This window comes from Candidatus Saccharibacteria bacterium, from assembly GCA_012965045.1.
Taxonomy (GTDB): Bacteria; Patescibacteriota; Saccharimonadia; order Saccharimonadales; family DTSZ01; genus DTSZ01.
Window position 1 is genome coordinate 716,990 of sequence record DTSZ01000001.1, and the last position, 57,671, is coordinate 774,660.

A 57,671-nucleotide genomic window follows, 5' to 3' on the forward strand; every position below is an offset into this window, starting at 1 on the left:
TATAGCGGGTGCCGATCTTGATAATAATACTGACAATAATCTCCATTTTATAGAAGCAAATCCTAGTCTTACTCCTCTTATATATAAATCACTGTCTATTAATGGGCTGCTAAAAAATTCTAAAATTTGTCAAAAAGCAGTATCGTTTAAATCTAATAAGAAGGTTGATCTTCATATTTTGAGAGATATATGGGGGAGCTCAAGCTTAAACCCAGCAGACAAGTTAAAAACTTATACAAAGGTAGACTTTGAAGTTGAAGATATCGTTAAGGTTAAAACTATAACGATAGATGACTACTGTAAAACTAATAGCTTAACAAGGGTCAACCTAGTAAAGCTTGATGTGGAAGGCCATGAAGTTGAAGCATACAAAGGCATGAAAAACACTATAAAAAACAACCCGCAACTAACAGTATTTTTAGAGTTTACGATAAATGCATACAGCGATTCGGAGGCTTTCTTTAAAGATATAGCGCGAGATTTTGATAAGGTTTACGCGATAAAACATATTTCTGGAGAACTTATAGAGCTCAGGAAATATGAAGATCTTAAAAGTAGCGCTGGGAATGAGGATTGGGCTATGCTGGTGGCTGTAAATGGTTAACAGCAATAACTTAAAAATTACTCACGTTTCTTCGAATGATTCTCCTAAAATAAAGAAAGAGATAACTGAAAATAAGGAACTTATATATTTTTTTACATGGCGTCAGTTTAAGATACGGTATAAGCAGACTCACCTCGGAGTGGTTTGGGCGGTAATACAACCTTTGATCTACATGATAATTCTTAGCGTAATAATAATTCGCGGATTCAGTGTTGATTTCGGTCATCCAGGCACTAGCCCCGCTCTGTCCGTATTCGCGAGCTTGATCATTTGGTCATATTTTGAAAAAAATATCAGCTCTGCAACTACTAGTTTGGTCTCAAATGCAAGCTTACTAAGAAAAATTTACATACCCCGCTTCATACCCGTTCTCTCCATGGTGTTAGTTGGATTAATAGACTTCTTGTTTCCTTTTAGCTTTTTTTTAATTTTGAATCTATTACTTGATAATAACTTTAATCCATTGGGTCTTCTTATTATGTTTCCGCTCTTGTTCCTGATGGCTACATTGCTTTTTGGAGCTGGTCTTTTTATGGGTACCTTAAACTTAAAATATAGAGATGCTCAGTTGGTAATGCCATTTATAATAAGAGTTTTGTTCTTCACTACCCCTATTTTTTATCCTATAAGCTTTTTACCAGAAAAACTCCAACTTCTCGCACAACTAAACCCCCTTACGCCTTTAATCACGGCTTTCAGAGATGGTTTCTATAGTCCAGCCTCTATTGATATACGCTTTTTGGCTCTTAGTGGCGTAACTAGCATTCTAGTAGTGGTATTTTCAATTCTATTTTATAAGAAAAAAATTAACAGTTATGTGGATGCATTATGAGGAAAGAAGTAGCAGTCAGTATAAGCAATATATCAAAGTCCTTTGTTAATAAAGGGTCATCGAACGACGAAGATATCTTCTGGGCGCTCGACGACATCTCCTTTGATGTGTATAAAGGTGAAACTCTAGGCATTATAGGGCCTAATGGTGCAGGTAAATCCACCCTCTTGAAAATCCTCTCTAAAGTAATTTCCCCTACTACTGGAACGGCATCATTAAGAGGTCGAGTTTCTAGTCTTTTAGAGGTAGGAACTGGTTTTCATCCCGAGCTAACAGGGTTCGAAAATATATATTTTAATGGTTCGTTATTAGGAATGTCTCGTAAAGAGATAGAAGCAAATATCGATGATATTATAAGTTTTGCAGATATAGGGGACTACATCCATGAACCAATTAAGCATTATTCGTCAGGAATGCGAGTTAGGCTTGGTTTCTCGATTGCCTCCCAATTAGACCCAGAAATCTTAATAATTGACGAGGCATTATCTGTTGGGGACAGAGATTTTCAAAAAAAATCAATTAAAAAAATGAATGATACTGCTAACTCGGGTAAAACAGTGATATTTGTCTCTCACTCCATTAACTCCATTAAATCTATATGCGATAGGGCAGCGTACTTAAATAAGGGTAGACTAATAAAAATCGGTGAAACCAATACTGTTATAGATGAATATGTTGGACAAATTAGTAAAAACTTTACAACCAGATGGACCAAGCCTAAAGGCAAAGATATTTATATCGATTCACTTCCAATTATCCCAACGGAGATTTCGTTGACTGCAAAGAAAAAGGAGGTAGTTAAAGCCAGTATTTCACATTCCGATCAAATTTATGTCAAAATGAAGGTAGATGTACGAGAGAACAGCAAAAACCTTTCTGTAGGCTTCAGCCTATTCGATGATTTCAACAATCGGCTTTTTAGGAGCTCTCCAATGGACACTTTCGAAACGCTAGATATAGGAAAACATGAACTCACTGCGAGTGTTCCTTTAAATATACTTAAGCCCGGTACTTACTACATAGCATTTGATTTAGACAAGAGAGGCACCGGATGGGTTGGCGACCCACGTCATCACGACATAAAAATAAAATTTAGACTAGTGGAGGACGAGCAAAGTCCAAACCTATGGAAACTCGAACGCGAAGGACTCTTAAAACCTTCAGGGATCATATGGGAAATCAATTAAGACACTCCTAGACATGACGAAGTCAATTAGAGTAGACGCTACACCCTTTGTACGCCCATATACAGATGGCGTGGGTAGATATTCCATTGAATTACTTAAATCTTTATCGCAGCTAAAAGACTTTAATTATATCTTTGTGGGCTTCCTCGATGATGATTTTAGTCAAATTAAAACTTTTTTTCCGAACAGCAAAATCGTACGGCTACCGTTCCTCCGAAGAATTTGGACGCTAATATACAAAACCTTCCCAAAATTTATAAGCGCTTATGAGACAAAACAACCTTTTCTATACACTAATTTTGCTCAATTCCCTTACTTCAGTGAAAATGGATACGTTGTAATTCATGATCTTGCCTATATAGATAGACCCCGAGAAGTTTCTGAAAAGAATCGTCTCTATTTATCGAAAGTTGTGCCCTTAAGTACTTATAAGGCAAAAAAGGTCATCTGTGTCTCTGAATATACAAAGAGTAGAGTAATTGAAGTACTTAGTGTAGATAAGAACAAAGTTGAAGTTGTTGAAAATGCAGTAAACAGAGATTTTTTTCAGAATAAAACGAAGATTTTAAAATGGAAATCCGAGACATTACCACAAGACTATATTTTAGTGCTTGGGACAATTGAGCCACGAAAAAACTTGCTCAATATATTAATTGCATTCGATAAGTTGCCACACAAACTAACCAGCAAACACCCTTTGCTAATTGTGGGTAAGTTAGGGTGGAATAATTCAGAAATTATTAATAAAATCGATGAACTCAGAAGCAATAACAAGCCAGTATTGTGCACCGGTTATATGCCCGACCATCTTCTTCCTTCTATTTACAGTAATGCAAAATTACTTCTTTTTCCGAGTCTTTACGAGGGTTTTGGCTTGCCGGTAATTGAAGCGCAACTTTCAAAAACGCCAGTTATTACGAGTAATATTGAGCCAATGAAAAGCCTAGCTACCAAAAAAGCTTCAATTCTAGTTGACCCTTTCAAGACTGAAGAAATCACAAAAGCAATCGAACTAATCCTTAATAACAAGGAATTGAGGGAAGAACTAATCAGTAGCGGCTGGGAAAATGCTAAAAAATATTCTTGGAAAGAATCTGCAAGAAAACTCAGCAACCTGCTAAGCCCTTAATGAATTGAGATGATAGCTTTGAGTCATAGTCTCAATTCGCTCTAATGCTCTTGGCTTCTTGCTCAGTGCCAGAAGTATTGCTACGCAACTCGTCTGCTGAGACTCCTTTCACGGCAGCAAGTGCATTTCTGCAAATTGTTAATTACATAACATAGCGGTGTGGCTTTAGCCGCCCTTCGCTTCTACTCGACTGGCTGAATAGAATCCTGCAGCGCCAAACGTGCTGGGCCCATCTTATGAAAAGTATCTGGATCAACCCCATGACTCTTTGCTAGAGCTTCACGATATTGCGTGAGGCTCTTCCCAAATCCTTCTAATAGCGATGCGTGATCTTCTGGAGAAAGCACATCAAAATCTAAGCCCTTATTATTTACAAAATCAGCAAATGACCCTGGGTTTAAGTCTTCTATTTGTAATTCTTCCATGCTTATCTCCTCTTATGACCACCCATTTAAATTTGTAAATTAATTATATTATAAAAAATAACTAACTGTGAAATGTAAAACGAAAACTGTAAACTATAACTATGTCAAAAATAGCCATCGACGCCAGAACTCTGCCTTCTACCAGTGGGCGGTATTTGCGGGGGTTGTTGAAATATTTGCAAGAGATCGACGATGTTAATGAATATTTTATTCTGCTGCGTGATGTCAATGATTGGAAGCCGTCAAAAAAGAATTTTAAAATCGTACATACACCAATTGCCGACTTTAGTTTTGCCGAGCAATTTAAACTTAAAAAAATTTTAAAGACTTTAAAGCCCGATTTAGTGCACTTTGGGATGCCACAATACCCACTGTTTTATTTTGGCAAGCGCGTTAACACTATTCACGACTTGACCATGATCAACTTTAAGCATCGTCACTGGCACCCGGTAGTTGACTACGTAAAACGGTGCGTTTTTAGGCTCGTGATGTTTATGGCCACTCGCGCCAATGCTGTAGTAACTCCTACCCGCTTTGTTAAAACTCAAATTGTTCGCAGCTACCGCGTTGACCCATCAAACATTACTGTCACCTATGAATCCGCCGAAAAACTAAGCGTTACCCCCAAAGAATACCGCCCCATGAAAGGCAAAAAATTCATCTTTTACGTGGGTAACGTAACGCCGTATAAAAACATAAAACGGCTAATTCAGGCGTTTGACATTGTTAAATCTAAACACCCCGACCTGCATTTGCTGGTTGTTGGTAAAGAAAAACGGTTCCACGAGGAGCTAAAAGAGCTTGTGCGCTATGACGGCATCAAAGATGTACACTTTACCGGCTTTATCCCCGACCAGCAGCTGGCTTGGCTTTACAACAATGCTCAGGCCTATGCGTTCCCTAGTTTAAGTGAAGGTTTTGGTTTGCCTGGCCTGGAGTCTATGCATTACAACTGCCCATTGATTTCGTCTAACGCAACCTGCCTGCCAGAGGTTTACGGCGACGCTGCTCACTACTTTGACCCGAACAAGGTTGAAGACATCGCCCGTGCAATTAAAGAAGTGCTTGGTGATAAAAATCTAAAAAAGAACTTAATAGCTAACGGCAAGAAGCAAATTCAACTCTACAGTTGGAAGAAAATGGCCCAGGAAACGCTGGAAACGTACAAGCAGGTACTTGTTCGTTAGTAATTTGTATTTGGTAAGTGGTGGCTGGTAGATAGACGACAGAAGATGGAAGAAAGATGATGGACGGCAGAAGTTAGACCATGGAAGATAGAAGATAGAAGTTGGGAGATTATTTAAAAATACCAAATACGATATGCGATATGCGACATACGATTTATTTATATAACTACACATTTGATATAATATAGACAATGAAAAATTTCCTCACACAAAATTTTACTGGTAAAAAAGGCTTGCTTGTAATTGGTGTGGCCTTTTTAGTTATAATTCTAGGCTTGGTTGTGTTGATGCACGTTAATCAGGCTCGGACCGAGAGTAGACTTGTGAGCGAAGTTGACGCCATCATTAAAGATGCTGGCTTAGAACCCGTTGAAAATTATTCTACTGATGGAAACTCAAGTTGCATGGATGTTTGTTTTAGTGTGAAGAAAACACTAGAGGCAGAAGATGACAGTAGTTTTGATGCAATTATCAATCGGCTAGAACTTTCTGGCAGAGAAATTGATAGTGAAAATTCACAAAATACTAATTTCTATGGTGTTTCAGCCGATGGGTGTAATGGCAGTATAGGGGTCAAAGAAAGATACAACACATACTTAATAAGCTGTAGTCTTGATCGGGCATATTGGGGTCTGTAAAAATGATTTTTAAAAAAATATCGTCCACTGCAATGCAGTTGAGTTTAATATTGCTTTTGTTAATTCCAACGACCGTCACTACTGCTGAAGGGGGTGGTTGCCGGGATTTATATGTGATCTTTGCTCGTGGTTCTGGCCAAAAACATTCATTAGAAAAAGACTACGACCCGAGGGAAAACCAAAAAGAATATGAAGATTACAAACAGACAATCAACAGTGTATTGCCGGATGGTAATCCGTATCAAATTATTGACCTTGCCTATCCAGCTGTTGAAGCGGGGATATCTTGGAATAGTGTGAACGCGGAATTTGGCGCAGTATGGTGGGGCGCATACAGAGAAAGCCAAACCGAGGGCGTAAATAACCTAACTAGCTTACTAAATGGCTTCTCCGTAAGCTGTCCTGATAGTCGATTTATTGTGGCTGGATATTCCCAAGGAGCTCATGTAGTTGGCGATACTATTTCAAAGGTACCTCCTGCCGTAAGAGACAGAATTGTAGCCGTAAATTTTTTCGGGGATCCAAAATATAATTCCCACGACCCCAATGTTATATACAGGGGCACCTCTATAGCGAAGCAGGGGTCGCTCGAAGCAAGAGTGCCATATGTGCCGCAAGATATTTCGTATCGAACCACTTCCTACTGTCTTCAATTTGACCCAGTTTGTGAGAATGATTTCATGTCCGCCATCGCAGAGAAAGCTGGTATTGATAATGCGCAAGCAACCCACGGCAACTATAGCCACGGCTACACTACTCAAGCGGCCAAAGACGCAATCGCTAACTACCTTCTTTTGAAGGATGCTCCTTTGCCCGAATACGCACAGAACATAGATTCGTCCCGCAATAGCCATATTGTTAATTTGCGCGCTCACAGCAAAGACATAATTCTAGCAATTGACTTACGGCAACACCCAAACCGGCTAAATGCCTTCAAAGACAATTCGCAGCAATGGATAGTAAATCTAACAAACAACTCTAATACTCAAGTTGGCATAGTGACATTTGGTTACAGAGATGACCCAGAAAAGACTCAGCGTATTTTAGAGCCCACGGAAAATCAACAAGATATACTGGATGCGCTTAAATCATTGCAGCCAGAAAATTATTCGGGAAATTTTAGTGGCGGTGGCGCCTACGCTGTACGTGATGCATTAGAAAGCACAGACTGGCGCAGCTTTACAGACCAGAGAATAGTATTAATAACCGGTGGTGTGAGCATTCAATACGAAACTTTCGGCACGAACGTTTCATCGTACGCTCAGGATTATATTGTTACTGAATTACTAAAACAAAATACCGCACACCTTGATGTAATTTACCTGGGTGGACCTAGCCAAGTTTTTAAATACTACCAAAACCTAACTAGGCGGCTTGGTGGAGTTGCTATAACTAATAAACAGGCTAGTGATGTTAGTGGTTACGACAAGTTAGTTGATTTATATAGGTCTGAGCCTGTGGTATATGCTGGTGAAACCTATTACGGCAATCCACTTATGAGCATTACTTTTAATGCCGAGCAAACTGATCTACGGCGCTACAAAGACGAGGACGATCTGCATTGGTTTTGGGATCTAAATAACGACAATATCATTGATGAATTTACTGAAGTACCGAGGTTGACATATTCCTACGAGCAACCATACCAAGGATCAATCAACGTACAGGTTGCGCGCCCTGTTACCGTTGGGTATGGAAAAATATGGATCCCTATTGGAAATGCTTCACCGTGGGTTGAAGTTGGCGAACATGAGCAGAAGCCGATACCTCCACCTGCGCCATTTAATGTTGCGGTTGAGGCGGTTGATGCAACTTCTGTGGAAATAAGCTGGAGCTTTGATGCTGCTCCGGCTCCGGTTATTGCTACAACTGGAACAGGTAACGATACTCCCGCCTATGGCTTTGAGGCTTTTGTAATCCGTGATCAAGATGGCTACCCAGTGTATCTAGCCAGCCCTGAGTCGAACAGCGCGCTGTTAACGGGCCTTGAGCCGGGAATTGAATACAGCTTTACTGTCGAGTCTGCCAATGGCTCCGCACGAGCTGTTTCGTCAGCGCAGACGATAATCATCGATGACATCGATGAACAACAGGAGCCAGAAACAGACATGCCAGAAGCAAACAACAACAACGACACTGACAATGCCATCAACACTCAAGAACCACCACGTTCGAGCACTCCGCAGCAACAAGCAGTACTAGCTACTAGTAATACTGCAGTCCAACCGATAGCCACCACTGATGACACTGCAAGCAGCATTACTCCAATGCCACACACTACTTCAGACAACTCACCAGCAGCAACCAGCACTAGTGGCGAAGTTCTGGCAGAGACAGATGTTCATGTTGCTAATTCAGTCGTGGTTGCAATTCTAGTAATCGCAACCAGCGCTGGTCTTTACAGACTAGTTATTCGAAAACCATAGCCCAAACCCAAGCCCATACTCCACCCACTTCCACCCTACATATACTGATACTAAAAAATTCTCTCCTCGCATGAAAAAATTATTTTAAATCTATTTTTAACTTATTTAATAACTATTTTTTAATTATTTTAAAATAATTTTTTATAGAGGTTGTTGTTTGATTCTAACTAGTCGGTTAATAAAGTTTTCTGAAATTACGAGGTTATTTAGAGATATCGAGCAACAAAATTCATAAGGCTTGTAATGGTTTTTAGGGTTTATGGCATTATAAAGTTGATATGACCGAGCACGCCAACCACCTCTTGCGCAAGTTACCAAACACAAGGTACAAGTTACAAAATACAAAAACCCCCAACCTCTTCTTCCACCTATCCAGCTTCTACCTAACCAAGTTTAGTCTTTTCGAATAACAATGTGGCGGTCGCGGCCTTCACCAACAGATTCGGTGTGGACACCTTCGATTTCGCCCAGGGTCTTGTGTACGATACGGCGGTCTGCAGCCGACATTGTGTTTAAGTCCATGTCGGTTCCAGTCTTAAGAACAGCCTCTGCCCACTGCTTAGCTTGTTCGGCTAAACGATCGTTACGCTGTTTTTTGTATTCAGCGACATCGACGGTAGCACGGACTTCTTGGCCGAAGTCTTTGTTCATAATAGCGGTATTAACAAGGTGCTGAATGGAGCGTAGATTAGTTCCCCTCTCGCCTATTAAATATCCGTTCATGTCAGAGCTTGGCACACTTAAATTAAGCACGTGACCTTCGCTGGTGACAGTTACCTCTACATTAAGATCGAAAAATGTTAAAAAATCCTCAAGATACTTTTTGGCAAACGCTTCAGCTTCGTTCATTCTTGACTCCTTTTGAACCGCCCACCAACTTTAACTTTTGAAAGCAATGATACTTCTTCGTTTAGAGCGACTCGCTGCTGGATAGTGGCTACAAAACTACTTGTTAACCAGTAAAGTGCCAATGCCGATGGCAGATTAAGTGCAAACACGACGGTTAAAATTGGTAAGAACAATGATGCGCTGCGAGCAACAGCCGCTGTTTGCTCGGCTTGGTCGGTAGCTTTGCCGTCTTTAGCGTCTTGTAGGATTTGGCGTAGGGTTTTGGCGTCGTCGCTTTTTGGTTGCAGCCCTTTAGATTGAGCAAATTGACTAAGACCAGCTAGGACAGCCAAAACAATGTTTGGGTCACGTAAGTGGATGCCAAAAAATGTCGGGTCAAACAGTTCTGGATTGTTAATAAGTCTTTCAACAAAACCAAGTTCGGCTACAAAGCCGTAGGCATTATTTGCGATTTGTTCGGCGAGTGCTGCTCCTTCTACATCAAGTAGCCCTCGCAACATAACAAATAGTGTAATTAAAATAGGTAGCTGAATAATAAGGGTGCCGAGCGATGCCAGTGGATTAATTTCGCGCTCTTTATAAAGCTCCATAAGCATAGCGGCTTCTTTTTGTTTGTCGCCTTTTGACTTCTTTTTAATTTTAGCAATCTCAGGCTGCAGCTCTTTCATAGCTTTTTGCTGATGAAGTTGCTTTTTAAGCAACGGCCATAGCAATACACGAATCAGCAATGTGAAGATAACAATTGACCATCCAAAGTTATTTCCTGGAAGCAATGCGTATATTACAAACAGCGCGTTAAATAATGGCAACAACAGGATTGTTCTAAACATAATCGTCTACCTAACTTCTCTAGTTCTACTCGTAGTAGATTAGCATAGACTGCTTACATTGTCAGGGGTATAGCTTGGCCCGTTGCAGTAGTTTTTTAACTTCGGTTTCGACTTGATCGAACGGGCAAACAGCAATGTCTTTATCAAACACAGAAATAACCACATCGTAGGGCTGGCTAATCAGTTGTGGTAGCTCAGATTCGATCACGGCAAACAGTCGTCGACGGATACGGTTTCGAACAACCGCCTTTTTACTCACTTTTTTACTAACCAGTACAGAAAAACGTGAATGTGGTGTGCGGCTTTTTAACACACTGGCCGCCATTCTGCGTCCACGTATCTTTTGGCCGTGTTTTAACGCCGGCCGAACAGAACCGAGGCCGCTGAAACGATTTCGTCGATTCAGCATGGCTTAACGACAAAATCGTTAGAAGATGGGAGATGGAAGATAGTAGATGGGATTAGTTTCATATAAATAAAAGTATAGAGCAAAAAGACTACACAACGAGATGCTTGTTATAAAAACACTCTTGCGTTGTACCTTTTACTTTCACCCTTACTTAGTGAGTAAGTCGCTTGCGGCCTTTGTCTCGTCGTTTCTTAAGAACAGCTTTGCCGCCCTTTGTTTTCATACGTGCAAAAAAACCGTGGACTCGCTTACGGTGACGGACTTTTGGTTGGTAGGTTCTTTTTGGCATAACTTATACCTTACTTAATGTGGTGCACTTGATGCAACCTTAATATCGTATAAAAAATATTGTACTATGTTTTCCACATTTACCCAAGTAGTTTCCACAATTCTAACTGGGGTGGCTTTAAATTGTGTAAAACTCGACCCCAAGATTATACAAAATGTCTACGGGAATTGTATTGTCAATTTGACATTGTGGATAAGTCTAATAAAAACCTATACTCTCTTATACAAATCTGTCTGAGTGGTGGTCAGCGAAAATAACTTAAACACGGAGGTAGTTTGCGTTGAGTAATGTGCGTTTATGGCAATCTGTTCTGGGAGAGGTAGAGTTGTCTATTTCGCGCGCAAGTTATAGGACGTGGTTTCAAAACACTCACCTGCTTGAAAGCGGTGAAGATAAAATTATTGTCGGCGTACCAAATGTTTTTACTAAAAAACAAATGGAAGATAAATACTCGCCAATGCTAAGTGAGATATTTAAAAAGAATAATGTTGAATCGAAAGAGATTGTTTTCAAAATTAGCGACAAGCCAACGGTGTCAGCTGAGGAAATTGAACTAACTCCTGAACAAATTCAAAGCCACAGCACTCCAAAACAACAGCGATCAACCACAAAAACACGCAGCAGCACTGTTGTTACTGCACCTATTAATGGGCGTTATACCTTTGACAGCTTTATTATTGGCTCGAGCAACGAACTGGCGCATGCCGCCTGTAATGCCGTAGCCAGTAACCCTGGTGTTAAATACAATCCCTTGTTTTTGTATGGTGGGCCGGGTCTTGGTAAAACCCACTTAATTCAAGCTGTTGGCAACCACATAAAAGCCAATGAACCAGATAAAACCGTTATTTATGTAACCTGTGAGCAGTTTGTAAAAGACTTTTTAGATTATATTCGTTACAAGAAAAAAGGTTTTAGTGAAAAGTACCGTAATGCTGATGTGTTGATTATTGATGACATTCAGTTTATTGCCGGTAAAGAACGCACAGAAGAAGAATTTTTCCATACCTTTAATGCCCTGCATCAACAGAACAAACAAATAATTCTTACTAGCGACCAGCCACCAAAATCGATACCAATTTTAGAAGAGCGTCTACGAAGCCGTTTCGAAATGGGAATGAGTGTAGACATTCAACCGCCAGATTTTGAAACCCGCTGTGCAATATTGTCGGCTAAAGCTGGTGAGTCTGGTTTTGAGCTTGATGTCGAAACATTAGAGTTTATGGCCACGCATGCCCAAAACAATATTCGTGAGCTTGAAGGCTCGCTTAACCAAGTTATTGCATTTTGTGAGCTTAAAAATAGCCAGCCGACCCTTGATGTCGTGAAGAGTCTAATGAGCACTCAACGGCGCCAACCTAAACGTCTCACCACCAAACAGGTTGTAGAACGTACTGCTAAACATTTTCATATAGGTATCGATGAGCTAACAGGGCCAAAACGCGATAAGGACATTGTTGTACCCCGGCAAATTGCTATGTATTTACTGCGAAGTGAACTGCACATGAGTTTCCCTAAGGTTGCAGCGGCATTAGGACGAAAAGACCACACCACAGCCATACATTCGGTAGAAAAAATCGAACGAAATATTAGTTTAGACGAGAATATTAAAGACGCTGTTAACGATATTCGAGGTCGTTTGTATGCTTAAGGCTTGTGGAAACAACATAGTAAAGCTGTGTGTATTGGTTGTGAACAGCCTTGTTGATAAACTCCGATCTTTCCCCACTCGACGTATTTTGGTTGATTCATCCACGGTTTATACAAATGTTACACACCAACTTACACACCACTTATCTACACACATTTTATATAAAAGTAATCTGTTTACTTTTGTTATACACACCTTCCACACCACCTATAACTTCTACATACTACCTTTAATAAATAATAATGTTGTTAATAAAAGAGCAGACAGTTTAGTAAATATTTTTAATACTGGGTGGAACACAGGGAGAATCGTTTCATGAAGGTAGAAGTTACCCAAGCAAATTTAAATAAAGCACTATCGATAGTCGGCCGTGTTGCTGGTGGTAGGACTTCTCTTCCAATCTTATCGAATGTACTGTTGTCGGTTGAAGATAATCAGCTTAAATTAGCTGCCACAAACTTAGAAGTAGCAATTACGCAGCATATTGGCGCAAAAGTAAGTGAACCTGGCTCTATTACGGTTCCAGCTCGGTTAATGTCAGATTTTATCAACAGCCTACCAGACAGCAATATTCAACTAAGCGTAGAAGAAAACAAACTTAGCATTAAGGCCAAGGGTTACTCATCAACAATTAACGGTGTTTCGTCAGAAGAGTTCCCTTCTATTCCAATAGTTTCTGCAAAAAACCCACTTGTTATAACTGGTAAAAACCTCAAAGGCGTTATTGCTCAGACCATTGTTGCTGCATCAAGCGACGAGGCCCGACCAGTTCTAACTGGTGTATTTACCTATGTTCATGAAGGCTCACTACTGGCTGTTGCCACGGACAGTTACCGATTAGCTGAGAAAGTGATTCAAGTAAAAACCAATCTTAACGAACTGTCGGTAATCGTGCCGGCCAAAACCTTTGCAGAAATTCAACGAATTGTGTCCGACGAGGACTCAGTACAACTGCATTTTGACGATGTGCAAATGTTGGTAGAAGTTGGTGATGTGCAGATTGTTTCTAAATTAATTGACGGTAAATTCCCGGCGTATAAACAACTTATTCCAGAAAAAAGCGATGTGAGTTTTAAGATCGAACGTAAGGAACTATTAAATGCAACCAAGGTAGCAGCGCTGTTTGCCCGCGAAAGCGCCGGTAGTATTACGTTAGAAGTTTCTGAGGATGACAATTCAGTTAGTATTGCCTCGGTTGCTAGTCAAGTTGGCAATAATAACTCCACCCTATCAACCACCGTTAAAGGCTCTGGTAGTGTAACTTTAAATTCACGGTATTTGATCGACGCCCTTAACGCCATTAACGACCAAGAACTTACATTTCGATTTAGTGGAAGCACAAACCCCTGCATTTTAGAGCCAACCGGTGAAGAAAAACAAAACTATCTTCATGTCGTGATGCCTTTGCGTAGCTAGTTGAAGGTATGTAAGGTTCGTAAAGTGATAAGGTTGGGTTATGGCAAAAATTAATAGCTTTGAAGAAATTGAAGCAAGGACTTTATGAACTTTTTAAACTTTAGAAACCTGTAATCTTAATGATTAAATCAATAAGATTACAAAACTTTCGATGTTTTAATGACAAATCCTTTGACCTTGATCCAGGCGTAAATTTAATTGTTGGTAAAAATGGAATTGGTAAAACCACTGTTATTGAAGCAATTTACTGCGTATTAAACGGGGGTTCGTGGCGCGGTAAAGACGATAACCTTATTCAACACACAAAAGACTGGGCTCGAGTAGATCTTTTGCTTCGAGATAAATCAAAACTATCACTTACTCTCGACAATCGAACTGGACGACTTGTAAAAAAACAACTCATAAATAACGAACCAAAAAAAACCATGTCCTTAAAAACAGTCTTATTCGAACCAGAATTTATTCTTACATTCACTTCTCAACCAGATAAACGGCGTAACTGGCTTGATGATCTGATTGAGCGTACACATCCTAACTTTAAACAGATTAGAAACAATTACAAACGGGCGTTATCACAGCGTAACCGACTACTGAAACAACCGACATTTAGCAGTGATTCGATCTTTGTCTGGAATTTAAAATTAAGTGAATACGGAGCTCAGATTGCCCAGTATCGAGCGAGTATTATCGAGGATATCCAGGGCACTCTTAGCAGCGCTTATAACTCCGTTAGTGGCGGCACAGACACAGTAACAGCTTTATATCAAAACCAGTTTCCTGTTGAATCGTATTCTACTGCTCACCTACAAAAACTCGAAGATGCTATCGAAAAAGACAAAATTGTTGGCTTTACGACTAGCGGGCCTCATCGAGAAGACATTGTGTTCAAACTTAACAACGAACTAGTACTACAAACTGCTTCCCGGGGCGAAGTTCGCTCACTTGCCATGGCGCTTAAAAAAATTGAACTACAGTTATTAAAAGACGAGACAGTTATTGAATTATTTGACGATGCGTTTAGCGAGCTCGACTCTGTCAGGTCATCGCGCTTATTACAAAATGAACAGAATCAAACTATTGTTACAAGTGCTGAAACTAGAAAAATTGGCCACTCTATAAAATTGGTAGCCACGTGACATTATATTCGTAAATAGAAGCACCCCGTTGCTCGAAATAGGCCTCCACGGCGTTGATAGCCTCGGTTCTTTGTGAAGAGGAAATCGCAACTTCGAATCGATCACCGTTTTTATAATATGCTACATAATATAGAGGTAGTTGGTATTGCGTAGTCGACTCTTCAAACAGAGGCGCCTGTGAAGTTGACGTTAGTATAGTTTGCGATACTTCAGGCGTAAATGTTATGAATGAACCTTGTACATATAATGTATGAGTGTTTAGTGTTGATTCAATAAGTTCAAGATTTAAGATTTTTTCTTCGGGAATCCCCTCAAGATGATAAGTCAGCGAATCATCATCGGCTGGCATATGTCGCAATGTGCGTTTTTCAGAGTTTAATATATGCAAATCACCATCAGACAAGACATAGTTTCCTGGAAAAACATCACTTATTACTTCTGTGGTTCCATTTTCATCAAAAATAAATAGTTTTTCTGGATTGAGCTCTTCGAATCCAACATCTTGCGATAAGACTATGAAGTCGCTCCTATACCTTTCTACCTTCTGCTGTACGCTACCTTCGCTGTTTAAGTCGAGCTGCTTAAAGCCACTTTCATCGTACGAATATAATTTCCTTGAAACAGCAGAATCCAAGGTAAAAAAGCGGGCATCAGACTCAAAGAAAACTGGTTGATACGGCGTATCGATTGTAAATAATTGTTGTTCAGACTTTGCATTAACCGACCGACTAAATACTGCATATTCTTCACCATGAAGCTCGGAGACAACAGTTTTAGTATAAATGAATGCCTGTAAGTCATCTGACCAAACAGGCTTACCCATAGAGTCATTAATACTTAGATTTGATACAGGCGACATATTAGCACCTGATCCATCAACTATGTACCACAGTGGTTGACCCGTATCATCTTCACCAACAATAAAATTCGTATTGTAATAATTCGGCGAAGATAATTTAACAGCAATTTGATTATCACCCCAAACCATATCAACGGGCTTTGACCAGAATAAATTATTTGAAATTTTTGTTATATCACCATTAGCATTGAGGCTGTAAAATGCCCCAGCAGCATAAAACTTAATTTCACCATCTTTGGTGGATTTAAAGTCCGCCTCAGCGAATATTTGGCTATGAAGATATAGAGGTGTGGTCGAATTCCGAACACTAACTATTAAAAAAACTATCGCCACTATTAGCAATAGTGCGACAGAGCCCCAAATGATACCTCGTTTATTTTTAGAGAATAATTTATTCACCACTTCTCCTTTGTGCTTCTTCTAATACTGCTTGTAGATATGTCTCACCAGGGTCTGCTTTGCCGACGGGACTTGGGCAGTGAAGAGGATCTGTTTGGTAATGGCCCACCACGCCGATCAAGGCTTCAGGTTCGTTTACTAGTGGAATATCAAAGCGTCTACTCAGATCAACCACTGTATTTACAACCGAATCGAATTGTTCGGGGCTATTTAACAACTTCTCTTCATGTTTGCTGACGTCATTAGGAAATCCGTTTATACTCTCGATTTCTATGCCAATTGTTCTAGAGTTAACGCCACATGCGTGTGCAGTAAGTGTGTTTAAAGGCTCAACAAGCTTGTACATACCCCCTTCTTCGTCTGCATATAGCTGAACAGAACAACAGTTACCTGGCCGCCCCTCTATGCCCTGAACAAAGTCCGCAACGCTATTATGATTTCCGGCTGTCCAGTGTAAAACTATTGCTGTAGGATCTATTTCTGACCCCGAGAAAGATATAAAATCAATATAATTGGCTGTGCTTGATGAACAAGATCCAGAAGCGCCAGACAAGTCAACGTATTCAGTAGGCCCTAGCGGTGCATCCTGGTCGGCCCATGCATAATGCAGTATATCTCCGCTGTCTGGTGTTTTTATTGCAGCTTCAAGTTCTAAAAATGCCTCTGGCGATAAACCAGAAACTCGACCGGTATATTCTGGCGGAGTGCCATCTATAAAACCACGCCAATAATCAGGAGGGTTACTTCCACCTTGGTCATTTGTTCCCGTCCATGGGGCTGGCCCGGATTCAATAACTGCAGTAACAACGCTTTTATTAGTCCGAGGATTACTCACAAGAACTCTAGGGTGATTCTGGTAAAACGCAATATCTTCCTCTGGCCTGTCTACGCTCTGACTTTGGCCGCTCCAGGCCCAGTCGACGTATCTCCAGCGCATATTTATATACCATTGTTCTTCTTCGGGGACATTTGTGGGCAGAGCTCCAGCTCCACCACCACCGCTCCCACCGGTGCCGGCAAAACCATTTTGAGCTTCGAGCGGCACATTGGTGAGCTCATAGTGTCTCGATATGCTTCCACCATCGCCTTCAGGTCCACCTACTGGAAGATGTTGCTCCAGGCCAGTTCCACCACTGGTCGCCGGAAGTATGTGACCATCCAGCTCATCGCCAAGCCCGCCACCCGAAGAGCATGCTGCTGGACCGCTTTGCGTATCAATATATGGGGCGCCAACATCAAGTGCTCTTTTTTGTGCCTCTGACAAAGCAGCAGCTTTCGGTGAGTAGCCGTTGCTAAATAAGAAATTGAAGTTCAAGACAAAAACTAATAGTAAGATACTAATATTTTTAAAAACAATTTTCATGGTGTGTGCTCCGGCCCATCTGGGATGTTTAGGTCCACATGAAAGTGATCTCTGTGATTTGCGATGCAGTATGAATTGATCGGTGTGCCTTTCTCTTCTGCGTAATTTAAAATCGCTCTCGTTGTTCCATCCTGCCCGTCAATATGGCTTGAGGTAATAGGCACACCACTTGGCTTCGCTGTGGTCCCTCTGTCGCACCACCAAATATTATCAATTAAGCCGGTGTCTACAAATAGCTTGCCTAAATCTATTGTAGCTTGAGCGCTGAAGGAGGAGCTGTCATATGAAGCAGCCCATGGTGAGCCTTGAGCCAGTACATCAACAGCATGGCCCGTGTTGTGGGTGTTGTGCCCGGCTGCGTTCAAGTCACCTATATATAACTGAGAATTCGGGTAAGCCTCGTGGTAGGCCAGCCCGACGCTGTAAAGAACACAAATCAGCTCATATTGTCCGTATCTGCGGCTTTCATTTGAGTAGATAAAGTATTCATCATTTGGAGGTTCAGGCATTTTATAGTAGGTGAACCCACTCACTACACGAGTTTCTAATGAATCTTGGCTCGGACAGGTTAACCCCTCTAAGCCAACACCAGACCCAGCACTAGCTCCTGGGTTACTGCCGCTTGGAAGACCAATATCTTCACATGCGTTGTCGTCGGCGCTGGAAAGACAGGACATTTCTTGAAGAGCTCCCATATCGCGCAAGTAAATACGAAGATTTTGGTGAAAGCGTTCACCAGGTAATTTATAACAATGGTCTTCTGGTGGGAATTTTTCTTTGTCTTGTCGGGGGTTATGCCACGGGTCCGAATAATCTCTGTAAAAAACACCAACACAAACGCCATCAGACTTAGTGTTAGTCAGTTCTCGTGACATTTCGTGCAGTATTCGGATAATCTCACAAATGTCTGAGGTGCGTGAGTTAATCTGACACATATTTATTTCTCTGCCATTAACTATTTTGCTATCCGCACCGATCTCTGCGGATGTCCACCCAGCATCTCGTGCTACTTGGCGTTTTTCTGCCTCTAAACTAGTGCGTTCATCGTTTTGCTTTTCTAATACATAGTTAGTCGTACCCTGGCAAAAATCAGCCTTTCTTTCATCTTCTGGGTGGCGCGCACCAACCGCAGAACTTGGTCTTACTGAGCCATCTTCTTCAATAATCATGCCGTAGCATTGTTCTGCAAATTCACTAGAATACTCGCGGTATTTATTATGGTCATCAAAAGTGTCTACTAAACTAGGGAAACAGCTTGGATTGTCTCTGAAGATATAATTGTCGTAAATGCAGGGGTCGTTATTAACTTCTTCAGATTGAGAATGTTCGATCTCTTCATCTGTCCATGCTACCCGGTACAAGCCATTATATTGTTGAGCGACGCTGGTTATGCCAGTTGTACCAGCATAGGCGGCACCAGAAAACGGCTTAATGATTTGGTCGGGCATAATTGCGGCAATGGCCCGGCCGCCATATTGAACAGGGTTTTCGCTGTAGTTGTTTCGAATAAGCAGCTGAGCGACTAATGATCGAGGTTCTTTTATGTCAAAAATTCGAGCAAAAAATGGTTTTTGGGCGTACTCATTTCGCTGCTCCTCAAGCGCGCGTCCGTTAATTTTGGCCTCATCAGCTTCGCTAATTTTAAGCGCGCCCTTTGAGTAGGCATCTTCGTTGTTTGATAAAAGTTTTCCTACATCAGCCACATCCCAATACCCTGGTCCAGCAATATCAAATGGAATCGGTTGGCCAATGTAGCCCCTGACTGCCATATCGATAATATTAGACAACAGCGGACCGGCTGCTGTTTCGATCAATGCCGAAATTACTCCACCATCAACGATATCAATAAAAAATCCAGCTGGACCATTTACAAAATCGCAGGTTGTTTGAAGCCCAGGTATATTGCTAATAAAGTTAGATATCGGGTCTGATGTAGCGTCGAGTCGCGGCACGGTGTCTTCGGCTTGCTGTATACCACCCTCTTCACCTAATTTGTCTTTTAGTTTTGCAGATGCTGTCCAGTTGACTTCTTTTTCTGGAATAGTAATGGTCTTTCCGTCCTCATCTTTTACGGTGTAGGACTCTTCTTTTAGGTTAAATTGCTCAGCGTCTATCGCCGCCTCTTGGAGGTCGATTCCGGGGTCACTGGCTTTAAACTGCGAGCCAAGCGACTCGCCCTTTGCTGCCATTCGCATTGATTGCAGCCACACTAAGTTAAAATGCGCTGAGTCAATTTGCGAACTTATGCCTTGGGCTAAGCAAAGTCCTCCTATTATTCCAACGCCCCCAGCCGCTAAAGCCGTCCGCCCAGAGCTTACTTTTTCTGACCCTATGCCATCCCCGCTATTAGCATTTTGACTGCCGGCTTCTATTTCTGGATTCAATTCACGAATGGTGCCATCACTGTCAGTGTATGTTGAAGTCAAACCAACCCTCGCATCAACACCGTCTGTGATAGCACTTTGTCGGCTTTCTCTGACTTTTTGGCGGAATTCTTCAAAGGAAAATTTATCGTCTAGACTAGAGCGAACATCTCCCAGCCAACGGTAATTAACTCCAGCACGTATGCGCAAACGCCGCTTACCCAGCACGCCTGCATTTTTTATATCTTGATTGACTACCCGAGTAGCGACGTCTATCGCTTTTCTACCATCTCTGGTTTGGAGGTCGGTCAACTCAAGTCTGCCAGTCTCAGTATTTAATGTAAGTCTGTCGCCAAATTCTTCACGGAATTCATTCACTGTTCGTGTATCGCTTGGATCTATACTGATAGCACCAAGACGATTATTTGCTCCTCTGCTGTAATCTAGTTCAATACCACGCGCCCCCATAATATCTGTAATTGCGTCGGCTTGTTTATTCCCTAAAATACTCAGTCGTCGATTTTCTGGATTATTTGGATTGCGCAAAAATCGATACATACGGGTAGCAGCTGAAACATCTTGATCTTCAACAAAGGGTGCGTGAAATTGGTCAAGTAGTTCTGCGAAGTGAACGAATTGTAGGGGTCCTTGAAGTATTGAGCCTAGTCCAAAAAGCCCACCAGCGATTAAAATTCCAACTAATCCGTGGCGACGTCTGTATAAAAAACCACGGGTTTCAGTTTTTGCATTTTTTAGCAGCTTGTTTTCTCGAACCAAACCGCCGCTGGTTTGAACAGACTGATCTTTAGGTTTTTTGTCGTTATTATTTAGGTGTTCGTATTGCGAAGCCGTATACGGTCCACTCGAGCCGTTGCCAGAAGCTCCATTGGTGTTTTTCTTCTCCATAGGACTTTGAGTCCCAGGCTGTTGGTTGAATGGACTAGGACGAATTCCACTGAAGTTTTCATCATTTTTTGTTTGTTCATTTGGCGAGCTCTGATTGGCAAAATCCTCTATTTCTTGCAGCTTATTTTCACCTCCAGAATTTGCGTAGTTCTCAATATGCCCTATGCCTTTGTCGAGGGGGTTTTGTGCTGATGGCTGATTAAATATATCCTCAAGTCCATTTGCCGAAAGATCTTTGCGTTTCTTCGGATCTTTGAGGTTACCGCCAGCCACTAGAAGACTCCTGGGTTAGCGCCTCCACCAGGCGTATCGGTTGGTTTGTTTGCTTGTTCTTGCTGGATGCCAGACGGAGCGAGCGGGGTTTGGGGAACTTCTGGAGCCTTTGGTTGTGTAGCTTGCTGCTGTCGGCGCAGTTCGGCACCTTCGGCAAGTTCTTGAGCTTGCTTCATCTGCTTAATCTGTTCAGGATTGGTGCTAATAAGTTCAGTCTCTGTTGGGCTGGCGTCAATTTTAATGTGAATGTGGTTTTGGCCGGCAAAAAACAAGCCTTGTCCAACCGGGAAGTTGGTTAGGCGCTTAGTTTCCTCAGAGGTGAGCTTAAAGGTGTTGCTGACAATTTCTACGGCTGATGGAGCTTGTTTAAGAAGGATTTGCATCGACGAGTTGCTAACCACTGCCCGACCCATTTTGTTACTCAAAAAGTCTTCGACATCTTGGCTGATAGTAGTGAGGCCAAGGTAATATTTACGGGCTCGTTTTGCCAAGCTAAATAAGAAGTTGGCGCTGTCTTTATATTTCATTAACTGCCAAGCTTCATCAACAATTAACATGCGCTTTCGCTGGTCAGAGCGGACTTTGTTCCATATATAACTCAACACAATATACATGGCGACTGGCCGCAGCTCGTCTTCGAGGTCACGGATATTGAACACCACAAATTTATTGTTGATATCGACATTGGATTGCTGGCTAAAAATACCAGCAAAGGTGCCTGTTGTGTATTTACGTAGTAATTGGGCTAGTTGAGGACCAGTACCGCCGGTATTGAGCAGTGTGTTGTAGAGGTCAATTATGGTTGGCGGTGTCGAATTATGAGTAAGCGGGTCGTTGGTGATTCCAGCCTTGTGGTAGGTCTCAATCAAGGCTTGGTCTAGATCGGCTTCTGCTGCGGCACCAATGTTGCCACCCATCATCAGCCGCAGTAGGCCATGCAATGTCACCAGGTTTGAACGCAGGGCATTGTCGGCTTCTTCAGAGTCGACAACTTGCGGCAAATCAAACGGATTAATGTGAGTTTTCGAATTAAGGCTGAGTCGAACGTAGCTGCCGCCAACTGCTTCGGCTAATTTGTGATATTCGTTTTCGGGGTCAATAATTATTATTTCGGTACCAAGCATTAGGTTGCGTAGGGCCTCGAGCTTAACAGTAAACGACTTACCTGCACCGGACTTTGCAAATACCACCATGTTAGCGTTTTCTAGGCTAAAGCGATCAAAAATAACCAGGCCGTTATTGTGCATATTGATACCGTATAAAATGCCATTTTCTTGAGACAGGTCGGCTGATGTAAATGGGAAACTGGTAGAAATTGCTCCAGTATTCATGTTCCGACGGACCGATAATTGGTCTAGGCCTTGTGGGATCGTAGAGTTAAAGGCTTGCTCTTGCTGAACGGTAGCAGGTTTTGAGTACACTAGCTGCTGGCCAAGCACGCTTTCTACCTTATGCTGAACGTAGTTAAGCTCATCTAGGCTGTCGGCGTAGATCGTAAAGTACAGACTAAATCTAAAAAATCGCTCTTCACCTACTTGAAGTTTGTCTCGCAGTTCCTCGGCGTCGGTAATAGACGCTTGCAGGCCTGGGTCACGAACTTTGCCTTTTTCGGCATTAATCATAAGACTGGCTTCGAGTTGACCAACTTTTTTGCGAAGGTTTTCTAATACCACTTGACTGTCGACTGGGTTAATATACATCGACAAATCCATTACTTCGTCCATGTTGATAATGGGCGAAAGCCAGCCGGTGTAGATCTGCCGAGGATAGCCGTAGACATAAAAACTTCTTGCGTAACGGGTGCCTATTCGAAAGTAAGTTGATTCGTATTCAAGACTACTTGGAGCAATAAAGTCTCGAAGCGCCGACACGCCTTGCTGGAAACTAGCCTGCACCTCTTGTTGCTCGCGTAGCTGTTGCTGTTGAGCCAGCGTCATTGGGTCTTGTTGGTTTTTTTTGCCGAATAATGCCATTAGAACAGATTCTCCTTTAAGTCAGGTCGTGGTGCATCGCCTTCGCCGCGGGTAATGTATGGCTGTTCAACGCCGCTCGAACTACTGAGTGGTTGGGTTGTAGCTGTGTCGGGGTTGTAGACATCGTAGTAGAGCTCAATAAGCTCCTGAGTGTTGAGTGGTATTGCCTGTACGCCCATTTGATTCATTGACTCAAGCACAGCTTGGACGCGGTTTTTTAGCTCGGTTTTAGCTTTAATTAAATCCTCTTCGTTAATGGTGATAGTTGGAGTTTTACGGTTAAAGACAGCTGTAAACTTGCCAGCTTTGTTAGTTATATTTTGATGAGCAGTTGGCTCAAACGGAACAATCACAAAAAATTGCTTATCCATAATATTAGCTGTTTGCGAAAGGTATTCGATGTAGGCTAAGTAGTCTTCCATAAGTAGGCCAAGCAAAATATTGTCTTGGTTTTCGCGCAGCGTATTGAGTTTGTTTAGGTAATTTCTCAAATCAACTTTGCGTGAGCGCATAGTAATTTGAACTTGAAAATACAATGAATTTAAAAAACCTTGGTAGGCCGATTCCACGCCGCCTCGTTCTTGCGGACTCATAAGGTCAAAGTTAATGCTTTGAGCTAATACAACCGCTCGGTAGCTTCCATCTTTCATAATGACAATACCATCGCGAATTTCAGCAATTTGCAGACTGTTTTGGGTGCTGTTTGGATTGGTTGGCTTAGGTTGTTCGTGGGTTGTTTGTGGCTGCTGATTTTGAGGAGCTGGTTGCTGCTGGATTTGAGGCTGCTGAAATGCCTGCTGCGGCTGAGGGATTGGTTGTTGCTGGCCTAGGTTTTGCGCAGGGACTGGTTGTGGTTGAGTAACAGGATTATTTTCCGGTGTAAAAACCGGCTGCGCTGGTTGTGCTGCCTGTTGATTTTCTTGAGGATTCATTTGCGTAAAAAACCGCCCACCTGTTTAGAAACTGTTCTCTTCCCTTACCTCTGTATTGTAAGGCAAAAGCTATGCTTATTCCAGTGGTTAGTGCTGTATATTTAGCTCGTTGGAGTCAGTGCTGTGCTCGATTTCCATTTCTTGAGCTCGAGCGGCAATGGAACTGACAGATAGTTCTTGATTTTGCTCCAGCTCTTTTATTCGCTGCTGTAGTGCTTTGTCGTCTTGGGTCGGCTGGACTGGTTCGACCTGCTCACTAGTTGTTTGATATGGGTTTACATAGTTCTGACTGCCTAAAGTCGAAGAGCCTTGATCAGCAACCGCACTGGCCTGATTGCGTAAGCGTTCGATTAATTCGTCTCGAGCGGTTTGTTCGCTTTGAGTTGTTTGTTGGTTAAACGCCTGGGCTACTGGGTTGGTGGCGTCGTCATAGATGTCGTCATTTGTAACGTCTTCCGGCGCCTGATCATAGACTGTTGTGACTTCACTCGGTTTTATTAGACGATCGTCGTCGGCTAAACCTGCACCCAGTGGCTCTTGCAGGTCGGCTCGTTTAGTTGCCCAACCACGAGTGTCGACAATTTGGGCTAATTGTTTTAGTTGGCTACGAACTTGGTCTTGGCTGCGGCCATCGCCCAAGTGAGTTTCGATCTTTTTTGGAACTTTAATGGTTACTTGCTCGACTATGCCGTCGCGCGACCACAGTCGTTTACGCGGCCTAAACCAAAAATTTAAATAGGCAATCACCTTGTTTTCTACTGGTTGATCTTTTGGTCGGTATACCCCAATCAAACCACAAACAAAAATTACTGGAAACAACGGTATGGCTGCAAAAAAGCTGACAGTGGCTACTAACTGAAACGCCACGAATATAGCAATTATAGTTACGATCAAAAAAACAAATTGCTTAAACGTAAACGGCCCAAGTAGCTTGTCCTCTGCCTCAACATCCTGTGGAACTTTGTAGTAGCCCATGTTTTTAGTTTAGCAAAACTATTTCTTATTTCCTTTTTCAGCTTCTTCTACTAATCGTCTGACTCTTTCAGGTGTTAACTTCTCTGCCGTTAGTGTGCTTGAATTTCCATTAGGAACAAATATTTTACTTGGTTCTGCTTTCGTCTCTTCGCTTGGCGGCGGTGCCGGATGCGGTGAAGGTGGAGGGGTTGGAGGTGGGGTCTGCGGAACAGCGGGAGGGCTGGGACCTGTTTTTAGAGTCGATGCAAGCCCGTAAGCCCTTTCTCGTGCGGAATTAATAGGATGGTCTGCCTGATCATTAGGGCCGGAGTTGAGCACACTATGTGCAAGCTCTCGCACATCAGCGTTTGGTGAATTTAGACCGTAACCGAGTTGCGTTGTAGCCCTGGCAACTTTTTCATCATCTCCAGAAAGCAAGTCGTTGAGTATCAATTGTTTCGTCTCTGGAAGATTAGCAGTAGATTGGTGCATTGCAGCAAACTGTTCTCCTCTAAGGCTGTGAATCTGTTTAGCCAATTCATTGTTGTTGACTTTATATGTTCCGTCTTGTTGTTTTTCCATTGCGGCAACATGGTACTGGCCAGTTTGCATTGCTTGGCTTTTGAGACGGTTAACATGCGCTTCTCGCTGATCTTTTTTAAGTCCCTTTAGAGATCCAGCAGATTGAAGCACTTTTTCATCGAGCCAACCATTTTGAGCTGCGGCAAATTGTGCCGCCTGAATCGATCGGGTAGATGTAGCGTGATCACCAACACCTCTAGCTGTATCAATTAATTCGTCTTTACTTAAATTACTGAGAGTTTTGGTTTCTTCGGCAATGCCAGCCGCGTCGATGTTGCGTCGTTGGTACTTACTGTTACCTATTTGTGCAGCTCTGCGCGCAAAACGGTTATTGCCAGTTTTGTTCACACCAAGTGCTGTTTCGTTTCGATATCTTTCGCGTTTCTTCTTCGCAAAACCACCACCGATGCCGGCTCCACGCTTACTTAAGCCACTTGCGAAGTTGCCAGCCATACCCATAGCTTGACCGGCGAACTTAAAGGTAAATGGAATCATAAAATACGGCGCAATCACAGCTATCAAGCCAATTAATTGGAATATTGCAGAGGCCGTGCTTTCGGATTGACCGAAATTGGCAATGAGGTGAGTAAATTCGTTACCGATTGCAGCAAATGTTTCGATAGGATTAATAGTAGAACCGAGCGTGCGTGCGCCTGCCCCTAAGATGCCGCCCATAAAATCACCAACGGTTATTAGCCCGACTATTAAGGGGTACATAAACCCAAGCTTTAAGAATGTACTAAACCACTGCTGGGCGTAGCGCTGCGTGTTTGGAAGAATCCAGGCCACCATAGCAATTGGTGAAATAAGAACTAAGAACACCAACAGAACTTGTCTGAGCCCAAGCGTAAACAATACCCCTAAAAGACCGAGCAGCGCAGCGCTCAAAATAGGCAAAGCAAAGAATAATATGACACCAGCTACAGCACCAACCGCAATAACTACGGTTCCTGCGTTAGCCCAAAAGCCAGAGACTGACAAATCAAGGCTGAATGACCGGCCACCATCCATTGGTGACAAAATAAGACCACGCACACCAGCACCAAGTACGTTCATAAGATCTGAAAATATAACACATAAGAAATAACTGAGCTGAACCAATATTATAGCTACAACAAGCCGAGGCAGCATTTTTTTAACTGTGTAGGCGTCGAGGTTTATCGATAAAGACTGTGCAAAAATAACTACAAATAGCGCAATGACAAACAATATGTTGGCGATGTTTCTAAACCGTGACCAGCTGTCTCGTATTAACGTAGCGCTGCCATCGTCTTGATTAAGAGTGACTACACTGGATTCAGATTCATCTCCTGTAGAGGCGTTAAAGCGTACCGTTTCGGCATTCAGTGCGTTAAATTGCAGCATCGGTGCAATGAAGTTATTGAATAAACCTGAAAGACCTTCGTTTAAAAAGTTAAAAATTGGACACAATACCCAGGCCAAGACACCACCTTCCGATTCGCAGACGAGGAGATCAGCGTTTTCTGCGTCCAATTCTTCTTGATCATCTTCAATTGCATTCACACAATTGGCTACACGCTGGATCTTTACTTCTCTAGTATTGTTGTTGTCTAGGGCGGCAAGTAAACAATTTTCAAGCTGCTCCGATAGTGAGCTAACCTCGATTCCGGAATCTTCTATACAAAATTCAATATCAGAATTAGATATGTAACAGTCTACAAAAGCAAGCGCGGCGGTTGCGTCTTCTGCTGGAGTCTCGTCATCCGTAGGACCGGATTCCAGAAATTCTATTAGTACATTGCTTGAGGTAACATTTTCAAGAACCACTTCACCTATCTCTGGCGTTGCCGCTCCTATAGCTATATCTGGTTCCGCCACATTCATATAAAATGAGTAGCCAAGCCCGGCATTAGTAAATGCGTAAATACCATCAGTAGAGGTAGTTTCTGATAAAGTCGCGTCCAGGCAGAACAGCCTCTCATCTGGCAGATCACCGCCATGCAGCCGTATTGCTACTATCTGATCATTATGCCCAAATAGGGGCTCGAAATCAGTATTTATATATGACCCACATTCACCATCTAGTGGAGCAATAATATATTCTGCATTCGCAGATTCTAATATGTCGGTTATAGCACTTACTTCTTTGCTAAACAGGGGTGCGGAAAATAATAAAAGAAAACTCACGATAAAGACAGTAATTTTTATTTTTCCACTCATTTACTCTTGATAATATCAAATCAAAACGTAAGCGTATAGAGCACGAGTTGAGGTCAACTCAACTAATTTACAATATTCATTTTCCATATCACAACCTAAAGGGTTCCAAGAATTAGAATAAATTGCCGAACATCCACAATGTATATAATCCATGCTGTTAGTTACGAACTAAAAACTGCAAACTGCGAAATACGATCTAGCCCTAAAAATTAAACTCGTTAATTTCGTCAGTAAATTGTACGCCACGCGACTGCATATAGTTGTAGGCGTAATTAGCTTGTTTAACAAATTCTTCCATATGACGTATGCCTTGACCAGACTGACCATAGCCTCCGACTCGAGCACCGTCCTTGTCGTCGTCACCACCCATTTGTTGCATGCGCGCAATCAATTCAGCTCGTTTGGTTGGGTCATTTAAGGCCACGTTCATGGTGTCGGCCTTACGCTTAAGGGTGTCGATAGCATTAATATTTCGTTGATTATTTGGCTGACGGATCATTTCGTTTAGGAACGCGTCATCGCCCAACCACCTAGAAACATATCGCCACGAACTGCCGGCCTCGCGCTCAGTTCCCGCATTACCAAAGTCTTCTAGGCTGGATTGACGAGCTCTAAAAATGGCTTCGCGTTCTTTAGTGTCAGAGATTTGATTAAGGTCTTTAGCGAACCATTTACCACCCAAGTCGGCAGAATCAGAATGGTCATAATCTAGTAGAACGTCAGGACTGGCAAAACCAAAGAATGGTCGGTGCCCTTGGCTTTTTACGCGGGCATGGTAGGCTTGCCACAATAGCTCTGCAGTACCCCTGTCGATCTCGCCGTCTTTGTACATTCTGCCAATTCCGTAGGTGTAGTTAATACCGCGGTCCAGCAAGAATCCTGTGTCCTGCAGGGCTGCGTCCAAAGTGGAATACAGCATAGGTGTACTTTTGGTAATATTTTTAATCTCATGCTCAAATGGTTTAGCCGATTTAATGTGGTCATTTTTCCAGTTGGCGTAGCTAGCCAAGCTCTTAAATGGTTTGTCACCCCAGTACAGGCGACGTAGGTTCATTGGGTGAGTTGCGCTAACTACGCCCTGCATACGTTGCGTACCAGCGTTAAACACGTGCGCCGACTTCCAGCTTGGTCGTAGGAATCGTCGACTTATTGGTAGTGCTCTACCAGCTTTGTCGTAGACCTGCATTTGTCGCTCGGCTTTGCTGTAGTTAATATTACTCTTCCAGCTAAGTGGGTTGTTGGCGTCGCCTTGAGCAGCAGATCTGGATCGGGCTGTAAGATTAGTGATCGAGTTAGTGAAGCCTTTAAACAGTCGGCCAGCAAACGAAAACAAGATTGGTATTGCGAAAAGCACAATCAGCCCAATTGCTGAACCGATCAACATATTTACTTCACTTTGGCCGGTTCCAAGTGCTAAATAGCTAAGGAGCGACCCCGCCCCAAAGACCATAGCAATGAGCGGATAAATTACAATTAGTTTACCGAGGTTGTCGAACCATTCTCTCATCCATTTTTCTGTAGCCGGGAATAAGCCAAGAATGAAGGCAATTGGCGCTAAAACGATTAATACCACAATAATTAACTGACGCAGTACAAGCGCCAAGAAAACACCCAAGATACTTATTAATAATCCGAATATAAAGAACACCACCACTCCCGGGACAAACCAGGTGTAGAAGAAAGCGCCCATGATTGCCAAAATTACTCCCAAGCCTGCACCAACGGTTTTATCAACACTGTTAAGGCTTAGAAAGTCTGCGCTGGACGGTAGGGCGTTAGCTACGCTGCCGCTGCCATAAACTGGGATATCTTGCAGCGCTCCGTTACGCACACTGTTAAAAATAGTGGCAATACCTTCTGCGGCTACATTCCCCATATCAACCATAATTGCTGCGATAAAATAACTAACCTGAATCATGATTGTTATGACGACCAGTCGCGGAACAGTTCTTTGAATACTATAGGTACCGCTTTGACTGACAACCATTAGATAAATAAGCCCAATGAATGCCACGGCTAGCAGCACGTTGGCAATGTTTCTGAATTGTTTCCAGGCATTGTAGATATACACACTGTTATTGCCGGTCGCTGGTGCAGTTAATAGTGAGTCTGTGTCGAGTATATCCAGAACTACATCTTGGATAGGCTCCACCACTTTGTCGATTGTAAAGTTAACAATTGGACACAAAATCCAACTCAAAATACCCACCTCTTGAATACAACGATCATCAAATGTGTCACTGACTTCGCTGCTGAACTGAGCGTCGATAACAAAAAAGCTAATGTAGTCATACAGGCGCTGAGTATTTGAATTGAAAGAGGTAAATTCGGCTAAGTCTGCCCCTTGATCCAACGGCTGGCTGTGTGGCCGTTCGTCAGGTAGTTTAATGAACGACACAAAATTCCCGTTGCGGTGAATAAATAGCCTGTCATTGTCACAAACTGAATTGTTAGGAAAAATCCCTGCTTGATTACTTTCTGGCGACACAACAGGACAGTCACCGTTAGTTACAAGCTGGAAGTTTCTGCCTTGGGAGTCGACAACAGTTGTGTAGTCGTCATTGGTGTAGCGGTAGGGCGGGCTGTACGGAGCATAATTTTCACGTTCTACCAGTGCAGAATCCGCATTTGCCCCGCCAATAACTACAGCATTAACGCGTTCTACAATTTCTCCAGATTCGCTCGCAAAAAAGCTGGCAATCGGAAAGCCTTGGTTTGCTTTTAAGCCACGCAGGCTTGCTAATTGACCATCAACATACAGCACGCTTCCAGCGCTAGAACTACCGTTGATCCAAAAAAATGAGGCCGGTATATCACCTGGACATGCAAATTCTGTGTTGCCGTCCCCTTCTAAATCAGTCACATATCGATCTGCAGCGCTTATCCCGCCATCGCCCAGACAGACAAAGTTATTACCACTACTTGTATAGATGTTGCCTTGGCTATCGACAATATTTCTGTAGGGGTCCCCAGATGCCTCTTGGTACCTGTAAACTCCTTGGCCGCTCCCATCAAACCGGGCAGCATCAACAGGCGTAGCTAAAAATAGCTGCGCTATGAATGTCGCCAGCAGGATTGATAGAAGTTTATGCATTATTTATTTAACTCCCACCTGCTCCGGCAGCTTCTTCAAGGGCCTGGCCTTGTTGGTTTTGTTCAGATAAGTCTTGGAAATCTTCTGGACTGACCGCAGAATCGCCTGCGTCAAAATCTTCTCCTAGTTCTTCTTCTAGTTCTTCAGTATCCATTGGCGCACCAGCAGGAACGTCAGCTTCAAAGGTCGGTTGAGCTTGGTCTCCAGATTCGTCTCCAATAACCGCTAAGGATGCCGCTACAGCAAAAGCACACAAGGCGCTTACTAAGCGAACGTTACGAGTTGCGTCATGGGCTCGCTCAAAGCCAGCTTGGTCAAACGGTTTAAGAGCGTCTGGGTAGGCAACTTGCATTTTTTCTACTGCTGTTGCTTCGTCAGGGTTGCCTTCTAGTGGCTTTGGAGCGCGCGTTTGTGACACCTGGTCAGCTAAATGCTCTTTGCGCTTGGTGTCTTCAATTTTATTTTTGTGTCGCTCACTAACACCGGCCTGCCCGACCTTTATTAGACCGTACGAACCAGCAATAATAGCTAGAGTGTTTTCAAAGCCTCGGCTCAAATCCATTTCTGAAACCCTAAAGTATAGTTCAGTAGCAAGAGTAGCAACAGCAGCACCTACATGTGCAACTTTGTGATCTTTGCTCCACTTATATGATTCACCTTCTTTTTCAACACCTTCGTTTGGGAATAAAGGTGGAACCCCAACCTCATTCGGGTCTTTTCCAGCTTTAGTTTTTGCCTTTCGGCGCTTGTCATCTGCCTTCGATTCTGACTTAGGGTGCAAATCTCGGTAAGTGCTTGTAAACTTAAAGCCTTCTTCAAGGGCGTGGGCGGCTTGCTTGTCAAAAGCCTCGCGCATTTTCATCGCGGCCTGCTCTTCATAGCTGGCTTCTTTTATGGCAACTTCTTCTTCGGTGCCGTCTAGGTGCTCATTTGAGGTGTTAAATTCTTCTCGTGCTTTATGCCCTTTTGCTAATAAAACCTCGCTGCCAATTGTGGCGGCGTGTTTGGTGCATGTTTGCCAGTATGATTCGGCTTCTTCGTCCGTGAGTCTACCTGCGCTGCTTTGTACTGGATTCTCCACGTGCAGCAACTGTGCTTCACCGGCTCTTTGAGCAAGCGAATCTATTAGATCATATGAAAGTGCAAGAATTTTCTCACGTACTGTACCGGTGCTACCAACAAGATCGGCATATCGATTAAGTCGAATAGCGACATTTCTTGTAGTGCCGCCATCGTCGAATTCTATTGTGTTTAATTTTTTTATTGCACCTATTGGTAGTGAGTTGGGGTCAGCAACCAGCTCGTTTGCAACCTCTTGTAAAGCTTTAATTTCTTTGTCTAGTTGATCTTCAAAATTAGCAGCCGTAAAGTCATCTTTTTTTCGATCATAACTTGTAGATTGCCAAAAACCATCTTCAAACGGATTATTGCGCTCCCACTCTTTGCGGCCTTTTACTTTTTTCTTTTCCGCTTCTTCAGCTTGTACTTCTGCCGCGCTCTTACCCGCCCCAGTGCCGCTACCGGTTGATTTTGCCCGTGCTGCATCTGCTGCCGCCCGTGCTTGGTCTGCCTTTGCCCGTGCGTCGGCGTCGGCTTCGGCTTTTCTAGCATCAGCTTCGGCTCGTGCTTTTTCAGCATCAGCATTAGCTCTTACAACATCAGCAGTGGTTGCTTGAGCTCCTCCAACTAGATCTTTAAGCATGTCAAATGCACTCTGTGTTGCTTCTGCTTGGCCCTCTGCCCGAGCTGCTCTTTCTATTGCTTCAACCTCTGCTGGCGTAAATGTATGACCTTGTTCAACTACTCCGTCTTGTGCAGCTACAACATGATTGTCGCTATTAGATTCGCCATTAGACTCTGGGATTTGAGGGATACTTTCGCCATCCGCCATGTTTATTCACCTCGTAACACTTAATTTTCGTAATTATAGTACAATAATTTTTATTTATTTGCAAGGATATGTTGAGTTGTTTTTGTTGCTGGCGTAGTGTACTCTGACCTCAAGGAACAATGCAAGTGAAAAAACAAATATTTACATTACTCGTTGGACTCGCACTACCAATCGTGTTCTTTTGGCCTGTTTCAGCACAAAGCTCGGTAACAATTTATGACTATGAAGAGCCGGACCCCGTATACACCGCCACTAATATACGGAAAAGACTCTGTGGCAGTAGCGGCTGTGGTGGTGAAGAGCGCTATTTATTCATCGAAAGGGATGGCGCGGAATATATTTTTCGGTCGTCTTCTAACCAAGAAATTATTGTAGAAAACATATGTTCACAGGTTGGACTAGTTGTCAGTACAAATACCTATCAGAGTATCGAGGATAGTAACGTTTTTAGAGAAAGATTTAATATCAATCAAACTTCTAATCCCATATGCCCAAGCCCTGGAGACTCAGGCCAAAGCACGCCAACTATTCCGGACGACGAACCTGCTCCAAGTCCAGCAGAAGAGCCGAGTACTGAGGAAACAGCCACTACTGACCCAGAGCCAGCCACACGCCAAGGTCCTGATGCTGTACAGGACTCAACCAGTATCGATGCAACGCCGTGTGAAGATAACGAGGTTTTTATAAGTATAGGTGTTGGCGATGATCCGGCTATTCGCGAAGTTGAAGGCGGTTATTGTATTCTTTCTGACGCAGATTCTGGCCTGGCTGGAAACCCAATAATTGTTTATTTAAAAGGGATCATTAGGTTTTTAGCGGTTGGTGTTGGTCTAGTGGTAACCACCGCTATTGTAGTGGCCGGGATCCAGTATTCTTCGTCGAGGGATAATCCGCAACTTATCCAGGCTGCTATGCAGCGGTTGACTAATGCTATTATAGCTTTGATAACATTTATTTTTATGGCGACAATACTTAATTTCTTAATACCAGGAGGACTGTTGTAGTGAAGAAGCTTTTCATTCCATTATTAGTAGCTTTGTTGGTTACTGTCTTTCCGTCCCCTATTAAAGTTAGTGCAGACCACGGTGCAGGGTCGTTGTGTACTGACGGAACGATTATTTTGGACGACAACACTACTTGTTCTGATCAAGGCAAAACTGCTACATCTGCTGCCGTACAAGCTGCATGTCACGATGCTGGCAGCTCGACCGCTGATGCTGGAGAAAGAGCTGGAGCTCGTTTTGCATGTATCCAAAATCAAACCACAGATGCTGATCAGCCTGAGAATCCAGTCGTTCCTGGAAGTTCGAGCGGCAATGCTTGTACGCTTGGCCAAAACAACTTTTTTGGTGTTCCGCCTTGGCACCGGTACCTCGACGGTCAGCTCGACGCTGATGGAAGTTGTTCGGTGAAGATAAATCAACTGACAGACATATGGAAAATAGTACTGGCCGTATTGCAAATCCTATTAAGAGTAGCCGCCTATGTAGCCACTGGATTTATGATTTATGCCGGCTTTAGATACATGACTTCTAATGGAAACCCAGAAAAAACTAAACAAGCACTGGGTTCTATTCGTCTCGCCGCTATTGGGTTAATTATAACTATTGCTTCAAGTTTAATTGTGAGCTTTATTGCGGGGAGGTTCTAGATGTTTAATATATTTGCACAAGGAATTTTGGGCAGTTGCGAGGATTTGAACCTACCTAATTGTGATGCAGCACGAAATGGTGGCGGCAACGGCGTTGAACAGCTGCTAAGCATTGTGTTTTTAGTCGCGGGTGGTGTTGCGACACTATACATAATTATCGGGGCTATTAAGTTTGCTTCTTCTAACGGCGACCCTAATAATCTTAAAGCTGCACGCGATACCATTTTGTATGCGGTTATCGGCTTAATTGTGTCGCTGTCTGCGTTTGGCATAGTTCGCTTTGTAGTTGGGAGCACCTAGGGACCTATCGTGAAAGTTTTACGTATTTTTTTAGCAGTAGTATTTATTTCGGCAGCAATGCCGTTAGCTGTTGTTGCAGTAGGGCCAGAACCAGATCCTGCTAATGATGATCAACTTATATTGGTTGAACCTTCTGGCGGTGCAATTGACAGCACCATACCGACTACTGGACCAGATGCCGAGAATATTTTGTGCCGCGAAGGCGTGCCTGTGGTTGGCGGTGAGACCTGCGAAGGAGTAGATAATACCAGTTCGACTAGCGGGCTACTCACCTTATTCGATAATTTAATGGGCGGCCTGACGCGTCTAGCGGCTGCAATTGCAGTCATAATCATAATTGTATCTGGCATTCGTTACGCGACGTCTGGTGGAGATCCACAAGGGGTTGCAAGCGCTCGGTCTGCCATAATATATGCATTAGTGGCATTAATAGTGGCGGTATCGACCGAAATTATTATAGACTTTGTATTAAGAAGGATAAGTTAAATGAATAGTTTAGTTCTAAAATTTTCATCAATCATGTTTATTGCCCTAGCAATTGGTTTCGTGTTTTTTGCGGGTTCTGTCCACGCGCAAACTGCTCGTGATGAGGTTTGCAAGGTTTCGCTCAGTGACCCAGGCGCAAGCTTTGATGTAGCAGCTGGTAAGTGTGTAGATAGCAACGGAAACTCACCAGAAGGGTTATTTGAAGGCCCGTTTAAGGCAATTACCAATACACTCATTTTTATAACAGGGGCAATCTCAATACTGATGCTTGTCATTGGCGGCTTACGCTATACGGTGTCTGGCGGTGACGCTAATGCTGTTAGCGGGGCGAAAAATACCATAATTTACGCCATTGTTGGTTTGATCATATCTATCTTTGCGTTCTCAATTGTTAACTTTATCTTAGGAAGGATATAAACATGACAAAAACAAAACAACTATTAACTGGGGTGCTAGTAGCCCTGGCATTGCTTTTTGTTGCTGCGGGGCTTTTGAGCGCTCCGGTAAGTGCACAAGATCCAAAAGCAGAGATCTGTGATTTAAATGATGAAAAAGATGACCAAGGTAACACGATTGTTAATTACACATATGATCCAGCTACCGGTGAATGTACAGCTCCTGCAGGACAAGGAAATGATATCGGTGACATCTTTAAAACTATTACAAACACCTTGTTGTTTTTAGTAGGTGCATTAGCGGTAATAATGTTAATTATTGGCGGCTTTAGGTATGTAGTTTCTGGCGGTGACGCCAATGCAGTGACTGGCGCGAAAAACACCATTCTCTACGCTATCGTTGGCATTGTTGTTGCCTTCTTGGCATTCGCTGCGGTAAACTTCGTAACAAACAGGCTATAAACAGATTAGTAGCCTTGATATATTTCAAATAAATGGTTAAACTAAAATCAAAATAATCACGTTAAGGAGAATAAACAGTGATCAGTTCAGTAAAAAATCTAGGCTATAAAGCAGCAGGAGCATTTACAGCGACTATTGGTGGCGTACTTGCAAATGGTTCTAAGGTGTTCGCTCAACAGGCTACCCCAGACCCATGTGACATTACTTCAGGCGGAATTCAAGGTGGCGCGGACTGTGCTGCTCCAGAAGGCGCTCGTGGTGACCTATTTGGTGACGGCGGTATCTTTAGCACTGTTTCAAACACACTTCTATTCTTAGTTGGTGCTATATCAGTCATTATGTTAATCATCGGCGGTATTCGCTATGTTGTTTCAGCAGGTGACCAAAACGCTGTAACTGGCGCAAAGAACACTATTCTTTACGCTATCGTCGGTATTATTGTCGCTTTCCTAGCTTTCGCAGCAGTTAACTTTGTTACAAACCAGCTCGAAACTAACTAGTCTACAGTTTAGATAGTTGAAAAAACTCCACTTTAATCGGTGGAGTTTTTAGTATCAAACGAAAAACCCACTCAGGTTGGAGTGGGTTTTTGAATTAGCGTATAGCTTGAGGGATTAGCTAATTTCGATTTTTCGTACAGTTTCTTGTTTTACTTTTTCGAAGCTTACAGTCAGAACACCGTCTTTAAGTTCTGCCTTAATACCTTCTTCTTTTACGCTCACTGGTAGAGTGATTGAGCGCGTGAATGCTCCCCAGTAACATTCCTGAACGTGGTAGTTTGGTTCGTCTTCTTTTACACCTGAGTGGCGTGTTCCTTGAATGCTCAGCGTGTTGTCAGTGATAGATACATCAAGGTCGCTGCGGTCGATACCTGCGATTGGGGCTTTTATCACTAATCGTTCTGGTGTTTCGTAAATATCAACAGCTAATTGACCTGGAACGGCATCTTCTTCGAGCCAGTCCTCTTGTTGTCCTGCTGGTTGCTGGTTGTCATCTTGATCGTCATCACCAAGAAAAGCTGCAGTTAGCTCGTCTTCAATAAGTAAATCGTCGTCTTGGCCTCTTCTAGCCATAAATTCTCCCTCCGAATTTGTTTGTAAAGTAGTTTGGTATTTTTAAGACGGCTTTTTATGTTGCTATGATTATAACCAAAGTAACACTAGAGGAGCAAGCTATGCATGTTGTCGAATTAGCTATTTCATTGATTGCGCCGCACACCTGCGTTAACTGTGGCTCATCTGAAGCGGTTCTGTGCGACGAGTGCTTGGTGGGTTTGAAAGATCCAGAAATTTCACGTTGCGTATATTGCAACACTCTAACCCAAGATAATAAAACCTGTGGTTCGTGCCGGCGCACCCACCCTTTGCAGCATATCTGGTCAACATCTAACTACTTAAAAGCCGAAACAGCAATTCAAGCCTACAAATTTGGACGAGTTCGTGAGTTGTATAAACCGATAGCGAGTGAAATGGCTATAATAATTCCCTATTCTGACTACGACTACATTGTAGCCGTGCCGACTGCCCCACGCCGAATTAGGGTTCGGGGCTATGATCAAGCAGAGCTATTAGCTAAACAAATTGCGGAGCTAACTAACACAAAAGCGCTCCAGCCCTTGTTTCATAGCGGTTCAAAGCGACAGCTCGGTTCTCGTCGTGACGCTCGCTTTATGCAAGCTCATCAAAGCTATCAGCTTAAGCGGGGTGTAGATCTTACAAACAGGCGGATTTTGCTGGTTGATGATGTTGTTACCACAGGAGCAACGCTGTCGGCATGCGCCCAGCGCTTAAAGTCCGCGGGTGCCCGGTCAGTAGATGGCCTTGTTTTTGCTCGACGCTCTAGGAAGTAATTAAATAAAAAACAGAAACAAATTCTGCGGCGGATGATTGATAAATGCAAAGGGGTTGATATAATCTGTTGAGCTGGACTTATCAAAGTGTTTAAATACACATTACGCGGAAGGGTGACCGAGTGGTTGATGGTACCGGTCTTGAAAACCGGCGTGCCCTCACGGGTACCGAGGGTTCGAATCCCTCCCCTTCCGCCACACTACTATTTAAGAAACGAAGTTTCTTTACAATTACTCAAACCAAGGAGCTAAGTCGACTGTTTGAGTAATTGAGAGGAAACAACACGATAAACAAAAGTAACCAAACAAGTTTGGTTACGACAGTTGGCAGTGATTGTTGACGAGGAGAGATACCCAAGAGGCTGAAGGGGACGGTTTGCTAAATCGTTAGGGGGAAGAAATTCCCCGCGGGAGTTCGAATCTCCCTCTCTCCGCCAGGCGAGTTTTGCTGACCATTTGGTCGGCAAAAGTCTTCTAGCAGAAGAAAGTGAGATTTGAACGGAGTTCGGCGAAATGACCAAGCGCACAGAAACTACCTCTTAGTTTCGAGCACTTGGGAATGGAGGAGCGATTGAGCAAAGCGAAAGAAAGCGATATCTCCCCTTTCGATCATATTTTGCAAAACTTCGAATACGTTTTGCTACACTTTAATCATGAAAAAACCTAAAAAACCGGCGTACGACTTTTTATCAAAAGAAGATAAAAAAATACTGATTGATAAAATCGTGGAGTTTTTTAAAAAGGAATACGACCTTGAGCTGGGTGTTATTGCCGCTGATGAAATTCTTGAAATTACTCACAAAGACATAGCATTAAATGCTTACAACCAATCATTAAAGATCACTCAACGGCAGATTGAGCAAAAACTTGAAGATCTTCAGATTGAGTTCGACCTACTACAAAAACGCGCTAGTTAATTTTTATTAACAAGGCTAACAACGGCGCTGGTTGCGATGGCTATACCACCAACAGCGGCCAGTTTGAGGAGGTTTTCCCCAAGCTCGTCGAAACTAAATACATCAAAGACAGCCAGGCTGGCTAAGATAGCGGTTGTTAATAAAATTATTGTGATTACGATTTTTATTGCTATATTCATACGCTAAAGTATACACCTAATAAGTGAGCTTGCTATACTGGGTGGTAGCTATGGCGAACAAACATCCAGTAATCAACCCAGTAACAGAGATAAACGACAACCGACCAGAGTATAGTTCTCAGCGACATGACCACGATGACATGTTGCTAAATTGGGAGGCGTCTGAGTATGTTATGCATCATAAAACTCCCCTGTGGTATGCAAGTTTAGCTGGCGCAGCCATTGCTTTAAGCGGCTTGCTGTATTGGATAACAGGCGATATTTTAACGGTGCTAGTTATCTTGCTAATGACAGCTGCGCTTGCGGTGTACGCCACTCGGCAGCCGCAAACACTCCGTTACTCGATGTCCGACAGCACTATCGTTGTTGGTCATAAAGAATTCCATTTTACAGACTTCAAGTCATTTTCGATTATTCACGACGGGTCGTTTTACAGCATAAATATGGTACCAACCAAACGATTCGCTCCCCCACTCAGCATTTATTTCGACGAAAAAGACGCTGACAAAATTATGGAAATTATGACTCGCCATCTACCTCATGTAGAAAAAGAGCCCGATCCAATCGACAAATTATCAAAATACCTTCGGTTTTAATTGTTGAATAAACTGTTTTAAGTGTGGTATGATTTCCCCTGTTCTGTCTCTGATGGCAGAAAGTACCTTGAGTAAGTTCTTGGCGTAATTTCCAAGAACAAGTTGAGTAGCTGATTGCAATCGTAAGATTAAAATCAGCTTAAAATGCGACCGTAACGATGCGCTTTTTGGTGCTTCGTTACTGGTCAATTTTGTTTGTTATTACTTCTTATAATTGAGCTCAATTACAAAAAGGAATAACAAACCGCACTCATAATGTTATTTCAAGATTTTTACACAGAGGAATTCCTTTAAAATTTTATGCAGATGACTGTTTAAAAATCATAAGAGGAGGAATGACGAACAGTTGAAGCTTTTACAATTATGTAAAACGGAAACTGTCAGTCCATTCCGATGAGTACCCGTAGCTCAGCTGGATAGAGCGTTGGTTTGCGGTACCAGAGGTCAGAGGTTCAAATCCTCTCGGGTACACCAAACTAAAAACAGTCACTTTTGTGGCTGTTTTTAGTTTCTTCTAACAGTAATTTATTTCTTTGATCTAGCATTTGCTACACTAAAATTATGCACCAAGCTATTATTCTGTTCGCTGGCTTCTTTGTAATTATCGCCTTGATAGCAGCGCCGAAACTCAAGCTAGGCACAGCGTTTCTGTTAATGGCCTCTATTAACTTGTGGCTGAGTGATGTAGCGGGTAATAGCGGACTGGGTGGTTCGCCCAAAAGTTTTGGCTCTTTTGCAATGGTTATTGCCTGGCTAGTGGTATTTTCTGGGGGATTTCTCGCGGTGCTTGCTTTTATTGATCGCGAGAATAATCAATACAAAGTATTCATGGCTCCACTATTAATCCTGACAGTTGTCAGTGCAATTTTTAGTGTTATTTAAAACCTAGTACTACATTCATCAGAAAATCTTCACCATACATTCTATTTTTTAACTTTGTAAGCTATACTTACATCAAAGCAACCAAAAATAAATATGACCCAAGAATTACATAACTATATAAAGTCACAACGCGATGCAGGTGTTGATGATTTGCAAATTAAAAAAGCTTTACTTGATGCAGGGTGGCGAATTGACTTAGTCGAGGCTGGTCTTGCGCCACCAAAAAAACAAGCTGAGACTATCCCAGCCCCTATCCAGCCGACTGTGCGCTCTAGTATGAAAACTATTCAGCCATCTGCCGCTTTCATTAAAGAGCAACAAACAGATACTCCACCAGATGAGCCAAAAGTTAGCAGCCCAAGTCCTATTCAGCCATTGACACAGCCCACTCAAACAAAAGAACCCGCAGCAACCCAAACAATGGCGACAGCTAGCGATACTTTGGCGACTGGATTGGCTGTTGCAGCTCCATCTACTGCAGGTGATGTGTACCCAGAGCCTGTTAAGGGTGTTCGTGCGGCTCAGTTTGTTGGTGGCACCAACGATGAGGTTACCGACAATGAGAGTGCTAATGGCGCTGACTACACTCACAATCCCCTACAGACCTTGCGGTATTCGTTCGTGTATTATTTCCAGAACTTTGCGTCACTATTAGTTTTGTCACTATTGGCCGGGGCATTTGTTTCGGGGGCAATATATCTCGCCGGCGTACTGTTTGACAACACCAGCAGAACGGACAGCGGCACACTGGAGTTCATTGTCGGGACCGGTGTTTTTATGGCTATTTTTTCTGCGGTGGTGGCTTTTATTGCGCCGTATGTGTACAAGGTTGTTGGTGGGGATAAGGGCTCACTCGGGATGGTGTTTAAGCCACAGGCCGGGGCTTGGGTTCGAGTATTCACCGCAACCTTCCTAGTAACCATAGTTTTTTATATCTTTTACTGGCTGCTGTTTTCAGTATTACTCGGTGATTTAAGCGGAGGCGGTTTACTCTTTTTAGTCCTAGCACTATTTTCTTTGGAGACTCAAGATATATTAATCCTGTATGGATCGTTCCTGTTGTGGTTTATGCTACAGGTGCGATTTTTAGGATTTATGTCTTTTGCAATGACCGAAGCACGCAGTTTTACTGAAGGACTACGCCTGACATTGTTTAACACCAAAAATGCATTCCTAGCGACTTTTGGAACAACAATCTTGTACGTATGGAGCTATGAACTTTTTAATTACATTAATTCGAAGTTCCCCGCGGACCAAAACTTCTTGTACCAATTGCAGCTTGATAATACGTATTTATATATAACAGCGTTAATTTTTATTATTACTATAACTTCTATGCCGCTCGTAATTGCCTATGCCTACCGCTACAGAGCGGCGCGAGCTGGCAGCAAAAATAACGATATTATCGTTACGGTAATTAATGTAGTATTGCTTGCGGCTTATCTAGGCTTTTTTGGCTACGATCTGTACAAGGTTGTTGAAACAAATAACGAAACTAAAGAACTATATGGTTTTGATGACAGCTACGAGTCAGACTATTCCGAACTTGAATCAGACGATGACTTTAACTCCAGCTATACCCTTGGCTACACAGAAACCGAATTACGAACCGATGGCGGTGTGATATCGGCCGCGCTTGAAAGCTATGCAGCAAACAACGGCGGCGTGTATCCAGACTTTCTTACCGACCTATTGCCAGACTATCTCGATCAAAATGAATTACGTACCAATATTTACAGTTTTATATACAGCCCGCTGAGTCCAGACGGTCGGGTTTGCTTCGACGAATGTCGAGACTACAGCCTGTCGGTTTATACAGACGACTTTGAATTACTCGAAATTAAGTAGTTCTTCCCTTCAAAAACAGTAGTAAAAAGCGTAGAATTAACACAAGCGACTTATGTGAGGCGCTTGTATTTCGTTGGATAAGCTGTTTAGGAGAACATGTCCAAACCAAAAACAAAGAAACATAACCACCCTGTGCGGCATTTTTTGACTGCAAAACTCCATGTGCAGCAATTCGCTGAACCGCTGTCAGTTCGAGAACGTATAGTTGGGGCCATTGCCCTTATTGTGGCAGTGAATGCCATTCTTGGTTACAGCGGTGTAGCTACAACTCAAAATGTCGGTGATACCCGAGCGGTTCCGGCCGGGTCATGTGGCCACGATATTGGCTGGGACTCCTCAACCAAAGCCGGTGGACTCCCGAGCCTAGACAGCACAAGTGGTGAAGCGGATTTCACGTTTGAAAACTCAGCCGTTCTCGACCCAACCACTAATGGAGCGCTTACCTGTGGTTCCTTCGATTTCCCTCCTGACAGTCAGCTCGACCCAGCAATTGCCGTGTCGTTTGCAGTGACACAAATTCCAGAAGTTGATGAAGCTGTTGATGAAGTGGAAGAGGAAGCGGAAGTCCAGGCTACGGATGATACCCTCCAGCCCCCAGTCGAAGACCCTATTGAGCAAAACTCAAATTTTACTTATGACCTGTCATTGTTAAGCCAGGAGGTAGCGGAAACTGCTGTTCACGTAGAACCGAGCGACGAACTGCCTGCCGACTCGCTGGCTCAACTAGAAATCAGTGGCGATAACGGCGAAAACTGGCAAGCAGTCTATGCGTTTACGTCTACTCAACAGTCAAACTTCACTAACTCGAACTATGTATATATTTCATTGCCGCCTTCGTACTTAGAAAATACTGAAAAATTGCAGGCCCGCGTTGTTGGTTTGTCTCGAGCCGATGCCAGCACTACCCTGCTGGTGGACAGTTTGTTTATGACATATGAAATCGGCCAACAAACGAACTTGAGCGTTGTTCAAATTGGCGAAAATGGCGACCCGCTTACTATCGATGAGCAGCTTGTTTCTACCTCTGACTCAATAGTATTCGAATTTACTACTCAAGCTCAGGATGACACTTTGGTTGATGGAGTTGGCTCTCAGTTGAACGGACTGTTTGGCCAAGACGATATTCAACCAAGCAACGTTGAGATAAAAACTCAGATCATCAACAGTAGCGGCGAAACGATTGAAGACGTTGAAACAAACATTAGCTACAAGCAAAAAGACACCGTAGGCCGAGATGTCTGGGAGGTTGAAGTAACTGCGCCAGCTCAATTTACTCCTGGAGAGCATACGGCTCACGTTAGCGTGAGCGATACCGATGGAGCAACCCAATCAATCGAACAAGACTTTTTGTGGGGCGTGCTGGCAATCAACACCGACAAATCAGCCTACACTATTGGCGACAATGCCCTGTTGCAGCTAGCGGTGCTAAACGATAATGGTGAACCAGTGTGTGATGCTGAAGTTACGGTTGGAGTGTATCTAAATGACACCCAGACTGACAGTCTGTCTACCAAGGACAACCGACTGACGGTGGCTGACAGCTGTAGTTTGTACGAGGATCATATTGAAGCTGACTACAGCGGTAAGACCCAATTTAGCCTACCAGGAACCTATGAACTCCGAGTTCAGGCAACTACCCGCACCGGTAGCTACAGCATTGTTGAGGTTATTGAGGTAAGCGACACTCAAGACTACAGCGTGCAGCGGACCGGTCCAACGCGTATTTACCCACCATTAACCTACCCAATGATCATTGAGGTAACAACGGCCGACGGGTTTAGCGGCACAGTGGTGGAACGAGTACCTCGTAGTTTTGAAATCGAGACTATTGATTTTGCGGAAAATTACAAATTAGTGTACACCGACGATCGCTATTCGTATATCGAATGGGACGTTACTATCGCCGCTGGTGAGTCAAAAAAGCTTGGCTATTCATTTGATGCACCAGACATTGCACCAGAATTCTTTTTAGCTGGCCCGCTTGAATTTAAATCAACTAGCGATGGCCAGCAGCCGCAACTTCTACATACCGAGCAGCGACAGTGGCAAATAGCTAGTGACGCCCTGGCGGACATTGCTATCTACCGCGAGGCTACGGGTGCTGATGTTATTGGCACCACCGTTACCAATATAGATTGGGATACAACTACCACTCAGGGTGCCCCCTATTCGCTTCAAGCCAACACAATCGATATTGATCTGGCTGATGCCGGACACTATTTCGTAACCTACACGCTGCCAACTCAAACCAGCAGCGGCAGCAACCGTTCAGAAATTCAATCCTGGCTTCGATTAAACGATTCAACTGACTTAGCCTACGGTCGTGGACAGGGTTATATCCGTCGTTCTGGTGGAGCGGATGAGGGCTATAATCACGGTGCGGCAATTATTGATGTGTCGGCTGGCGATGATATACGACTGCAAGCCCAGCGGACAGATGATAACTCTGCCACCGTTGAGCGACGGGCTAATAAGTCTGGCATTAACCTAGTTAAGTTGGATGATGATTGGGATTATTTGCGATCCCGACCAACCAGTGATCAAACCATTGGCAGTACCACCAGTTTTGAAACTGTCACTTTGGCTACAGACGACGAAATTGATTCAGCCTCATTCAGCCGCTCTGGTGGCACGATAACCATAGCTGAAGCCGGTCATTATTTAGTTACTTTCAACATCGGTGTTACACATACCGACGGCGGAATTCGTATTAACGACGAAGCGCGACTGACGCTTGATGGTACAGAAATAGACGGCACCCGTGTGAGCACCTATGTTCGTGGAACTAACAGCACAAATGATGGCATGTTAACTTGGACGGGAATCATTGAAACCACAGCTGCTAACCAAGATCTAGTGATGGAGATCCGGCGAGAGTCTGAAGTAAACCCAGCCACCCATAACACTAAAGCAGCCGAATCCGGTATTGCGATTGCTCGTCTGCCAGATGATGGCGACTACATTCGACTTGGTGAAACTGGTGGCGGCCAAGACCTAAGCACCTCGCGAACCAGCATAACGTGGGACGAAACACTTGAAGAAGACACCGACAGTTTTGATCACGACGCAACTAACACTGAGCGAATTAACATCGAAGCCAATGGTGATTATTTGTTCTTCCATTCACTGTATTCTGCGCGGCCAGAAGGCAACGCCAACCGTGAGGCTCAGTTTTTTGAGTGGCAAGCTAATGGGTTGAGTTTGTATGAATGGGGCTCTTCCGGGCAGTTTAACCGCGGTGATCAAGGGGCGTATGATGCTCGAACTGCCGGGTCATCAACGGGCTTTGTGGCCAATAGTCTGACCGACACCGACTACATTGAGTTAACCCAAATAAATGAAACAGCAAATGCGACATCGACCTACCAGGCCGACAGAATGGGCGTGCAAGCTGTTCAATTGCAAAGTCTTATTGCGCCAGGAACACCGATTATGTCCCAAACTCACTTTCGGTGGCGCGACGACACAACCGACTTAAATTCAAGCGGTGGATATTTAGCAGCCGAAGACTCGAATGCAATTTCTAGTATCGAAAAAAATACCAATTATCGGTTGCGTATTGCCGCAGCCAATACTGGCACCGGTGTTGATACAGTGGCCCGTAGCTATGAATTACAATTTGGAAGAATTACAAGTTCCGAGGCTACGTGTAGCGCTATTACGACCTGGACTGGCTTAAATGACAGTGCGACTGACGCTTTTGAAATAGCCGAAACGCCGTATATATCACCAGATGGAGAAGCTACCAATCCAGCCTTACTTGCTAATAGCGAAGCCTATACCTACGTGTTTGGAGAAGGTCGCGAGTCGGCCGACACCACCGGCACAATCGGCCCCCTAAATGCGGCAACCTACACCGAGCTAGAATACAGTATTGAAGCAACCGACGAAGCAATTCCGGCTAGCCAGTATTGTTTTAGGTTATTCGATGCAAATAACACCCAGGCTCTAACGAGCTACGTAACCTTCCCGACGGTCACGGTCGCAAGTGTTGCTGTTCCAGCTGGCTTGGGTGAGGCCGGCACCTTTACTAGTGCTGTCGATGGTGGTTGGACAACTGTTAATTTCATAGACAGCTATACAACTCCGGTGGTTGTCGGCAACAGCAACAGCCACAACGGACAAGCTGCATTAGTATTTGAAGCGCGGAACGTAACCAGCACTTCGGCCGACATGCGAGTGTGTGAGTCCGAGGGCTCATCCAGTAATGGGTGTGACACTCATGCTGCTGAAACAGTTGGCTATTTAGTGATCGACGCTGCAGAAACTGGAAACTACAGTGGGATCGAAGCTGGGACATTTAGTGTTAATGGAGACTTTACCACCACCACATCAAGCCCAACCTACGTCGACACCTACTCCACTGCCCCGTATGTATTTGCCAATGTAAATACCGTAAACGACACCGAAGTCCCGATTGAGGTGGTGGTCACAACGACATCTACCACTGGTTTCACGGCCGGTATTTGTGACCACAGCCAAACAAATTCTGATGCTTGTGACAATCATGGCAGCAATGAAACAGTTGGCTGGGTAGCAATTGACCCAAGCAATAGTCCATTTGATGTCACGAGCGACATCGGGCTGGTAAGTATAGGCAATAGTACCTGGACTAACGTGTCATTTACGAGCGGATTTGATGATGTGCCGTCGGTGATTGTAGAATCGCAGACTGATACCGGTGCGCAAAATGTAGAAATTAATGAAGCCCGCAGTGTGAGCGTTGCAGGTGCCGATGTGCGTTTTTGTGAGATCGACACTCTTGATAGTTGCGACACTCACTCTGCTGACGACGTTGCATGGGTGGCGATTGAGCAAGACACTTTTCATAACGTTGCTCTAAATCAAGACACCTACCGCTGGTATGCTAATGCAAACTCCACCACCCCTGGTGCGGCATTATCGAGTGAAAACACTGCTGCGTCTGGAGTGGCCGACGGCGGCATAGTTAGGTTGCGCATGGCTGTACAGGCTGGTACCGACATTGCGGTTAACGACATTGATTTCACTTTGCAGTACGGTGCCGGCGAAGATTGTAGTCTAATTGGTAGCTGGACAGATGTTGGCGGTTTGGGTAGCGGCAGCATTTGGCGTGGCTATAATAACGGCAGTCCAGCTGACGAAACAACTCTACCAACTTCACTGTTAAACGGCGGGGGCAATCAACTACAAACCTATGAAGAAGAAAACGATTCTGCAACTAACCCTACGGCAATAGCTACTGGTCAACGCGGTGAGTGGGACTGGGTGTTAGAAAATAACGGCGCTACTGAGTCGACCAACTATTGTTTTAGAATGGTCGGCAGCGGTGGCGACCCTATTCAATATAGCCGCTATGCTGAGCTAATTACGGAAGCTATCCCAAGCAGTTTTTATGTTGAGCGCGCTAATCAATGGACAACTGGGTCAACCAGTACTTGGCAGGATATTAATCTATCGAACGCTCCATACAACGTTCCGGCTAATTCGGCTGTAGAAATAACCATTATGAATGCAGATGCCAGCGATAGCTCCACGGCTGGTGTTCGGCAAAACGGCTCTAGTTTGAGTCGATTTACAAACTTACACGAAGCCGAGGGGGGTGGTTTCTTCGGAAGCCAGGGAAACGCGGTAATCACTATGCATGTACAAACGGATGCAACAGGAGTCATTGAGTATTACACCGATAATCCAGGTGAGACAACTTTTATGCTTGATGGCTACTGGGAGAGCGGTAGTTATGTTGAGGGTTGGAGCAACTTTACAGCAGGTGCAAGCAACACCTGGCAAGATGTTGATTTATCAGGGTTTCCTTACGACGTACCAGTGAATCGTGTAATAGAAATCGTAGGCCAGAACGGAGAGGATGGAGCTGAAAATCAAATTGGTGTTCGAAGAAACAACTCAAGCTTAAGTAGAATAGTCGATGTTCAAGAGGCAGAAAATCCAGCCGACAGCTTTACTACCGTTACTTTCTTTACTCAAGCTGATCAAAATAGTCTAATTGAGGTATTTGCTGAGGATAATTCGAATGTTAATTTTTACTATGCTGGTTATTGGGACATACCGCCAGGCTATTACAACGAACTCGCCACAACCATAACAAACCCAACAAGTGACAGCACATGGCAAGCTCGTGATTTAACTGCTCAAGGTATTGCCGACAATGCTGTTGTAGAGGTGATAGCAGCGAATGGGGACACTAATACAGAAAATGAATTTGGTTCAAGGACAAATGGTTCGGCGCTAAACCGTATTATAGATTTGGTAGAAGCAGAATCCGGTGGCTCTGAGCTGTGGCGCAATCATGTTCCCACCGATACAAGTGGAGGCATTCAGCTGTATCATGAGGATGTGAGTGACACGCCCGTTACTTTTCATATGACAGGTGTTTGGACACCAAATATTGAGCCTGACGACCCGGTTAATCTCGATCAACAAGAAACAGATACTACATCGATTCCACTTGGCAATTGGCTAGACACCACAACCGTAAAGTTTGAAGGTGATATTAGCGATGTGCACGATTATGAGGTATTAGAACTATGTATTGAGGCGCAATTACTCGGGGTTGACTTTACGGATGTCGAAACCGCCTGCTCCAGTGAATTTGCCTACAATGGCACGACTGTTACCGTCGATTTTAATATCGGCTTAGCCAGTGGCGACAACGAATATCATTGGCAAGCTGCAACCCGTGATTTGTATGGGGCGTATTCTAACTGGGTGAGCTTTGGCGCCAATGCTGAAAACGAACGCGATGTTGGCATCGACACTACTCCCCCAGTGCCCGGTATTGTGTATGACGGAACTGCAACAAGTATTGACGCCGACTTTAATGACGGAGCGCTGGATAGTTTAAGCGCCAATTGGGCTGGCTATAACGCAGGCGGTTCTGGGTTGGATCGCTATGAATTATCAATCGGTACATCACAAGGTGCAACAGACGTATTAACCTGGACAGATGTTGCTGCCGTAGAATCGTATACGGCCAATTCATTATCGCTACGAACCACTCAAACCTACTACGTCAATGTGCGGGCCTTTGATATTTTTGAGCGCAGTGGGCAAGCCAGCTCCGACGGCATGTATGTAGCGCCAACGCTTAGTTTTGCGGTGAGCCCAACTAACGTAACCTTCGACAGCTTAAATCCAAGCAATAGCTTTACCGACACCGAAACAGTTAGCCTCACTACCTCGACTAACGCCTATAATGGTTACAATATTCGTGCCTATACATTGGGCGTGTTGAACGCGGTTAGCAATCCCGACACTATTGGCTTCTTTAACGGCGGAACCTATGCTGCCCCCGACGGATGGTTGGCGAGTGATCGAGGCTGGGGCTATCATTCAGATGACTCGCTGGTTGATGGTGTGAACCGGTTTAATTCATCAACCTGTCTGGGTGGTAATCCGCAGCCATGTTTTGCCCCATTCAGCACCACAGCTCCGGGCGATATTATTGCTGACAACACCGGTCCGATAACAGCTACCCCAATTACCAACGAAATATTCACCATTACCCAGCGGGTGGGCGTTGATCAGTTCCAAGTTGCAGACGAATATCAAGGCACAGTTATCTACACTGTGACCCCGAGGTATTAATGAGTAAGCATTTATTAATTGCACTATTAGTTAGCTGGGGCGGACTGTTGCTGCTTTCTTTCACTGCCTCGGCACAGTCGCAGACAACACTGTCGCTAGCTCCGGCCATTACAGAAATTGCTCTACAGCCAGCCCAATCAGCACAAGCTACACTACGACTAACTAACCAAACCGATGATCAGCTGGTAATTAGCACCAGCAGCCAGTCGTTAATTCCAGACGACATGGTAATTGATTCATCGAAACGAACCCAATACGATGCCGCAGAGTGGATTAGCCTGGTGCAAGGTGATTACATTTTAGATCCGTTTGAAACTCGGGAAGTCAAAGTAGACATTGTGGTTCCCGACAATGCTGGCCCTGGCGGACATTACGCAACAATTCGTTTTAAGCCGGTTACGCCGCCGGCGGCTGACCAACAAATAAAAGTTGAGTCCGAAGTTGCCGCACTTTTGTTTATTAACGTTGCTGGAGATATTCAAGAAAATATTGAATTTTTGGACATCGACACCCCTGCGTACGCAACGCGCGGTCTGCTGCCGATTAGTTTTCGACTCGCTAATATTGGCAATACTCACAGTCTGGTTAAAAACACCCTAACCATAAAAAAGGGCGACAGCGTTGTATATGAAGAAGATATTAAGCCGCAAATTGTATTACCAAACACTATTCGTACTTTTGAGTCTGGCTGGGAGGCTGCCGGCTTTGGCAGCTACTCCGTGCAAGTGGTAACCCAATTTGGGTCTGACAACTCAGTCGTAAGCTCGTCTGGCGCCACAGTGTTTATCGGCCCGCCGTTGCTGCCGTTGGCTATTGGATCTGTCGTTGTGATCGTCCTTGTTAGTATTATCGTGACCAAAAGAACCCTCAGCAGCAAACATCGACCAAAAACTACGACATAAACATTGAAATTATGTCGAGCTTATGCTATAAATTCACTATAGTTTTAAACATCAAAAACTAATAGCTATTATAAAAAACAAACAAAGGGGAAGATTATTATGAATCTGACTGCTATACAAACTAAGCGGGCTGCATGGCGAGCTGCCATGACCGCAACTGTATTTGGCATGGTGCTGAGTACTGTTGCCCCAGCACTTGCGGTACCAACAGACGTATCGCTTGAGCTCGGCGATTCTCGGGTGGATGAAACAAGCACCTATGTACTTGATATGAGTACAGTAGACACTGGCACAAGCTTGCAGTGTATCGAAATTGACCTTGGCGCAAATGCCGACGGTTCTGGTGCAGTGAGTGGCCTCGATACATCAAGTTCTACTTTTGATGCGTCTGACATTGTTACCTTTGGTAGCTGGTCAGTCGACAACACAGCTAGCGCAGCTCACCAACTACGTATTACGAACGGCACTGGCGAGAACCCAAGTGCTACAGGTTCTATAACTTGGGGTGGTGTAACTAACGGCGATACAGCAGAAACAACCTACTACGCAGTTATGACAACCTATACTGACACTGGCTGTTCAACTGCTAACGAAACAACTACTGTTGCTTTCGTTTACACCAACGGCCAAGCCGTATCAGTAACGGTTGACCCAACACTGAGTTTTGACATTCAACCAGTTGCGTCGTCTACAGCTGTAGCTGGCACAACTACAACAGCTACAACTACTGATGGTACTGTACCGTTCGGGTCAGTAACCTCTTCATCAAACGGTGTGGCTGCTCATGACTTACAAGTGGCAACCAACGCGTCGTCTGGGTATAACGTCTACCTTAGATACACCCAAGCTCTAACTAATGGTAGCGGTGACACAATTGACGATCACACAGGAACCTATGCTTCTCCATCAGCCTTCCCGGCTGCTGGAACCGAAGCCTTTGGCTTCCACACTGACGACACCGACGTTGCCGGTTTTGGGGCAAGTAACTTTGCAGCCTTTAAAACCAGTAACGAAATCGTTATGAGCCGAACAACTGCAACACCAAGTGCAGAAACAAACACTGTTGCGTATCAAGTAGGTATTTCTAACACCACAGAAAGTGGTACCTACAACTCAACACTTATCTACACAGCTGTAGCTACCTACTAGTTATAGGTTAGATACCAAGCAAAAGCACCCAAATAGAACTGGGTGCTTTTTTGGTATTTGGGTGTTTGAAGTGTCCGTTATGTATAACCAAAGTGCTAACCACGGGTTTTAGTGTTAAAATGGTGTTAAATTTTAAACATAAGCCTGTCTTATGTATGACATAGGTGTTTATGTTGAAAATTTGGATATAAAAAGAAAATGATTAGAGAGAGGGAGAAAATTGCGTATGCAAAAAACCAACCAATTATCAATCAATGCGCTTAAGGCTGTTGCCTTAGCAACGAGTGTGGTGGGCTTGTTGTTCGGTGTGTTCACGCCTGTAGCGGCAGCTCCGAGTGATGTGTCGCTTGAGCTTGGCGATTCTAGAGTCGGTGAAACAAGTACATACATTATCGACATGTCAACGATCGATACCGGTACTAATCTAGAATGTATCGAAATCGATATGGGAACAAGTATCGACGGCACGGGTTCAATCAGTGGCCTTGATACCTCAAGTTCTACATTTGATGCAACTGACTTAGTTACCTTTGGTAGCTGGTCTGTCGGCAACACTGCCAGCGCCGACCACAAGCTTCGTATAACCAATGGTGTTGGTGAAGCTCCAAGCGCTTCTGGTTCTATTACCTGGGGCGGAGTTACAAACGGTGACACGGCTGAAACAGCCTACTACGCTGTTATGTCAACCTACACCGACGCAGCATGTTCGACTACTCACGAAACATTTACAGTGGCTTTCATTTACACTGATGGCCAAATTGTTTCTGCAACAGTCGACCCAACGCTAACCTTCGACATTCAACCAGTTGCTAGCTCACAAGCAGTTGCTGGTACTACTACAACAGTTTCAACAACTGATGGTTCAATACCATTTGGTTCAATTACTGCTGTAGCGAACGGCGTAGCAGCGCATGACCTGCAAATCACTACTAACGCGTCATCTGGATACAACGTCTACCTTCGCTACACTCAACAGCTTACGAGTGCGGCAAGTGACACGATTGACGACCACACAGGAACCTATGCTTCCCCAACATCCTTCCCGGCTGCTGGTACAGAAGCCTTTGGTTTCCACACTGATGACGGTGATATAGCTGGTTTTGGTGCAAGTAACTTTGCGGCTTTTAAAACTAGTAACGAAGTCGTAATGACAAACACTGTCGCTGCAACATCTGCAGAGACAAACCGAGTTGGCTACCAAATTGGTATAGCCACCACAACTGAGAGCGGTACGTATACGACCACTCTTATTTACACAGCAGTCCCGACGTACTAACGCTGACGTAACGGCGTAGTACGCCTGACAACAAAGGTGGGCAATTTGCAAACTTGCTTACGCTTAAGGTAAACTTAATATAAAATTAACAGAGGTAAATTTGCTTATGGTAACTACACTTCGTCGCTCGCTAGCTTTGCTTGGGCTAATCGCGGCAGTAACGCTCGTAGCGTTATTCAATCTATCATCAACAAGCGCACAAGACGCAGAACCAGGAAATGCGCTGAGTATTTCCCCGTTCAAATTCGAACTTGACGCCAATCCTGGCGATTCAATCGAACGCACAATTCGTGTAACTAACAATGCTGATGTGCAACAAGATATTTCAATCTTGGTTAAAAACTTCACTGCTGACGGTGAAGAAGGACAGGTTAATCTAACAGAAGACGCTACTTCGTACTCTATTGCAGAGTGGGTAACCGTCAACAAGTCTGAAAGTACAATTCCTGGCCGTACGTCAGAAACATACACGTTTACAATTGACGTTCCAGAAAACGCTGAACCAGGCGGACACTTTGGATCAGTCGTATTTGCAACTGACCCAGTAGAGGTTGAAGGTGATCAGAGTGGTGCCACAGTAAGTGGTGAAATCGCTGCCCTTCTGCTCGTACGAATCGATGGTGACATCGAAGAAGAAATTAGTGTTGCATCTTTCGAAGCTGGTGTCGTTACAACCGACGCTAACGACGATGAAGTATTCGACGAAAAATCTTCTTTCGAAAATGGTCCTGTGACATTTGAAACTCGTTTTAAAAACGACGGTAATGTTCACTTAGCTCCAACCGGTACGATCACCATTAAGAACATGTTCGGTAGCGTAGTTGAAACACTGCAGCTTGAAGAGCAAAACGTTCTACCCGACGCCGTACGACGTTCACTCGCTGAATGGGACCCAGGTTTCTCAGTTGGAACATACACAGCTGAACTTGAGGCAACCTATGGTGAAAACAGTACAGTTATTACCGCAGAAACCTCATTCACTATCTTCCCATGGAAGGTACTTGTGCCAGTATTCTTAGCAGTTGTTGCTGTTATCGTGGTACTTGTCAAAGGACGAGGACGAATCGCAAGTGCATTCAAAGCTCTTGAAGGTAAAAATACTGCTGACGCCCCTAAAAAGCCTGCAGCAAATAAAGACGACACTAGCAGCAAAGACAATAGCTAGAAGTTGTTAGGATTAAGGTGTTTTTACATCGTACATCCGTAGTAAAAGTGTGCTATCTACTGGGTAGCACACTTTTTGCTATTGCCCTGTTTCTACTCGGAAGCAGCCACGTCCATGGGCAAACTACGCCTGTAGAACTGGTTGTTCCTGACACGGTACTCATTATTAGCGGTAAAACGGCGCCGAATTCCTTCGTAACCATTAAACGTGGCAAAGCTGTTATTAGCACCTTGCAGTCTGATTCCAATGGTGATTTTTCACAAAGTATTGGTGCTCAACCATTTGGGGCGCAGACGATATCGATTTTTTCACGCGATCAAGAAGGCGTGGCTACCGACACTGTGAGCCAAGCTATACACATAGAACCGCAAACCGACACCTATATAGACTTTTTCTTGCCACCAACACTTACGCTGAGTACTGCTAACATTCAAGAAGGTTCTGATCTAACCGTACGCGGCACGGGCTACCCAAACAGTACCGTCGAGATAAACATAGACAATAATTATTTCCTGCAGGTCAAAACCGATGCCTCAGGCAGATGGCAATCTGTAGTTAGTACCGACAACTTTTTTATTGGCAAGCACACAGTTAACGCTCTTGTAGTTGATTCAATCGGCTCGCAAAGCGCCCGAACATTATCTCGAGTATTTACTGTCTTTGGCGATCCTAATCCACCGCTAGAAGCAAAAATTCCCGTTATCACCAGCCCCTACGACGGCCAGCGCTTTGGAACGCGCAATATTGTTGTAAGTGGTAGTGCGCAAGAAAATGTTCGAATCGAGCTTTTTAGCGACGGCGAACTTGTGGGATCGATTTTTAGTAATAGCCACGGGCGTTGGAGCATACCATTATCGCTGTACGGCTCAAGTGCTTCCCTACGGGCTCGTGAATGTGTCGGCGGTGTGTGTGGCCAGTTCTCGGACACTGTCGATATAACCTTTGTTGGCGATGCGCCGGCAGATGGACTGCGGCTATCGCTGAACGACTACAGTTTAACGACGCGCCTCAACGACAAACTCAAGGTAAATGCCCGCATAAGTGACGGCAACGAACCGTATGAGCTGTACGTAGAGTGGGGCGACGGACTGTTTACTCGTCGCACCCAATTACAAGAAGGCGTAAATGTGCTCGATCATTCGTATTTCGATGTCGGCTACTATAACGCTACTATTACCGCGACCGACCAGGACGGAAATACTACTATCCAATTCTTCACTGTTGAGGTGATACCGGCTGAAGGTGGCGTGATTGCAAATATATGGTGGGTGTTTCTAGCGGCTTTCTTAATCGTTTACAGTATCGAGCATTATTGGCGGACTCACTGGTATCACAAACGACGCAAAACAGAAGTAAAAGGGCCAAAACACATTCCTTTTTAATTGGTATACTTGCTATATGTCAGACTCTATTTTTACCAAAATTATCAATCGTGAAATTCCAGCGTTTATTCCGTACGAAGATGATCAGCATATTGTAATTTTTGATATTAATCCACGGGCCTTTGGCCACCTCTTGGTGATACCTAAGCAGCCGTATCGCTGGTTTTTGGATATGCCAGAGCCAGAATATGCTCAATTAATGAAAGTCGCACAACAAGTAGCCAAGCAATTAAAAGATGCTACTGAAGCTGAGTTTATCCAAGTAGGAATAGTTGGCGATGAAGTTCCGCATGTTCACGTGCACTTGATCCCCCGCTCAGCTGGTGACGACACGCGGATTAGTGCGTTTAACGAAACCAAAAGCAAAGAGTTGTCGGACACGTTAGCGACTGCATTAGCATAAGTTCGAAAATACTACCATACCGTAACTAGCATAATACTACTAGCAATGTTATGCTAGTAGTATGAATTCTCAAGACTTTGCAACTCGACTCATTGAGCTGCGCCGCCAAACAGGTTTAAGCCAAGAAGATTTGGCCTACAAAGCAGATATTTCTTATTCTGCTGTGTCTAAGCTGGAGCAAGGTACAATAAAGAATCCCTCTATTTGGACTGTTTTAAGCCTCTGTGAGGCACTTTCTATAGGACTCGATGAAATGCTTATGATCGGTACAAAAACAGCCTCTAACGCCCAAAAAGCAGCCCCAGCACCGATTACATTGGTGGTCTTCGATTTACATGGGGTTTTAATCGAAGGACTCGACGATCTATTCCCTGCTATGGCGAGTAAATTTAACGTTGATCCGCATAGATTAGAGGAATTATTTTGGCAATTTGACGATGATGTTGCACTGGGGAAGCTGAGTGTAGAGATTTTAAACGAGCGAATTCGCCGCATACTAAACATTCCACAGTTCAATTACTTTGAGTTTTACGTTGAGCATTTTCAACAACACTCCCCTATTCAAAGCGTATTACAACAAATCAAAGCAAGTGGACGAAAAGTCGCACTATTAACCATGATTTACCCAGAAGCTTATGGCTTGCTTGAGAAAATAGGGAAAGTTCCGCCATTAGCCGACTTTGATGCAACGGCGTTTTCTTACGACATTGGCGAGCAAAAACCAGACAATGAATATTATCGAGCGATTGAATCCAAAACAGGGGTAGAGAGTCGGCAGATTCTGTATATTGATGACACTAAGCTAAATATAGACCATGCTCAAAAACATGGCTGGCAGACTGCTTTATATGATCAAGCCTGCTTCGAAGACGGCTTAAAAGAGATAAACCAATACCTAGGTCTATAGACAGGTTTGTGGCCCTCTATCTTCCAGCTTCTATCTTCTATCTATCTAAATTTAGTATTGGCTCTGTGATTTGATTATTTGCTCCAGGTTTTCAATCTGTTCTTCAAGCCGTTGTATGTAGTTTTTGACCGACAGCAAGTTGTCTTTTGTTTCTTGTACAAGTTCTTTTGGCGCTTTGGCGACGTAATTTTTGTCATCTAAACGATTTTGCAGGCCAGTTTGTTTTTTCTTCTGCTCATCACGACGTTTTATAAGTTTAAACAAGTATGTCCGAGTAATATTGCTTTCAACATCAAGCCAACATTCAATATTAGTTTTAGTTAAGTGAATTCCACTGCCATCATCGACTTGTTTTAAGGACTGAACACCGGTCATTTTTACAATTGTTGGCCCCATAGTGTCTAAAAATTCACTACTTCGGTAGTACAGGCGTGTTTGATTTAACTGTAGGTCAGCGCCAAGTTCTCGCACTTCTGTAACGATATTTATTAGCTCTTCAAAATCACTGGCTTTTTTGGCGTCAGCTAATTTTTGAGCTTGCGGCCAGTTGGAGGTAATGAGTT

Annotated in this window: 43 protein-coding genes, 3 tRNA genes and 4 pseudogenes (2 of these 50 running past the window's edge); 33 read left to right on the forward strand and 17 right to left on the reverse strand. The window is 43.8% G+C overall.

What is annotated here, in order from left to right; all coding sequences use genetic code 11:
• The 4 genes and pseudogenes from EYO12_03735 to EYO12_03750 form a co-directional block, all read left to right on the forward strand.
• Positions 1 to 604, forward strand: the 3' portion of a protein-coding gene (locus tag EYO12_03735; protein HIA92197.1) for an FkbM family methyltransferase. 344 nt of this gene lie to the left of the window's left edge; only the last 604 of its 948 coding nucleotides appear in the window; the start codon falls outside the window, past its left edge; its stop codon occupies positions 602 to 604.
• Positions 597 to 1,436 carry a hypothetical protein gene (locus tag EYO12_03740; protein ID HIA92198.1) on the forward strand — a complete coding sequence of 280 codons (840 nt, stop codon included), beginning with the start codon at positions 597 to 599 and terminating at the stop codon, positions 1,434 to 1,436. Before EYO12_03735 ends, EYO12_03740 begins: the two co-directional genes overlap by 8 nt.
• Positions 1,433 to 2,128 (forward strand): annotated as a pseudogene (locus tag EYO12_03745) (ABC transporter ATP-binding protein). The gene EYO12_03740 and the pseudogene EYO12_03745 overlap by 4 nt, the downstream one beginning before the upstream one ends.
• A 508-nt stretch (positions 2,129 to 2,636) precedes the next feature.
• A complete protein-coding gene (locus EYO12_03750; protein HIA92199.1) occupies positions 2,637 to 3,752 on the forward strand; it encodes a glycosyltransferase family 1 protein in 1,116 nt (371 codons plus the stop codon).
• Positions 3,753 to 3,934: 182 nt separating this feature from the next.
• On the opposite strand, the gene EYO12_03755 is transcribed toward EYO12_03750, so the two are convergent.
• Positions 3,935 to 4,177: a hypothetical protein gene (locus tag EYO12_03755; GenBank protein HIA92200.1), complete on the reverse strand. Its 243-nt coding sequence runs from the start codon at positions 4,175 to 4,177 to the stop codon at positions 3,935 to 3,937.
• 101 nt (positions 4,178 to 4,278) lie between these two features.
• On the opposite strand from EYO12_03755, the gene EYO12_03760 reads away from it, so the two are divergent.
• The 3 genes from EYO12_03760 to EYO12_03770 all read left to right on the forward strand — a co-directional run bounded on the left by EYO12_03760 (position 4,279) and on the right by EYO12_03770 (position 8,428).
• On the forward strand, positions 4,279 to 5,364 hold the full coding sequence (locus tag EYO12_03760; GenBank protein HIA92201.1) for a glycosyltransferase family 1 protein: 1,086 nt from the start codon (positions 4,279 to 4,281) through the stop codon (positions 5,362 to 5,364).
• A 191-nt stretch (positions 5,365 to 5,555) separates the two neighbouring features.
• Entirely contained in the window at positions 5,556 to 6,002 is a 447-nt protein-coding gene (locus tag EYO12_03765) for a hypothetical protein (GenBank protein ID HIA92202.1), read from the forward strand.
• Positions 6,003 to 6,004: 2 nt separating this feature from the next.
• A complete protein-coding gene (locus tag EYO12_03770) occupies positions 6,005 to 8,428 on the forward strand; it encodes a cutinase family protein (GenBank protein ID HIA92203.1) in 2,424 nt (807 codons plus the stop codon).
• A 393-nt stretch (positions 8,429 to 8,821) separates the two neighbouring features.
• Here the strand turns inward: EYO12_03770 and EYO12_03775 are convergent, their stop codons facing one another.
• The 4 genes from EYO12_03775 to EYO12_03790 form a co-directional block, all read right to left on the reverse strand.
• The gene (locus EYO12_03775; GenBank protein HIA92204.1) at positions 8,822 to 9,277 is read right to left on the reverse strand and encodes a KH domain-containing protein; all 456 of its coding nucleotides are present in this window, start codon (positions 9,275 to 9,277) and stop codon (positions 8,822 to 8,824) included.
• Positions 9,274 to 10,107, reverse strand: coding sequence for a membrane protein insertase YidC (locus EYO12_03780; GenBank protein HIA92205.1), 834 nt, complete (start codon positions 10,105 to 10,107; stop codon positions 9,274 to 9,276). Before EYO12_03780 ends, EYO12_03775 begins: the two co-directional genes overlap by 4 nt.
• Before the next feature lie 61 nt (positions 10,108 to 10,168).
• Entirely contained in the window at positions 10,169 to 10,516 is a 348-nt protein-coding gene (gene rnpA, locus EYO12_03785; protein HIA92206.1) for a ribonuclease P protein component, read from the reverse strand.
• A 151-nt stretch (positions 10,517 to 10,667) separates the two neighbouring features.
• A complete protein-coding gene (locus EYO12_03790) occupies positions 10,668 to 10,805 on the reverse strand; it encodes a 50S ribosomal protein L34 (protein HIA92207.1) in 138 nt (45 codons plus the stop codon).
• Positions 10,806 to 11,085: 280 nt separating this feature from the next.
• On the opposite strand from EYO12_03790, the gene dnaA reads away from it, so the two are divergent.
• The 3 genes from dnaA (at position 11,086) to EYO12_03805 (ending at position 15,005) form a co-directional block, all read left to right on the forward strand.
• Positions 11,086 to 12,453, forward strand: a complete 1,368-nt coding sequence (dnaA, locus tag EYO12_03795) for a chromosomal replication initiator protein DnaA (protein HIA92208.1) — start codon at positions 11,086 to 11,088, stop codon at positions 12,451 to 12,453.
• 315 nt (positions 12,454 to 12,768) lie between these two features.
• Positions 12,769 to 13,869 carry a DNA polymerase III subunit beta gene (gene dnaN / locus EYO12_03800; protein ID HIA92209.1) on the forward strand — a complete coding sequence of 367 codons (1,101 nt, stop codon included), beginning with the start codon at positions 12,769 to 12,771 and terminating at the stop codon, positions 13,867 to 13,869.
• A gap of 119 nt (positions 13,870 to 13,988) precedes the next feature.
• Complete coding sequence (locus tag EYO12_03805; protein ID HIA92210.1) at positions 13,989 to 15,005, forward strand: DNA replication/repair protein RecF; 1,017 nt, start codon at positions 13,989 to 13,991, stop codon at positions 15,003 to 15,005.
• On the opposite strand, the gene EYO12_03810 is transcribed toward EYO12_03805, so the two are convergent.
• The 9 genes from EYO12_03810 to EYO12_03850 all read right to left on the reverse strand — a co-directional run bounded on the left by EYO12_03810 (position 14,983) and on the right by EYO12_03850 (position 32,775).
• The gene (locus tag EYO12_03810) at positions 14,983 to 16,263 is read right to left on the reverse strand and encodes a hypothetical protein (GenBank protein ID HIA92211.1); all 1,281 of its coding nucleotides are present in this window, start codon (positions 16,261 to 16,263) and stop codon (positions 14,983 to 14,985) included. The genes EYO12_03805 and EYO12_03810 overlap by 23 nt on opposite strands.
• Positions 16,256 to 17,626 (reverse strand): N-acetylmuramoyl-L-alanine amidase, encoded by a 1,371-nt coding sequence (locus tag EYO12_03815; GenBank protein HIA92212.1) that lies wholly within the window; start codon positions 17,624 to 17,626, stop codon positions 16,256 to 16,258. The genes EYO12_03810 and EYO12_03815 overlap by 8 nt, the downstream gene beginning before the upstream one ends.
• Complete coding sequence (locus tag EYO12_03820) at positions 17,623 to 21,168, reverse strand: hypothetical protein (GenBank protein ID HIA92213.1); 3,546 nt, start codon at positions 21,166 to 21,168, stop codon at positions 17,623 to 17,625. The genes EYO12_03815 and EYO12_03820 overlap by 4 nt, the downstream gene beginning before the upstream one ends.
• On the reverse strand, positions 21,168 to 23,141 hold the full coding sequence (locus EYO12_03825; protein HIA92214.1) for a DUF87 domain-containing protein: 1,974 nt from the start codon (positions 23,139 to 23,141) through the stop codon (positions 21,168 to 21,170). Before EYO12_03825 ends, EYO12_03820 begins: the two co-directional genes overlap by 1 nt.
• The gene (locus tag EYO12_03830; GenBank protein HIA92215.1) at positions 23,141 to 24,073 is read right to left on the reverse strand and encodes a hypothetical protein; all 933 of its coding nucleotides are present in this window, start codon (positions 24,071 to 24,073) and stop codon (positions 23,141 to 23,143) included. The genes EYO12_03825 and EYO12_03830 overlap by 1 nt, the downstream gene beginning before the upstream one ends.
• 87 nt (positions 24,074 to 24,160) lie before the next feature.
• The gene (locus EYO12_03835) at positions 24,161 to 25,048 is read right to left on the reverse strand and encodes a PrgI family protein (GenBank protein ID HIA92216.1); all 888 of its coding nucleotides are present in this window, start codon (positions 25,046 to 25,048) and stop codon (positions 24,161 to 24,163) included.
• 18 nt (positions 25,049 to 25,066) lie between these two features.
• On the reverse strand, positions 25,067 to 27,790 hold the full coding sequence (locus EYO12_03840) for a hypothetical protein (GenBank protein HIA92217.1): 2,724 nt from the start codon (positions 27,788 to 27,790) through the stop codon (positions 25,067 to 25,069).
• Between the two features lie 202 nt (positions 27,791 to 27,992).
• On the reverse strand, positions 27,993 to 30,884 hold the full coding sequence (locus tag EYO12_03845) for a hypothetical protein (protein HIA92218.1): 2,892 nt from the start codon (positions 30,882 to 30,884) through the stop codon (positions 27,993 to 27,995).
• Between the two features lie 7 nt (positions 30,885 to 30,891).
• Positions 30,892 to 32,775 carry a hypothetical protein gene (locus EYO12_03850; protein HIA92219.1) on the reverse strand — a complete coding sequence of 628 codons (1,884 nt, stop codon included), beginning with the start codon at positions 32,773 to 32,775 and terminating at the stop codon, positions 30,892 to 30,894.
• A gap of 125 nt (positions 32,776 to 32,900) precedes the next feature.
• Here EYO12_03850 and EYO12_03855 point away from each other — a divergent pair, with 125 nt between their 5' ends.
• The 7 genes and pseudogenes from EYO12_03855 to EYO12_03885 all read left to right on the forward strand — a co-directional run bounded on the left by EYO12_03855 (position 32,901) and on the right by EYO12_03885 (position 36,569).
• Positions 32,901 to 33,779, forward strand: a complete 879-nt coding sequence (locus tag EYO12_03855) for a hypothetical protein (GenBank protein ID HIA92220.1) — start codon at positions 32,901 to 32,903, stop codon at positions 33,777 to 33,779.
• Positions 33,779 to 34,426, forward strand: a complete 648-nt coding sequence (locus EYO12_03860; GenBank protein ID HIA92221.1) for a hypothetical protein — start codon at positions 33,779 to 33,781, stop codon at positions 34,424 to 34,426. Before EYO12_03855 ends, EYO12_03860 begins: the two co-directional genes overlap by 1 nt.
• Positions 34,427 to 34,726 carry a hypothetical protein gene (locus EYO12_03865; protein ID HIA92222.1) on the forward strand — a complete coding sequence of 100 codons (300 nt, stop codon included), beginning with the start codon at positions 34,427 to 34,429 and terminating at the stop codon, positions 34,724 to 34,726.
• 9 nt (positions 34,727 to 34,735) lie between these two features.
• Complete coding sequence (locus EYO12_03870; protein HIA92223.1) at positions 34,736 to 35,212, forward strand: hypothetical protein; 477 nt, start codon at positions 34,736 to 34,738, stop codon at positions 35,210 to 35,212.
• Positions 35,213 to 35,629: a hypothetical protein gene (locus EYO12_03875; protein HIA92224.1), complete on the forward strand. Its 417-nt coding sequence runs from the start codon at positions 35,213 to 35,215 to the stop codon at positions 35,627 to 35,629. It begins immediately after the preceding gene.
• Positions 35,630 to 35,859: 230 nt separating this feature from the next.
• Positions 35,860 to 36,069, forward strand: a pseudogene (locus EYO12_03880) (hypothetical protein).
• Positions 36,070 to 36,350: 281 nt separating this feature from the next.
• Positions 36,351 to 36,569: pseudogene (locus EYO12_03885) on the forward strand (hypothetical protein).
• A 114-nt stretch (positions 36,570 to 36,683) separates the two neighbouring features.
• Here the strand turns inward: EYO12_03885 and EYO12_03890 are convergent.
• Positions 36,684 to 37,142 (reverse strand): Hsp20/alpha crystallin family protein, encoded by a 459-nt coding sequence (locus EYO12_03890; protein ID HIA92225.1) that lies wholly within the window; start codon positions 37,140 to 37,142, stop codon positions 36,684 to 36,686.
• Between the two features lie 65 nt (positions 37,143 to 37,207).
• Between EYO12_03890 and EYO12_03895 the strand changes: the two genes are divergently transcribed.
• From EYO12_03895 to EYO12_03910, 4 genes are all read left to right on the forward strand, one after another.
• Positions 37,208 to 37,918, forward strand: a complete 711-nt coding sequence (locus tag EYO12_03895) for a ComF family protein (GenBank protein ID HIA92226.1) — start codon at positions 37,208 to 37,210, stop codon at positions 37,916 to 37,918.
• Between the two features lie 108 nt (positions 37,919 to 38,026).
• Positions 38,027 to 38,116, forward strand: a tRNA-Ser gene (locus EYO12_03900).
• A 146-nt stretch (positions 38,117 to 38,262) separates the two neighbouring features.
• Positions 38,263 to 38,355, forward strand: a tRNA-Ser gene (locus EYO12_03905).
• Positions 38,356 to 38,571: 216 nt separating this feature from the next.
• Positions 38,572 to 38,835: a DUF2164 family protein gene (locus EYO12_03910; GenBank protein HIA92227.1), complete on the forward strand. Its 264-nt coding sequence runs from the start codon at positions 38,572 to 38,574 to the stop codon at positions 38,833 to 38,835.
• Here EYO12_03910 and EYO12_03915 read toward each other — a convergent pair.
• On the reverse strand, positions 38,832 to 39,014 hold the full coding sequence (locus EYO12_03915; GenBank protein HIA92228.1) for a hypothetical protein: 183 nt from the start codon (positions 39,012 to 39,014) through the stop codon (positions 38,832 to 38,834). The genes EYO12_03910 and EYO12_03915 overlap by 4 nt on opposite strands.
• 50 nt (positions 39,015 to 39,064) lie before the next feature.
• On the opposite strand from EYO12_03915, the gene EYO12_03920 reads away from it, so the two are divergent.
• The 12 genes and pseudogenes from EYO12_03920 (at position 39,065) to EYO12_03975 (ending at position 56,460) form a co-directional block, all read left to right on the forward strand.
• On the forward strand, positions 39,065 to 39,610 hold the full coding sequence (locus EYO12_03920) for a hypothetical protein (protein ID HIA92229.1): 546 nt from the start codon (positions 39,065 to 39,067) through the stop codon (positions 39,608 to 39,610).
• A gap of 397 nt (positions 39,611 to 40,007) precedes the next feature.
• Positions 40,008 to 40,084, forward strand: a tRNA-Arg gene (locus EYO12_03925).
• Positions 40,085 to 40,171: 87 nt separating this feature from the next.
• Positions 40,172 to 40,492, forward strand: coding sequence for a hypothetical protein (locus tag EYO12_03930; protein HIA92230.1), 321 nt, complete (start codon positions 40,172 to 40,174; stop codon positions 40,490 to 40,492).
• 93 nt (positions 40,493 to 40,585) lie between these two features.
• Entirely contained in the window at positions 40,586 to 42,340 is a 1,755-nt protein-coding gene (locus EYO12_03935) for a hypothetical protein (GenBank protein ID HIA92231.1), read from the forward strand.
• A 96-nt stretch (positions 42,341 to 42,436) separates the two neighbouring features.
• A complete protein-coding gene (locus EYO12_03940; GenBank protein ID HIA92232.1) occupies positions 42,437 to 49,924 on the forward strand; it encodes a hypothetical protein in 7,488 nt (2,495 codons plus the stop codon).
• The gene (locus EYO12_03945) at positions 49,924 to 50,826 is read left to right on the forward strand and encodes a hypothetical protein (GenBank protein HIA92233.1); all 903 of its coding nucleotides are present in this window, start codon (positions 49,924 to 49,926) and stop codon (positions 50,824 to 50,826) included. Before EYO12_03940 ends, EYO12_03945 begins: the two co-directional genes overlap by 1 nt.
• A gap of 99 nt (positions 50,827 to 50,925) precedes the next feature.
• Positions 50,926 to 51,975: a hypothetical protein gene (locus tag EYO12_03950; GenBank protein HIA92234.1), complete on the forward strand. Its 1,050-nt coding sequence runs from the start codon at positions 50,926 to 50,928 to the stop codon at positions 51,973 to 51,975.
• A gap of 226 nt (positions 51,976 to 52,201) precedes the next feature.
• The gene (locus EYO12_03955; GenBank protein ID HIA92235.1) at positions 52,202 to 53,251 is read left to right on the forward strand and encodes a hypothetical protein; all 1,050 of its coding nucleotides are present in this window, start codon (positions 52,202 to 52,204) and stop codon (positions 53,249 to 53,251) included.
• Between the two features lie 106 nt (positions 53,252 to 53,357).
• Positions 53,358 to 54,416: a DUF916 domain-containing protein gene (locus EYO12_03960; GenBank protein HIA92236.1), complete on the forward strand. Its 1,059-nt coding sequence runs from the start codon at positions 53,358 to 53,360 to the stop codon at positions 54,414 to 54,416.
• A gap of 17 nt (positions 54,417 to 54,433) precedes the next feature.
• Positions 54,434 to 55,798: a hypothetical protein gene (locus EYO12_03965; protein HIA92237.1), complete on the forward strand. Its 1,365-nt coding sequence runs from the start codon at positions 54,434 to 54,436 to the stop codon at positions 55,796 to 55,798.
• A 16-nt stretch (positions 55,799 to 55,814) separates the two neighbouring features.
• Positions 55,815 to 56,201: an HIT family protein gene (locus EYO12_03970; GenBank protein HIA92238.1), complete on the forward strand. Its 387-nt coding sequence runs from the start codon at positions 55,815 to 55,817 to the stop codon at positions 56,199 to 56,201.
• Positions 56,202 to 56,262: 61 nt separating this feature from the next.
• Positions 56,263 to 56,460 (forward strand): annotated as a pseudogene (locus EYO12_03975) (XRE family transcriptional regulator).
• A gap of 699 nt (positions 56,461 to 57,159) precedes the next feature.
• Here the strand turns inward: EYO12_03975 and EYO12_03980 are convergent.
• On the reverse strand, positions 57,160 to 57,671 hold the 3' portion of the coding sequence (locus tag EYO12_03980; protein ID HIA92239.1) for a valine--tRNA ligase. 2,167 nt of this gene lie beyond the right edge of the window; the window shows 512 of its 2,679 coding nt (coding positions 2,168-2,679); its start codon lies off the right edge, out of view; the stop codon is at positions 57,160 to 57,162.

Coding starts and splice junctions, on each gene's coding strand:
- EYO12_03740 (HIA92198.1), top strand. CDS start 597: ATGGTTAACAGCAATAACTTAAAAATTACTCACGTTTCTTCGAATGAT.
- EYO12_03750 (HIA92199.1), top strand. CDS start 2,637: ATGACGAAGTCAATTAGAGTAGACGCTACACCCTTTGTACGCCCATAT.
- EYO12_03755 (HIA92200.1), bottom strand. CDS start 4,177: ATGGAAGAATTACAAATAGAAGACTTAAACCCAGGGTCATTTGCTGAT.
- EYO12_03760 (HIA92201.1), top strand. CDS start 4,279: ATGTCAAAAATAGCCATCGACGCCAGAACTCTGCCTTCTACCAGTGGG.
- EYO12_03765 (HIA92202.1), top strand. CDS start 5,556: ATGAAAAATTTCCTCACACAAAATTTTACTGGTAAAAAAGGCTTGCTT.
- EYO12_03770 (HIA92203.1), top strand. CDS start 6,005: ATGATTTTTAAAAAAATATCGTCCACTGCAATGCAGTTGAGTTTAATA.
- EYO12_03775 (HIA92204.1), bottom strand. CDS start 9,277: ATGAACGAAGCTGAAGCGTTTGCCAAAAAGTATCTTGAGGATTTTTTA.
- EYO12_03780 (HIA92205.1), bottom strand. CDS start 10,107: ATGTTTAGAACAATCCTGTTGTTGCCATTATTTAACGCGCTGTTTGTA.
- rnpA (HIA92206.1), bottom strand. CDS start 10,516: ATGCTGAATCGACGAAATCGTTTCAGCGGCCTCGGTTCTGTTCGGCCG.
- EYO12_03790 (HIA92207.1), bottom strand. CDS start 10,805: ATGCCAAAAAGAACCTACCAACCAAAAGTCCGTCACCGTAAGCGAGTC.
- dnaN (HIA92209.1), top strand. CDS start 12,769: ATGAAGGTAGAAGTTACCCAAGCAAATTTAAATAAAGCACTATCGATA.
- EYO12_03805 (HIA92210.1), top strand. CDS start 13,989: ATGATTAAATCAATAAGATTACAAAACTTTCGATGTTTTAATGACAAA.
- EYO12_03815 (HIA92212.1), bottom strand. CDS start 17,626: ATGAAAATTGTTTTTAAAAATATTAGTATCTTACTATTAGTTTTTGTC.
- EYO12_03825 (HIA92214.1), bottom strand. CDS start 23,141: ATGGCATTATTCGGCAAAAAAAACCAACAAGACCCAATGACGCTGGCT.
- EYO12_03830 (HIA92215.1), bottom strand. CDS start 24,073: ATGAATCCTCAAGAAAATCAACAGGCAGCACAACCAGCGCAGCCGGTT.
- EYO12_03835 (HIA92216.1), bottom strand. CDS start 25,048: ATGGGCTACTACAAAGTTCCACAGGATGTTGAGGCAGAGGACAAGCTA.
- EYO12_03840 (HIA92217.1), bottom strand. CDS start 27,790: ATGAGTGGAAAAATAAAAATTACTGTCTTTATCGTGAGTTTTCTTTTA.
- EYO12_03845 (HIA92218.1), bottom strand. CDS start 30,884: ATGCATAAACTTCTATCAATCCTGCTGGCGACATTCATAGCGCAGCTA.
- EYO12_03850 (HIA92219.1), bottom strand. CDS start 32,775: ATGGCGGATGGCGAAAGTATCCCTCAAATCCCAGAGTCTAATGGCGAA.
- EYO12_03865 (HIA92222.1), top strand. CDS start 34,427: ATGTTTAATATATTTGCACAAGGAATTTTGGGCAGTTGCGAGGATTTG.
- EYO12_03875 (HIA92224.1), top strand. CDS start 35,213: ATGAATAGTTTAGTTCTAAAATTTTCATCAATCATGTTTATTGCCCTA.
- EYO12_03890 (HIA92225.1), bottom strand. CDS start 37,142: ATGGCTAGAAGAGGCCAAGACGACGATTTACTTATTGAAGACGAGCTA.
- EYO12_03895 (HIA92226.1), top strand. CDS start 37,208: ATGATTATAACCAAAGTAACACTAGAGGAGCAAGCTATGCATGTTGTC.
- EYO12_03910 (HIA92227.1), top strand. CDS start 38,572: ATGAAAAAACCTAAAAAACCGGCGTACGACTTTTTATCAAAAGAAGAT.
- EYO12_03915 (HIA92228.1), bottom strand. CDS start 39,014: ATGAATATAGCAATAAAAATCGTAATCACAATAATTTTATTAACAACC.
- EYO12_03920 (HIA92229.1), top strand. CDS start 39,065: ATGGCGAACAAACATCCAGTAATCAACCCAGTAACAGAGATAAACGAC.
- EYO12_03930 (HIA92230.1), top strand. CDS start 40,172: ATGCACCAAGCTATTATTCTGTTCGCTGGCTTCTTTGTAATTATCGCC.
- EYO12_03935 (HIA92231.1), top strand. CDS start 40,586: ATGACCCAAGAATTACATAACTATATAAAGTCACAACGCGATGCAGGT.
- EYO12_03940 (HIA92232.1), top strand. CDS start 42,437: ATGTCCAAACCAAAAACAAAGAAACATAACCACCCTGTGCGGCATTTT.
- EYO12_03945 (HIA92233.1), top strand. CDS start 49,924: ATGAGTAAGCATTTATTAATTGCACTATTAGTTAGCTGGGGCGGACTG.
- EYO12_03950 (HIA92234.1), top strand. CDS start 50,926: ATGAATCTGACTGCTATACAAACTAAGCGGGCTGCATGGCGAGCTGCC.
- EYO12_03955 (HIA92235.1), top strand. CDS start 52,202: ATGCAAAAAACCAACCAATTATCAATCAATGCGCTTAAGGCTGTTGCC.
- EYO12_03960 (HIA92236.1), top strand. CDS start 53,358: ATGGTAACTACACTTCGTCGCTCGCTAGCTTTGCTTGGGCTAATCGCG.
- EYO12_03970 (HIA92238.1), top strand. CDS start 55,815: ATGTCAGACTCTATTTTTACCAAAATTATCAATCGTGAAATTCCAGCG.